This is a genomic window from Citrobacter sp. Cm038 (genome assembly GCF_030333105.1).
GTDB classification, from domain to species: Bacteria; Pseudomonadota; Gammaproteobacteria; order Enterobacterales; family Enterobacteriaceae; genus Citrobacter; species Citrobacter murliniae.
Genome location: NZ_JAOWGO010000011.1, coordinates 1 through 57,671 on the forward strand (window position 1 = coordinate 1; position 57,671 = coordinate 57,671).

55 protein-coding genes and 1 tRNA gene (1 of these 56 running past the window's edge) are annotated in these 57,671 nt (G+C 52.7%); 15 read left to right on the forward strand and 41 right to left on the reverse strand.

Annotated features, from left to right (window positions below; genetic code table 11):
• The first annotated feature begins 2 nt into the window (after window positions 1-2).
• Window positions 3-78, forward strand: a tRNA-Lys gene (locus OGY01_RS00745).
• 200 nt (window positions 79-278) lie between these two features.
• On the opposite strand, the gene OGY01_RS00750 is transcribed toward OGY01_RS00745, so the two are convergent.
• The 4 genes from OGY01_RS00750 to OGY01_RS00765 form a co-directional block, all read right to left on the reverse strand.
• Window positions 279-1,163 carry a LysR family transcriptional regulator gene (locus OGY01_RS00750; RefSeq protein ID WP_045445875.1) on the reverse strand — a complete coding sequence of 295 codons (885 nt, stop codon included), beginning with the start codon at window positions 1,161-1,163 and terminating at the stop codon, window positions 279-281.
• 97 nt (window positions 1,164-1,260) lie between these two features.
• Complete coding sequence (locus tag OGY01_RS00755) at window positions 1,261-2,517, reverse strand: nucleoside permease (RefSeq protein WP_284096361.1); 1,257 nt, start codon at window positions 2,515-2,517, stop codon at window positions 1,261-1,263.
• A 60-nt stretch (window positions 2,518-2,577) separates the two neighbouring features.
• Complete coding sequence (xapA, locus tag OGY01_RS00760) at window positions 2,578-3,411, reverse strand: xanthosine phosphorylase (RefSeq protein WP_286492247.1); 834 nt, start codon at window positions 3,409-3,411, stop codon at window positions 2,578-2,580.
• 219 nt (window positions 3,412-3,630) lie between these two features.
• Window positions 3,631-4,557: a LysR family transcriptional regulator gene (locus OGY01_RS00765; protein ID WP_045445885.1), complete on the reverse strand. Its 927-nt coding sequence runs from the start codon at window positions 4,555-4,557 to the stop codon at window positions 3,631-3,633.
• Window positions 4,558-4,646: 89 nt separating this feature from the next.
• Between OGY01_RS00765 and OGY01_RS00770 the strand changes: the two genes are divergently transcribed.
• Window positions 4,647-5,645 carry a bile acid:sodium symporter family protein gene (locus OGY01_RS00770; RefSeq protein WP_045445888.1) on the forward strand — a complete coding sequence of 333 codons (999 nt, stop codon included), beginning with the start codon at window positions 4,647-4,649 and terminating at the stop codon, window positions 5,643-5,645.
• Here OGY01_RS00770 and OGY01_RS00775 read toward each other — a convergent pair.
• The 3 genes from OGY01_RS00775 to zipA all read right to left on the reverse strand — a co-directional run bounded on the left by OGY01_RS00775 (window position 5,642) and on the right by zipA (window position 8,935).
• A complete protein-coding gene (locus tag OGY01_RS00775; RefSeq protein ID WP_045445890.1) occupies window positions 5,642-5,860 on the reverse strand; it encodes a DUF3820 family protein in 219 nt (72 codons plus the stop codon). The genes OGY01_RS00770 and OGY01_RS00775 overlap by 4 nt on opposite strands.
• A 1-nt stretch (window position 5,861) precedes the next feature.
• On the reverse strand, window positions 5,862-7,877 hold the full coding sequence (gene ligA, locus OGY01_RS00780) for an NAD-dependent DNA ligase LigA (protein ID WP_048220859.1): 2,016 nt from the start codon (window positions 7,875-7,877) through the stop codon (window positions 5,862-5,864).
• A gap of 71 nt (window positions 7,878-7,948) precedes the next feature.
• Window positions 7,949-8,935 carry a cell division protein ZipA gene (zipA, locus tag OGY01_RS00785; protein ID WP_045445895.1) on the reverse strand — a complete coding sequence of 329 codons (987 nt, stop codon included), beginning with the start codon at window positions 8,933-8,935 and terminating at the stop codon, window positions 7,949-7,951.
• A gap of 231 nt (window positions 8,936-9,166) precedes the next feature.
• Here zipA and cysZ point away from each other — a divergent pair, with 231 nt between their 5' ends.
• From cysZ to crr, 5 genes are all read left to right on the forward strand, one after another.
• Window positions 9,167-9,928, forward strand: coding sequence for a sulfate transporter CysZ (gene cysZ, locus OGY01_RS00790; protein ID WP_045445898.1), 762 nt, complete (start codon window positions 9,167-9,169; stop codon window positions 9,926-9,928).
• 163 nt (window positions 9,929-10,091) lie between these two features.
• Complete coding sequence (gene cysK / locus OGY01_RS00795) at window positions 10,092-11,063, forward strand: cysteine synthase A (RefSeq protein WP_045445901.1); 972 nt, start codon at window positions 10,092-10,094, stop codon at window positions 11,061-11,063.
• A 383-nt stretch (window positions 11,064-11,446) separates the two neighbouring features.
• Window positions 11,447-11,704 carry a phosphocarrier protein Hpr gene (ptsH, locus tag OGY01_RS00800; protein ID WP_002913505.1) on the forward strand — a complete coding sequence of 86 codons (258 nt, stop codon included), beginning with the start codon at window positions 11,447-11,449 and terminating at the stop codon, window positions 11,702-11,704.
• Between the two features lie 45 nt (window positions 11,705-11,749).
• On the forward strand, window positions 11,750-13,477 hold the full coding sequence (gene ptsI, locus OGY01_RS00805; protein WP_045445911.1) for a phosphoenolpyruvate-protein phosphotransferase PtsI: 1,728 nt from the start codon (window positions 11,750-11,752) through the stop codon (window positions 13,475-13,477).
• 40 nt (window positions 13,478-13,517) lie between these two features.
• Complete coding sequence (crr, locus tag OGY01_RS00810) at window positions 13,518-14,027, forward strand: PTS glucose transporter subunit IIA (protein ID WP_000522253.1); 510 nt, start codon at window positions 13,518-13,520, stop codon at window positions 14,025-14,027.
• A 61-nt stretch (window positions 14,028-14,088) separates the two neighbouring features.
• Here crr and OGY01_RS00815 read toward each other — a convergent pair whose 3' ends face one another.
• Window positions 14,089-14,328, reverse strand: coding sequence for a hypothetical protein (locus tag OGY01_RS00815; RefSeq protein WP_048220856.1), 240 nt, complete (start codon window positions 14,326-14,328; stop codon window positions 14,089-14,091).
• Window positions 14,325-15,191 (reverse strand): pyridoxine/pyridoxal/pyridoxamine kinase, encoded by an 867-nt coding sequence (pdxK, locus tag OGY01_RS00820; protein WP_200010275.1) that lies wholly within the window; start codon window positions 15,189-15,191, stop codon window positions 14,325-14,327. The genes OGY01_RS00815 and pdxK overlap by 4 nt, the downstream gene beginning before the upstream one ends.
• Window positions 15,192-15,273: 82 nt before the next feature.
• On the opposite strand from pdxK, the gene ptsJ reads away from it, so the two are divergent.
• On the forward strand, window positions 15,274-16,566 hold the full coding sequence (ptsJ, locus tag OGY01_RS00825; RefSeq protein ID WP_286492249.1) for a MocR-like B6 salvage transcription factor PtsJ: 1,293 nt from the start codon (window positions 15,274-15,276) through the stop codon (window positions 16,564-16,566).
• Window positions 16,567-16,579: 13 nt separating this feature from the next.
• Complete coding sequence (locus OGY01_RS00830) at window positions 16,580-17,296, forward strand: type 1 glutamine amidotransferase (RefSeq protein ID WP_286492251.1); 717 nt, start codon at window positions 16,580-16,582, stop codon at window positions 17,294-17,296.
• A gap of 71 nt (window positions 17,297-17,367) precedes the next feature.
• Here OGY01_RS00830 and cysM read toward each other — a convergent pair whose 3' ends face one another.
• The 10 genes from cysM to OGY01_RS00880 all read right to left on the reverse strand — a co-directional run bounded on the left by cysM (window position 17,368) and on the right by OGY01_RS00880 (window position 25,875).
• Window positions 17,368-18,279, reverse strand: a complete 912-nt coding sequence (gene cysM, locus OGY01_RS00835) for a cysteine synthase CysM (protein WP_045445927.1) — start codon at window positions 18,277-18,279, stop codon at window positions 17,368-17,370.
• Window positions 18,280-18,398: 119 nt separating this feature from the next.
• A complete protein-coding gene (cysA, locus tag OGY01_RS00840) occupies window positions 18,399-19,496 on the reverse strand; it encodes a sulfate/thiosulfate ABC transporter ATP-binding protein CysA (protein ID WP_045445930.1) in 1,098 nt (365 codons plus the stop codon).
• Window positions 19,486-20,361 carry a sulfate/thiosulfate ABC transporter permease CysW gene (cysW, locus tag OGY01_RS00845; RefSeq protein WP_045445933.1) on the reverse strand — a complete coding sequence of 292 codons (876 nt, stop codon included), beginning with the start codon at window positions 20,359-20,361 and terminating at the stop codon, window positions 19,486-19,488. The genes cysA and cysW overlap by 11 nt, the downstream gene beginning before the upstream one ends.
• Complete coding sequence (cysT, locus tag OGY01_RS00850) at window positions 20,361-21,194, reverse strand: sulfate/thiosulfate ABC transporter permease CysT (RefSeq protein WP_045445935.1); 834 nt, start codon at window positions 21,192-21,194, stop codon at window positions 20,361-20,363. The genes cysW and cysT overlap by 1 nt, the downstream gene beginning before the upstream one ends.
• Entirely contained in the window at window positions 21,195-22,211 is a 1,017-nt protein-coding gene (cysP, locus tag OGY01_RS00855; protein ID WP_045445937.1) for a thiosulfate/sulfate ABC transporter substrate-binding protein CysP, read from the reverse strand.
• Between the two features lie 157 nt (window positions 22,212-22,368).
• The gene (gene ucpA, locus OGY01_RS00860) at window positions 22,369-23,160 is read right to left on the reverse strand and encodes an SDR family oxidoreductase UcpA (RefSeq protein WP_045445939.1); all 792 of its coding nucleotides are present in this window, start codon (window positions 23,158-23,160) and stop codon (window positions 22,369-22,371) included.
• Window positions 23,161-23,385: 225 nt separating this feature from the next.
• Complete coding sequence (gene yfeX, locus OGY01_RS00865; RefSeq protein WP_045445941.1) at window positions 23,386-24,285, reverse strand: porphyrinogen peroxidase; 900 nt, start codon at window positions 24,283-24,285, stop codon at window positions 23,386-23,388.
• A 93-nt stretch (window positions 24,286-24,378) separates the two neighbouring features.
• Window positions 24,379-24,954: an RpoE-regulated lipoprotein gene (locus tag OGY01_RS00870; RefSeq protein WP_045445945.1), complete on the reverse strand. Its 576-nt coding sequence runs from the start codon at window positions 24,952-24,954 to the stop codon at window positions 24,379-24,381.
• Window positions 24,955-25,013: 59 nt separating this feature from the next.
• Complete coding sequence (locus tag OGY01_RS00875; RefSeq protein ID WP_045445948.1) at window positions 25,014-25,463, reverse strand: DUF2919 domain-containing protein; 450 nt, start codon at window positions 25,461-25,463, stop codon at window positions 25,014-25,016.
• Complete coding sequence (locus OGY01_RS00880) at window positions 25,450-25,875, reverse strand: GNAT family acetyltransferase (protein ID WP_045445951.1); 426 nt, start codon at window positions 25,873-25,875, stop codon at window positions 25,450-25,452. Before OGY01_RS00880 ends, OGY01_RS00875 begins: the two co-directional genes overlap by 14 nt.
• Before the next feature lie 211 nt (window positions 25,876-26,086).
• Between OGY01_RS00880 and amiA the strand changes: the two genes are divergently transcribed.
• Both amiA and hemF read left to right on the forward strand, forming a co-directional pair.
• On the forward strand, window positions 26,087-26,956 hold the full coding sequence (gene amiA / locus OGY01_RS00885) for an N-acetylmuramoyl-L-alanine amidase AmiA (protein WP_045445954.1): 870 nt from the start codon (window positions 26,087-26,089) through the stop codon (window positions 26,954-26,956).
• 2 nt (window positions 26,957-26,958) lie between these two features.
• Window positions 26,959-27,858 carry an oxygen-dependent coproporphyrinogen oxidase gene (gene hemF / locus OGY01_RS00890; RefSeq protein ID WP_286492253.1) on the forward strand — a complete coding sequence of 300 codons (900 nt, stop codon included), beginning with the start codon at window positions 26,959-26,961 and terminating at the stop codon, window positions 27,856-27,858.
• Window positions 27,859-27,960: 102 nt separating this feature from the next.
• Here the strand turns inward: hemF and eutR are convergent, their stop codons facing one another.
• From eutR to maeB, 18 genes are all read right to left on the reverse strand, one after another.
• Entirely contained in the window at window positions 27,961-29,013 is a 1,053-nt protein-coding gene (eutR, locus tag OGY01_RS00895; RefSeq protein WP_045445960.1) for an HTH-type transcriptional regulator EutR, read from the reverse strand.
• 48 nt (window positions 29,014-29,061) lie between these two features.
• On the reverse strand, window positions 29,062-29,592 hold the full coding sequence (eutK, locus tag OGY01_RS00900; RefSeq protein ID WP_286492254.1) for an ethanolamine utilization microcompartment protein EutK: 531 nt from the start codon (window positions 29,590-29,592) through the stop codon (window positions 29,062-29,064).
• 11 nt (window positions 29,593-29,603) lie between these two features.
• On the reverse strand, window positions 29,604-30,263 hold the full coding sequence (gene eutL / locus OGY01_RS00905; protein ID WP_045445968.1) for an ethanolamine utilization microcompartment protein EutL: 660 nt from the start codon (window positions 30,261-30,263) through the stop codon (window positions 29,604-29,606).
• Between the two features lie 9 nt (window positions 30,264-30,272).
• Window positions 30,273-31,169 carry an ethanolamine ammonia-lyase subunit EutC gene (gene eutC / locus OGY01_RS00910; protein ID WP_045445972.1) on the reverse strand — a complete coding sequence of 299 codons (897 nt, stop codon included), beginning with the start codon at window positions 31,167-31,169 and terminating at the stop codon, window positions 30,273-30,275.
• Window positions 31,170-31,189: 20 nt separating this feature from the next.
• Window positions 31,190-32,551: an ethanolamine ammonia-lyase subunit alpha gene (gene eutB, locus OGY01_RS00915; RefSeq protein WP_045445975.1), complete on the reverse strand. Its 1,362-nt coding sequence runs from the start codon at window positions 32,549-32,551 to the stop codon at window positions 31,190-31,192.
• Between the two features lie 11 nt (window positions 32,552-32,562).
• The gene (eutA, locus tag OGY01_RS00920; protein WP_045445978.1) at window positions 32,563-33,966 is read right to left on the reverse strand and encodes an ethanolamine ammonia-lyase reactivating factor EutA; all 1,404 of its coding nucleotides are present in this window, start codon (window positions 33,964-33,966) and stop codon (window positions 32,563-32,565) included.
• A complete protein-coding gene (gene eutH, locus OGY01_RS00925) occupies window positions 33,963-35,207 on the reverse strand; it encodes an ethanolamine utilization protein EutH (RefSeq protein ID WP_045445981.1) in 1,245 nt (414 codons plus the stop codon). Before eutH ends, eutA begins: the two co-directional genes overlap by 4 nt.
• Before the next feature lie 27 nt (window positions 35,208-35,234).
• A complete protein-coding gene (gene eutG, locus OGY01_RS00930; protein ID WP_286492255.1) occupies window positions 35,235-36,422 on the reverse strand; it encodes an ethanolamine utilization ethanol dehydrogenase EutG in 1,188 nt (395 codons plus the stop codon).
• Complete coding sequence (gene eutJ, locus OGY01_RS00935; protein WP_045445987.1) at window positions 36,412-37,251, reverse strand: ethanolamine utilization protein EutJ; 840 nt, start codon at window positions 37,249-37,251, stop codon at window positions 36,412-36,414. Before eutJ ends, eutG begins: the two co-directional genes overlap by 11 nt.
• 23 nt (window positions 37,252-37,274) lie before the next feature.
• Window positions 37,275-38,678, reverse strand: coding sequence for an aldehyde dehydrogenase family protein (locus OGY01_RS00940; protein WP_045445990.1), 1,404 nt, complete (start codon window positions 38,676-38,678; stop codon window positions 37,275-37,277).
• Window positions 38,679-38,689: 11 nt separating this feature from the next.
• Window positions 38,690-38,977: an ethanolamine utilization microcompartment protein EutN gene (eutN, locus tag OGY01_RS00945; protein WP_016153954.1), complete on the reverse strand. Its 288-nt coding sequence runs from the start codon at window positions 38,975-38,977 to the stop codon at window positions 38,690-38,692.
• Window positions 38,978-39,097: 120 nt separating this feature from the next.
• Window positions 39,098-39,391 carry an ethanolamine utilization microcompartment protein EutM gene (gene eutM / locus OGY01_RS00950; protein ID WP_003835054.1) on the reverse strand — a complete coding sequence of 98 codons (294 nt, stop codon included), beginning with the start codon at window positions 39,389-39,391 and terminating at the stop codon, window positions 39,098-39,100.
• Window positions 39,392-39,429: 38 nt separating this feature from the next.
• Window positions 39,430-40,446 carry a phosphate acetyltransferase gene (gene pta / locus OGY01_RS00955; protein ID WP_045445998.1) on the reverse strand — a complete coding sequence of 339 codons (1,017 nt, stop codon included), beginning with the start codon at window positions 40,444-40,446 and terminating at the stop codon, window positions 39,430-39,432.
• Entirely contained in the window at window positions 40,443-41,246 is an 804-nt protein-coding gene (gene eutT, locus OGY01_RS00960) for an ethanolamine utilization cob(I)yrinic acid a,c-diamide adenosyltransferase EutT (RefSeq protein ID WP_284096367.1), read from the reverse strand. The genes pta and eutT overlap by 4 nt, the downstream gene beginning before the upstream one ends.
• Window positions 41,247-41,255: 9 nt before the next feature.
• Window positions 41,256-41,957: an ethanolamine utilization acetate kinase EutQ gene (gene eutQ, locus OGY01_RS00965; protein WP_048220848.1), complete on the reverse strand. Its 702-nt coding sequence runs from the start codon at window positions 41,955-41,957 to the stop codon at window positions 41,256-41,258.
• Window positions 41,935-42,414, reverse strand: coding sequence for an ethanolamine utilization acetate kinase EutP (gene eutP / locus OGY01_RS00970; protein WP_045446006.1), 480 nt, complete (start codon window positions 42,412-42,414; stop codon window positions 41,935-41,937). Before eutP ends, eutQ begins: the two co-directional genes overlap by 23 nt.
• Before the next feature lie 12 nt (window positions 42,415-42,426).
• A complete protein-coding gene (gene eutS, locus OGY01_RS00975; RefSeq protein WP_003037995.1) occupies window positions 42,427-42,762 on the reverse strand; it encodes an ethanolamine utilization microcompartment protein EutS in 336 nt (111 codons plus the stop codon).
• A gap of 284 nt (window positions 42,763-43,046) precedes the next feature.
• On the reverse strand, window positions 43,047-45,326 hold the full coding sequence (gene maeB, locus OGY01_RS00980; RefSeq protein ID WP_286492256.1) for an NADP-dependent oxaloacetate-decarboxylating malate dehydrogenase: 2,280 nt from the start codon (window positions 45,324-45,326) through the stop codon (window positions 43,047-43,049).
• A 404-nt stretch (window positions 45,327-45,730) separates the two neighbouring features.
• Here maeB and tkt point away from each other — a divergent pair, with 404 nt between their 5' ends.
• Window positions 45,731-47,725 carry a transketolase gene (tkt, locus tag OGY01_RS00985; RefSeq protein ID WP_286492257.1) on the forward strand — a complete coding sequence of 665 codons (1,995 nt, stop codon included), beginning with the start codon at window positions 45,731-45,733 and terminating at the stop codon, window positions 47,723-47,725.
• Here tkt and OGY01_RS00990 read toward each other — a convergent pair.
• The 3 genes from OGY01_RS00990 to aegA all read right to left on the reverse strand — a co-directional run bounded on the left by OGY01_RS00990 (window position 47,715) and on the right by aegA (window position 51,630).
• Window positions 47,715-48,758 carry a DUF1176 domain-containing protein gene (locus OGY01_RS00990; protein WP_045446013.1) on the reverse strand — a complete coding sequence of 348 codons (1,044 nt, stop codon included), beginning with the start codon at window positions 48,756-48,758 and terminating at the stop codon, window positions 47,715-47,717. The two genes, tkt and OGY01_RS00990, sit on opposite strands and share 11 nt — an antisense overlap.
• A gap of 124 nt (window positions 48,759-48,882) precedes the next feature.
• On the reverse strand, window positions 48,883-49,458 hold the full coding sequence (gene nudK / locus OGY01_RS00995; protein ID WP_045446016.1) for a GDP-mannose pyrophosphatase NudK: 576 nt from the start codon (window positions 49,456-49,458) through the stop codon (window positions 48,883-48,885).
• Window positions 49,459-49,659: 201 nt separating this feature from the next.
• Window positions 49,660-51,630 (reverse strand): formate-dependent uric acid utilization protein AegA, encoded by a 1,971-nt coding sequence (aegA, locus tag OGY01_RS01000; RefSeq protein WP_045446019.1) that lies wholly within the window; start codon window positions 51,628-51,630, stop codon window positions 49,660-49,662.
• Window positions 51,631-51,893: 263 nt separating this feature from the next.
• Here aegA and narQ point away from each other — a divergent pair, with 263 nt between their 5' ends.
• Together narQ and acrD are read left to right on the forward strand one after the other, a co-directional pair.
• Window positions 51,894-53,570 (forward strand): nitrate/nitrite two-component system sensor histidine kinase NarQ, encoded by a 1,677-nt coding sequence (gene narQ, locus OGY01_RS01005; protein ID WP_045446024.1) that lies wholly within the window; start codon window positions 51,894-51,896, stop codon window positions 53,568-53,570.
• A gap of 205 nt (window positions 53,571-53,775) precedes the next feature.
• Window positions 53,776-56,889 carry a multidrug efflux RND transporter permease AcrD gene (gene acrD / locus OGY01_RS01010; protein ID WP_286492258.1) on the forward strand — a complete coding sequence of 1,038 codons (3,114 nt, stop codon included), beginning with the start codon at window positions 53,776-53,778 and terminating at the stop codon, window positions 56,887-56,889.
• 67 nt (window positions 56,890-56,956) lie between these two features.
• Here acrD and ypfM read toward each other — a convergent pair whose 3' ends face one another.
• Window positions 56,957-57,016, reverse strand: coding sequence for a protein YpfM (gene ypfM / locus OGY01_RS01015; RefSeq protein WP_001386977.1), 60 nt, complete (start codon window positions 57,014-57,016; stop codon window positions 56,957-56,959).
• A gap of 387 nt (window positions 57,017-57,403) precedes the next feature.
• Here ypfM and OGY01_RS01020 point away from each other — a divergent pair, with 387 nt between their 5' ends.
• On the forward strand, window positions 57,404-57,671 hold the 5' portion of the coding sequence (locus OGY01_RS01020) for an ArsC family reductase (RefSeq protein WP_045446030.1). Its footprint extends 89 nt past the window's final position; 268 of the gene's 357 nt are visible here — the first part of the coding sequence; it begins with the start codon at window positions 57,404-57,406; its stop codon lies beyond the right edge, outside the window.

The following is a 57,671-nucleotide window of genomic DNA, read 5'->3' on the forward strand; positions in this document are numbered from 1 at the left end:
TCGGGGCGTTAGCTCAGTTGGTAGAGCAGTTGACTTTTAATCAATTGGTCGCAGGTTCGAATCCTGCACGCCCCACCAATGTAAAAAGGCGCCCTAAAGGCGCCTTTTTGCTATCTGCGATTTATAAGATTCGAACCTGCAGCAGGTTCGGGTCTCACGTAGTGAGACAACGGAGCCGTTTGCGGCGACGGCCCGGAGGGTGAGCGAAGCGAGTCATCCCTACTAAATGATATGTTTTAAGCCGGATAAGACATTCGTACTGCCATCCGGCAGAAATATCACATCGTCAGTGCCCCCACCAGTTTCTCCAGCGCAGGCGTCGCTTGTTGTTGGTCATACACAATATACAAATCTGCCGGAATACGTTCTTCTAACGCCCGGAATACAACACCCGGCCAGTTCATCTGAGCGTAGCTATCTGCAATTAACGTAATACCAATTCCCATGCTAATCATCGCCAGCACCGTTTGCGGCTCACGCACTTCACGAATTATCATCGGAGAGAATCCAGCGCTCTGGCAAACACGTTGCAGAAATGCCCAGTCAGTATGAACTGAAGGCATAGTGACAAAATATTCGTTACGCAGCGCTTCCAGCGGTACTGCATCATAAGCAGTAAGTGGATGCTCTTCCGGCATAGCCACCAGAAAAGAAGATTCATGCAAACGCAGGCTGGTAAATCCGGGAGAAGGCTCAGTTGCCATCCGCCAAACACCCGCATCCAGTTCACGCCGCTCCAGCATGGTCATTTGCATTGCAGGCATGTTTTCACGGAACAGTACTTCGACGTTAGGGTTATCCTTCAAAAAACACCGCATCACCGGACGCATTTTTCCCCACATTGCGGTGCCAATAACGCCGAGCTCGATCCGCCCTGCCTCGCCACGACCAATCTGTTCAACTCTTGCCAGCGCCTGATTCGCACTGGATAACAGACGGCGTGACTCTTCCATCAAAATTTTTCCGGCATGGGTTAACGCCACACTCCGGGAATGGCGGATAAATAAAAGCGTACCAAGTTGCTGTTCCAGCTCTTTAATATGAGTACTGAGCGGAGGTTGTGACATATTCAGGCGAGCAGCAGCACGTCCAAAATGCAGTTCTTCTGCGACAGCAAGAAAATAACGCAGTAACTTCAGATCGATACGGTGCGTGCGTTCCATGTGTAATGCGCTCCTGAAGCGAAGGATAATGCGCAAAGTTACCACATTGCATCGCAGAACATGAAACGGCAGGCATGAGCGCCTGCCGTTATGATGGTCAATGTGCCAGCGATTTCTGCACTGGTTTTTCCGGCTGATGTTTATAGCGGAAGAACAACGCAAAGATAACAGCTAATAGCAGAGAATAAGCAGCAAATACCAGCCAGATAGTCTGCCAATCCTTGATACCATCAACAGAGAAATAATCCACTGCCATACCGCTCAGGATTGAGCCAACCCACGCCCCAACACCGTTCACCATGGTCATAAACAGGCCCTGCGCACTGGCACGAATATTGGAACTCACCTCCTGCTCAACGAACACTGATCCTGAGATGTTGAAGAAATCGAACGCACAGCCGTACACGATCATCGACATCAGCAGTAGAACAAAACCAAACGGTGACGGATCGCCAAAAGCAAAGAAACCAAAGCGCAGCGTCCACGCCAGCATACTCATCAACATCACCGTTTTAATGCCAAAGCGTTTCAGGAAGTACGGGATGGTGAGGATAAACCCCACTTCCGCCATCTGTGAAACCGAAAGCAAAATAGACGGATACTTAACGACAAAGCTGTCAGCAAACTCGGGGCTACGAGCAAAATCATGAAGGAATGGATTGCCAAAAACATTAGTGATTTGCAGCACAGCGCCAAGCATCATCGCAAACAAAAAGAAAATCGCCATTCGCGGATTTTTAAACAGGACGAAAGCATCCAGCCCCAATTTACTGGCGAGCGTCGTGGCGGTTTTCTTCTCTGCAACAGGAATTTTCGGTAATGTAAAAGCGTACATTGCCAGCAACAACGATGCACCAGCCGCGATATACAGTTGCGCACTACTGAGTTCCAGGCCCATCAAACTTACTGTCCACATGGCAACAATAAAACCAATAGTGCCAAATACGCGAATCGGCGGGAAAGCGGTTACTGGATCCTGACCTGACTGTGCAAGGCAGGAGTATGAAACGCTGTTCGATAACGCAATCGTCGGCATATAAGCCATCGCGTTAGCTAACATAACCCAGAACATGGTCTCAGGGTCAGTCACGGTTGTCGCGTATAACAACACACCTGCGCAAACCAGATGGCAAAGCATGTAGGCACGTTCTGCACGAAGCCATTTATCAGCGATAATCCCCATAATGCCTGGCATAATAATCGCAGCCAACCCTTTCGAACTGTAGACCATACCGACATTAGCCCCAGTGAAATCCAGGGTGTTAATCATGTAAGAACCCAGGGTCACCAGCCAGCTTCCCCAGATGAAGTATTGCAAAAACGACATGAGCTTTAAGCGAGATGCGATACCCATATTTCCGTTCCTTGCCACTCAAAGTAAGACCCCGCAAGCGGGGTCATTTTTATTATTTATTCAGGCCAGTTTGCGTAAGAAACCGCAGATCAGATTGATGAAGTTCTGCCGGGATAGCTCAGCGGCAGCCAGTGTCTGCGCGTGAGATAATTTCACATCCCCCAGTCCTTCAGCCAGATTCGTAATGGCTGCAACCGCAACCACTTTCAGGCCACAGTGACGCGCAGTGATAACTTCGGGCACGACTGACATCCCGACGACATGACCTCCAATGATTTGCATCATGCGAATTTCTGCTGCTGTTTCAAAGTTTGGTCCCGGATAGGAAACAAATACGCCTTCACTAAGCGGGAAACCCTCTTCTGTCGCGACGGTTTGCAGGATTGCACGATAGTCTGCGTCATATGCATCCGCCAGCGAGAAGAAGCGCTCTCCAAAACGCTCATCGTTAAGCCCAACCATTGGCGTACCCGGCATAGTATTGATGTGATCGCTAAGCGCAACCAGACTACCTGGTCCTACTTCGGGACGCAGAGAACCTGCGGCATTAGTGCAAAACAACAGTTCGCAACCAAGCAGTTTCAGAGTGCGAATGGCATCGGTCATCACCGTCATGCCGCGACCTTCGTAGAAGTGCCCGCGCCCTTTCATACACGCAACGGGAATCCCCGCCAGATTCCCCAGCACCAGCTCACCAGCATGGCCATGTACGGTACTAACCGGGAATCCCGGCAGCTTCTCGTAAGAGATCGCCACCGCGTCCTCAATTTGATCTGCCAGCGCGCCAAGGCCAGAACCGAGGATAAAAGCCACGCGCGGCGTGAAATCAGGTTTGTAACCACGAATGATATCGGCGCTATACCAGGGATTCTGTGAAAAAAGTGAGGCGTTCATGGGATATCCTTAAAACTGAGTAATCGAAAATATCGTAGGGTGCTGTGATGTTATAGCGAGACTACGCAATCGATTACCAATACACTTTTCCCCGACTATCGATAGCAAATCTGTATTGATAACGTGGGCTAAATCGGTGCGAACTCACATTATTTCCCCGCCAGAAATGGCAGACAGCGCTCAAGCACGAGCAACAGCAGCCCTTTTATAAGGTGAGGTTTATATCTGATAGAGCGGATCGCGGACTCGACCCGCGGTTAGTTCACTGGCCTGTGTACGTACCACGTCCCACAAAGCCTGAGCGGCGGTCGATAACGACCGATTTTTGCGTCGAGCCAGCATCAACTGTCGTTCAACCACGGGTGTCAAACGTTTGACCTGCAGATGACTCCCCTGCGGCAAGGGTAACGCCAGCGCGGGCAACACACTAATACCAATCCCCGCTTCGACCATCGGAAAGAGCGTCGCCGGATGGCCAATCTCCTGCACAATATTGGCATCTATGGAAAAATGGGCCAGCGCTGCATCAATCAATGGCCGGCTACCGGACGCATAATCCTGTAATACAAGCTTCGCGCCCTGTAACGCCTGCCAGGGCACATAATCCTGCGCTGCAAATGGATGTTCGCGATGACACAAGAGAAAGAAGGGCTCGGAGAGGATCGACTCACACTGAAGATCGCTCGCCGCACCAGGATCGATAACGATCCCAAAATCAACATCGCCCTGCCGAATGCTTTCCATCACCCATTGCTGTGGGCGATCGTGCAGAACAAACTGGATATCAGGGTAGCGCCGGTGGCTTTCAGCAATGCACTGTGGAATTAAATGCGCAGAGATGGTCTGGCTGGCGGCAACCCGAACTTTACCACTCAACTGCTGCCCCATACGTCCGGCTTCGCGCAGCGTGCTGTGCAGCTCATCCAGGATGCGCTCCAGTCGTGCCGCCAGCTGTTGCCCGGCTTCCGTCAACACAACCTCTCGTGTTGTGCGATCCAATAGCCTGACACCTGTCTGCCCTTCCAGCTCTTTAACGCTGTGGCTGACCGCCGACTGACTTAAGCCAATAATTTCCCCCGCCCGACTGAAGCTTTTAGCCTGAGCGACGGTGACAAAGATGCGTAGCTGACGTAGTGAGTAATTCATTTATTCAATTCATATATGGATGCAATAAATCAATTTTATTTCTCAAACAGAAAAACGCAAAATGTTGATACCGAATCCCAGGAGCTTTTATGAAACTTTTTCGTATCCTTGATCCGTTCACCCTGACGCTTATTACGGTCGTTTTACTGGCATCCTTTTTTCCAGCCGAAGGCGGTTTTGTGCCCTTCTTTGAAGGTCTAACCACCGCCGCTATTGCCCTGCTGTTTTTTATGCACGGAGCAAAGCTTTCGCGTGAAGCCATTATTGCGGGCGGTAGCCACTGGCGTTTACATCTGTGGGTAATGTGCAGCACCTTTGTGGTCTTCCCTGTGCTGGGTGTCTTGTTCGCCTGGTGGGCACCGGTCAACGTTGATCCGATGCTATACACAGGCTTCCTGTATCTGTGCATTTTGCCGGCCACAGTGCAGTCGGCTATCGCCTTTACATCGCTGGCAGGCGGTAACGTAGCTGCCGCAGTTTGCTCCGCCTCGGCCTCCAGTCTGTTGGGTATTTTCCTCTCTCCGTTACTGGTAGGCCTGGTAATGAATATGCATGGTGCAGAAGGCAGCCTGGAGCAAGTTGGTAAGATCATGCTGCAATTGCTGTTACCTTTCGTACTGGGACATCTCTCGCGTCCATGGATTGGTGCCTGGGTGTCACGCCATAAAAAATGGATCGCTAAAACCGACCAGTCCTCCATTCTGCTGGTGGTTTACTCTGCATTCAGCGAAGCGGTCGTTAACGGTATCTGGCACAAAGTTGGAGTCGGCTCACTGCTGTTTATCGTTGTGGTCAGCATCGTATTGCTGGCAATTGTGATTGGCATCAACGTCTTTGTTGCGCGTAAATGCGGCTTCAACAAAGCCGATGAAATCACCATTGTTTTCTGCGGATCGAAAAAGAGCCTGGCGAACGGGATCCCGATGGCGAATATCCTGTTCCCGACGTCAGTGATAGGAATGATGGTGCTGCCGTTGATGATCTTCCATCAAATTCAGCTCATGGTGTGTGCCGTGCTGGCGCGTCGCTATAAACGACAAACTGACGAATTACAGGCGCAGCGGGAAAGCCGCGCAGCAAAGGCTTAAAGCGGACGTTTCAGGGGCTGCACCAACTGCGTCAGCCCCTCAGTTTTAATCAGCAGCGTGATTTGCATCAGTTCACCCAGTTTGCCCGGTGGAAACTCATCCTTACGGGCAAACCACAACAGATACTCTTCCGGCACATCAATCAATCGCCGCCCTTTGTATTTACCAAAGGGCATCACGGTATTGGCGATGTCAATCAGCTGCTCTTTTTCCATTTCAGGCACCCAGTAAACGAATCATTTCGGCTTCATCAATCACGGCAATGCCCAGTTCCTGGGCCTTCGCCAGCTTCGATCCTGCCGCTTCGCCAGCAATCACCAGGTCGGTTTTCTTCGATACGCTTCCCGCAACTTTCGCACCGAGTTCGCTCAGTCTGGCTTTAGCATCATCACGAGACATCTGGCTCAGACTTCCGGTCAGCACCACCGTCTTACCGGCGAAGGGACTGTCTATCTCCTCTGCATTGATAACAACAGGAGCGGGCCAGTGAATGCCTTGTGCCAGCAGTTGGCCAATGACCTCGCGGTTACTCTCTTCCGCAAAGAAGTTAAACACGTGCGTGGCCACCACGATGCCAACATCCGGTACTTTTTGCAGTTCGTCAATGGACGCTGCTTCCAGCGCATCCAGGGTACCGAAATAAGCAGCCAGTCCCGCAGCAGTCGCTTCACCAACCTCACGAATACCAAGCGCATAGAGGAAACGGGCAAACGTCGTTTCTTTCGCTTTCTCCAGTGCATTCACCACATTTTGCGCCGACTTTGGCCCCATACGATCCAGTCCGGTCAGCTTACCAGCAGTTAACTGGAACAGATCGGCTGGCGTATGGACATACTCTTTCTCAACCAGTTGGTCGATAATTTTATCGCCCATGCCGTCAACGTCCAGCGCCCTACGCGAAACAAAATGTTTGAGAGATTCTTTACGCTGTGCACCACAAATTAAACCACCGGTGCAGCGGGTAACAGCCTCACCTTCAACACGCTCAACGTCAGATCCACATACCGGGCATTGGGTAGGGAATTCTATTTCACGCGTCTCTTCCGGGCGCTCGGAAAGTACCACGTTCACGACCTGCGGGATCACATCACCTGCACGGCGAATCACTACTTTGTCACCGATGCGCAAACCAAGACGCTCGATTTCGTCGGCGTTATGTAGCGTGGCGTTACTGACCAGCACGCCGGCGACCTGTACTGGCTCAAGACGGGCAACGGGCGTAATCGCACCGGTACGTCCAACCTGGAATTCGACATCGCGCACAAAGGTCATCTGTTCCTGCGCAGGGAATTTAAACGCCACAGCCCAGCGCGGTGCGCGGGCAACGAAGCCCAGTTGCTCCTGCAGCGCCATTGAGTTGACCTTAATGACCACACCGTCAATGTCAAAACCAAGCGACGGACGGTCCTCCTCCACCTTGTGGTAGAACGCCAGAACAGCTTCTGGTGAATCGCATAGCGTCACTCTGTCGCTGACCGGAAGCCCCCATGCTTTAAATTGCAACAAGCGGCCCAGATGGGTATCAGGCAGTTCGCCTCCTTCAAGCACGCCGACGCCATAACAGAAGAAAGTAAGTGGTCGCTTCGCCGTAATACGTGGATCAAGCTGGCGCAACGAACCCGCCGCCGCATTACGCGGGTTAGCAAACACTTTATTGCCAGTACGACGCGCTTCTTCATTGATTTTTTCAAACCCGGCCTGTGGCAGGAACACCTCACCACGCACTTCCAGACGGGCTGGAATATTTTCGCCACGCAATTTTAGCGGGATAGCGCGAATGGTGCGCACATTAGAGGTAATATCTTCGCCAGTCGTACCATCACCGCGTGTCGCAGCACTCACCAGCACACCATTTTCATACAGGATACTGACCGCCAGACCGTCCAGCTTCAGCTCGCAGCACCAGGTCAGTTTGTCGGTACTCTTCAGCCTGTCCTGCACGCGTTTATTGAAGGCCAGAAAACTCTCTTCATCAAAGACGTTATCCAGCGACAGCATTGGGACTTCATGGCGTATCTGGCTAAACGCCGCCAGCGGGGCTGCTCCTACGCGTTGAGTTGGCGAGTCGGGCGTAACCAGCTCCGGATGCTGCGCTTCCAGTTCACGCAGTTCACGCATCAGGCGGTCATATTCCGCATCGGGAATTTCCGGCGCGTCCATCACATGGTAAAGATACTCATGATGGCGAAGCGTGGTTCGCAGTTCTGTCAGTTGTTGTTCGATTGATTCCATATCGCACCATCAATGATAAAAAACCCCCGACAGGCGGGGGTTCAGAAAGGAGATGTCACGCCAGAAGAAGATCAGGCGTGTGATTCTTTAACTTCGCGGATGCGGTCCTGATACTCGCGCAGTTTCTGCGGCGTCATCATTCGACGCTGATCATCAAGCACCACACCGCCGACTTCATCAGCAATGTGCTGTGCGGACTGCAACATCAGCTTAAAGTTTTGCAGCTCGTCCCCATAAGAAGGCACCTGCATAAAGATGGTGACGCCAGGGGTGGTAAAATCGCCGGTCATCTCAGGATCAAACGTTCCGGGGTTCACCATATTCGCAAGGCTGAACAGCGACGGACCGCTGCCGTCCGGGCTCAGATGACGATGGAAAATATTCATATCGCCAAACTTGAAGCCGGCCTGCTGAATGCTGTTGAGCAGCACTTCACCATTAAGCTCGCTGCCATGATGAGCCGCGACGTTCATAATGATGACCGCTTCTTTACGCTGCGGTTTTTCAGCAACAGGCTCTTTTTCAACAACGGGTTCAGGCTGCGGTTGATGCTCCACGGCTGGCTCCACAGGCTGGAAGGTCTGCGGTGCAGGTTGCGGGGCTTGCTGCACGGGTTGCTGAACCTGCGGGGCCACTGGCTGGGGCTGAACCGGCTGGTGTTGTACAGGCTGTTGCTGTTGTACAGGCTGCGGCGGATGCTGAACATGCGGCGGCGGCACCGGCGCTTCAGCGGGCTGCTGCGCGGGTTGACGCGGCTGAGCAGACGCATAAGGCGGCTGGTACTGGTGTTGCGGCGACTGAGGAGGAACCCCATGTTCCTGAGCGTTGCCGGGAGCATGATTCACACGATGAACGCGAACTTCGCCCACACCTTCGTCTTCCTCGACGTTATCGTCGAACGAATCCTCATCGTCACGTTTAGACTTCATGCGTTTAAGTGGGCGATCGCGGAATATAGAAGACCGCTCTTTACGGCTAGTCCAGAAACCATGTACCAGTAAAGCGATTATGGCGATCGCGCCAACAATGATTAATATCAGACGCAAATCCTGCATCATTATATTCTCTGTTGTTCTAACACCTTGCCACCACGGCAAACATTTACTTACTAAGAGTATTTGTCGATTACGCCAAGTGCAAGTGCGCTCTCAACTTTCACAGCATAAAGATGAACAAAATCGTGCTTTTTGCTGTTTTTTCGAACATTTCCGAACTGGTCTACGCTCAACAACCGAGTAAGATAGGTAAAGTTTACCCAGGGTTTATATAATACGGAGTACGTCCTGACTATGGTTTCATCATCTGCAGTTATATCACGCAGCGGTTTTTATTACTTTTCTCAGGGATGGAAACTCATCACCCAACCGGGGATCCGTCGTTTTGTTCTCCTGCCTTTGCTGGTGAATATTCTGCTGATGGGGGGAGCATTCTGGTGGTTATTTACGCAACTGGATAGCTGGATCCCCGCACTGATGAGCCATGTCCCGCAGTGGCTACAGTGGCTCAGTTATTTACTCTGGCCTATTGTGACCATTTCCGTACTGTTGGTATTTGGCTACTTTTTCTCCACGATTGCTAACTGGATCGCCGCCCCCTTTAACGGATTGCTGGCAGAACAACTGGAAGCGCGCCTGACCGGCGCAACCCCGCCGGACACCGGGGTGCTAGGCATAATGAAAGATGTGCCGCGCATTATGAAACGCGAATGGCAAAAGCTGGCATGGTATCTTCCGCGCGCCGTTGTGCTTCTGCTTCTCTATTTCATTCCCGGGATTGGTCAGACTGTCGCGCCGGTGCTGTGGTTTTTGTTCAGCGCGTGGATGCTGGCTATTCAGTACTGCGACTATCCTTTTGATAACCACAAAGTTCCTTTCAAAGAGATGCGCACCGCCCTGCGCACGCGCAAAGTCACTAATATGCAGTTTGGCGCGCTGACCAGTCTGTTCACACTGATCCCGGTACTGAATCTGGTGATCATGCCAGTCGCGGTTTGTGGAGCCACGGCGATGTGGGTAGATTGCTATCGTGATAAACACGCGTTATGGAAATAATGCAAATATGTGTAAAACACGAGTGGCTTAGATCCACTCTTATTCCATACTGGAACGCATTATTTCTCATCAGCATATAGATATGCGAATTCCTTACTTCCCCATACTTTTTCAACAGGTATGCTGAAGCGGTATCCCAATTTCATACAGTTAAGGACAGGCCATGAGTAAGATTTTTGAAGACAACTCGCTGACTATCGGTCATACGCCGCTGGTTCGACTGAACCGTATCGGTAACGGACGCATTCTGGCGAAGGTGGAATCACGTAACCCAAGCTTTAGTGTCAAATGCCGTATCGGTGCCAATATGATTTGGGATGCCGAAAAACGTGGGGTACTGAAACCGGGCGTTGAGCTGGTCGAACCAACCAGTGGTAATACCGGGATTGCGCTGGCCTATGTCGCCGCCGCTCGCGGTTACAAACTGACTCTGACGATGCCGGAAACCATGAGCATTGAGCGTCGTAAGCTGCTGAAAGCACTGGGTGCGAACCTGGTACTGACCGAAGGCGCAAAAGGTATGAAAGGCGCCATTCAGAAAGCGGAAGAAATTGTCGCCAGCGATCCGGAAAAATTCCTGTTGCTTCAGCAGTTCAGCAACCCGGCAAACCCGGAAATCCATGAAAAAACCACCGGCCCGGAAATCTGGGAAGACACCGATGGTCAGGTTGATGTGTTTATCTCTGGCGTGGGTACCGGCGGTACATTGACCGGGGTAACACGCTACATTAAAGGGACCAAGGGCAAAACGGACCTCATCACCGTTGCTGTTGAACCTACAGATTCTCCAGTTATCGCCCAGGCTCTGGCAGGTGAAGAACTTAAACCTGGTCCGCACAAAATTCAGGGTATTGGCGCAGGCTTCATTCCGGGTAACCTTGACCTGAAGCTAATCGATAAAGTCGTGGCGATCACTAATGAAGAAGCCATCTCTACAGCGCGCCGCCTGATGGAAGAAGAAGGTATTCTGGCAGGTATCTCTTCGGGTGCTGCGGTTGCTGCTGCACTTAAGCTCCAGGAAGATGAAGCCTTTACCAATAAGAATATAGTGGTTATTCTACCGTCATCGGGTGAGCGTTATCTGAGCACTGCACTGTTTGCCGATCTCTTTACTGAGAAAGAACTGCAACAGTAATGCCAGCATGTTAAAAACGCGTAAAAAAGCACCCTTTTGGGTGCTTTTTTGTGGCCTGCTTCAAAGTTTCAACCCACCTGGCATTGATTCAGCCTGCCGGAACTGGTATTTAACCAAACTAATTATTTTGATGCGCGAAATTAATCGTTACAGGAAAAGCGCTAGCTGAATCGATTTTATGATTTGGTTCAACTCTTCCTTTCGCGGCATAATGTTTAATGACGAACGAAACGTCAGCGGCAAGAAGTTGCCAGCAACGGATTGCACCGAACTCCTTTTGTGTCGCGTCCTGTTTACGCCGACGCTAACAATACAGGCTAAAGTTGAACCGCCAGGCTAGACTTTAGTTCCACAACACTAAACCTATAAGTTGGGGAAATATAATGTTCCAGCAAGAAGTTACCATTACCGCTCCGAACGGTCTGCATACTCGCCCTGCTGCTCAGTTTGTTAAAGAAGCAAAAGGCTTTACTTCTGAAATTACTGTGACTTCCAACGGCAAAAGCGCCAGCGCAAAAAGCCTGTTTAAACTGCAGACTCTGGGCCTGACTCAGGGCACCGTTGTTACCCTTTCCGCAGAAGGCGAAGACGAGCAGAAAGCAGTTGAGCATCTGGTTAAACTGATGGCTGAACTCGAGTAAGTTCAACGAGTTCTTTTCAATATCAGTCACAAGTAAGGTAGGGTTATGATTTCAGGCATTTTAGCATCCCCGGGTATCGCTTTTGGCAAGGCACTGCTGCTGAAAGAAGACGAGATCGTCATTGACCGGAAAAAAATTTCTGCCGACAAGGTTGATCAGGAAGTTGAACGTTTTCTGAGCGGTCGTGCCAAGGCATCTGCGCAACTGGAAGCGATCAAAACTAAAGCTGGTGAAACGTTCGGTGAAGAAAAAGAAGCCATCTTTGAAGGGCATATCATGCTGCTCGAAGATGAGGAGCTGGAGCAGGAAATCATAGCCCTGATTAAAGATAAGCACATGACGGCTGACGCAGCTGCGCATGAAATTATCGAAGGTCAGGCCACAGCCCTGGAAGAGCTGGATGATGAATACCTGAAAGAACGTGCGGCTGACGTACGTGATATCGGTAAACGCCTGCTGCGTAACATCCTGGGTCTGGCAATTATCGACCTGAGCGCCATTCAGGAAGAAGTTATTCTGGTTGCCGCCGATCTGACTCCGTCAGAAACCGCACAGCTGAACCTGAACAAGGTGCTGGGTTTCATTACTGACGCAGGTGGCCGTACTTCCCACACCTCAATTATGGCGCGTTCCCTCGAACTGCCTGCCATCGTGGGTACCGGTAGTGTTACCTCTCAGGTTAAAAACGACGACTATCTGATTCTGGATGCCGTAAACAACCAGGTTTACGTCAATCCAACTAACGACGTTATCGAGCAACTGCGTGCCGTTCAGGAGCAGGTGGCGACCGAAAAAGCGGAACTCGCTAAGCTGAAAGATCTGCCAGCTATCACGCTGGATGGACATCAGGTGGAAGTTTGCGCCAATATCGGTACCGTTCGTGACGTTGAAGGCGCTGAGCGTAATGGCGCTGAAGGTGTTGGTCTGTATCGTACCGAATTCCTGTTCATGGACCGTGACTCGCTGCCGACTGAAGAAGAACAGTTTGCCGCGTATAAAGCCGTTGCAGAAGCATGTGGCTCTCAGGCTGTCATCGTACGTACCATGGACATTGGCGGTGATAAAGAACTGCCGTACATGAACTTCCCGAAAGAAGAGAACCCATTCCTGGGCTGGCGTGCCGTGCGTATCGCTATGGATCGTAAAGAGATCCTGCGTGACCAGGTTCGCGCTATCCTGCGTGCTTCTGCTTTCGGTAAACTGCGCATCATGTTCCCGATGATCATCTCTGTTGAAGAAGTGCGTGCACTGCGCAAAGAGATTGAAATCTATAAACAGGAACTGCGCGACGAAGGTAAAGCATTTGACGAAAGCATCGAGATTGGCGTAATGGTGGAAACACCAGCTGCGGCAACGATTGCGCGTCATTTAGCCAAAGAAGTTGATTTCTTTAGTATCGGCACCAATGATTTAACGCAGTACACCCTGGCAGTTGACCGTGGTAATGATATGATTTCACACCTTTACCAACCGATGTCGCCATCTGTTCTGACGCTGATCAAGCAAGTTATTGATGCTTCTCATGCTGAAGGCAAATGGACCGGCATGTGTGGTGAGCTTGCAGGCGACGAACGTGCTACACTTCTGTTGCTGGGGATGGGTCTGGACGAATTCTCTATGAGCGCCATTTCTATCCCGCGCATTAAGAAGATTATCCGTAACACGAACTTCGAAGATGCGAAGGTGTTAGCAGAGCAGGCTCTTGCTCAACCGACAACGGACGAGTTAATGGCTTTAGTTAACAAGTTCATTGAAGAAAAAACAATCTGCTAATCCACGAGATGCGGCCCAATTTACTGCTTAGGAGAAGATCATGGGTTTGTTCGATAAACTGAAATCTCTGGTTTCTGATGATAAGAAAGACACCGGAACTATTGAGATTGTTGCTCCGCTCTCTGGCGAGATCGTCAACATCGAAGACGTGCCGGATGTAGTTTTTGCTGAAAAAATCGTTGGTGATGGCATCGCTATCAAACCAACCGGTAATAAAATGGTTGCCCCGGTAGACGGCACCATCGGCAAAATCTTTGAAACCAACCATGCGTTCTCTATCGAATCTGATAGCGGCATTGAGCTGTTCGTTCACTTCGGTATCGATACCGTTGAACTGAAAGGCGAAGGCTTCAAGCGTATCGCTGAAGAAGGTCAACGCGTTAAAGTGGGCGACCCGGTTATTGAATTCGATCTGCCTCTGCTGGAAGAGAAAGCCAAGTCTACCCTGACTCCGGTTGTTATCTCCAACATGGACGAAATCAAAGAACTGATCAAACTGTCCGGTAGCGTAACCGTGGGTGAAACCCCGGTTATCCGCATCAAGAAGTAATTCTTACGGCAGTGAAGAATGGCGCCTGATGGCGCCATTTTTTTATACACTTCATCCGGCATTACAATACAGAGGTCACCGGTCGGTAACACGCCTCGCGCATCAGGATTTTCATCCCTTCCGGACCACTTTCCAGCATGCGTCTTTCTGAATCTGACACCAGCAATTCGCAATCATACCCACCAGCAATACCGAACATTGCACGAGCCACACAAATATTTTCCAGTGCTTCCGTACCGCTGGTATCAAAATGTCCAATCATACGTCCATGCTGGCGAACCACCAGCCGATAACTCTTCATCGCGCCTCCCCTGCTGGTGGCAGAATTAATTCGTCACAACCGCACCGTTGCGTCCATGTCATCACTTCCAGTACGCGCTGTGCGGCATCGTGTGTCGCAGCGGTGAGGGGTTTCCCTAAAACAATACCGCTCACCAGTTCAGCGCAAAACAAATCGCCAGTTCCCTTTAGGTCCGTCTTTACTCTGGGGTGGGTTAACACTTCCACCATATCAGCCGTTACCACCGCAACATTGATAACCTCCGGGGTTTCGCCCGGTGCGCTGGTGATCACAACCCATTTTAGCGTCTCGGTGAGCAAAGATTTTGCCGCAGTTATCGCTTCATCCAGCGTACGACACGGTTTTCCACTCAACATTTGCAGCTCAAACACATTTGGCGTCAGTCCTTGCGCCAGCGGCATCAAGTGTTTGCGGTAAGCATCCGGGATTTCGGCCTTCACATACATTCCGCTATCCGTATCACCGATCACCGGGTCGACTAAAATACACAGGTCCGGGTGCGTGACGCGAACAATTTCCAGCCACTGTGCCAGCAAGGCGATTTGTTCCGCGCTCCCCATATATCCCGTGGTCACCGCCTTTAGCTCACGCAAAGCATCACGCTCATTTAAGGCCCTGAGATAACCACTAAACCAGTCTGCAGGGATTATCCCACCGTAAAAGGTCTCATAATGTGGAGTATTACTGAACAACACCGTGGGGATCGCCGTCACCCGTAACCCCTGTGCTTTGATGGCTGGCACGGCGATACTGTTACCGACACTGCCATACACCACCTGTGACTGGACGGCGACGATATCGGTCTGTAACGCCCGATGCGTGTCGTCGAAGAGCACTGACTGTATTTCACTCTCCTGCTCCATAAACCTCTCCTCTCGCTGGACAGCGGGCTTTCACCTCACTATTATCGTCATATGCTAAAATTCATTTTGTCATAGGTCAATAATGATCGACGGAAAAACCGCTAACGAAATTTTTGACAATATTCGTCAACATGTCGCTACAGGCACATTTATGCCTGGCGAAACGCTGCCGCCGGTAAGGGAGCTGGCCGCGGCATTAAACGTCAATCGCAATACTGTCGCAGCGGCATATAAACGGCTGGTCACCTCCGGGCTGGCAATCAGCCAGGGGCGAAATGGTACCGTCATCAAGGGATTATCATCGCCCGTCGCGCTGGAGGGCAGTAATCCGGATACCCCTCTGACCGACCTTTCCGGCGGCAATCCTGCAGCGCATCTCCTGCCCGATCTGAGCCGTTATTTCGCGAAGATAAATAAGACTCCGCGATTGTATGGTGATGCTGCAGTATCGCCGGGTTTGAAGACGTGGGCGACACAATGGATGCAGGATGCCATACCCTGTACGGGCGAAATTGATATCACCAGTGGCGCAATTGATGCTATCGAACGACTACTGTGCGCCCATTTACTGCCGGGCGATAGCGTCGCAGTAGAAGATCCTTGTTTTTTGAGTAGCATCAATATGTTGCGTTATGCTGGTTTTTCCGCCAGCCCAGTCAATGTGGATAGCGAAGGCATGCAACCTGAGATGCTGGAACTGGCGCTACAAAAAGGGGCCCGGGCGGTTATCCTTACCCCGCGCGCGCACAATCCGACGGGGTGTAGTTTGAGCGCAGTTCGCGCTACCGAATTGCAGAATATTCTGGCTCGTTACCCGCAAACACTGGTGATTATTGACGATCACTTTGCCCTGCTTTCCGCTTCCCGCTGGCACCCAGTCATTGCGGAACAGACACATCACTGGGCGGTCGTCAGATCCATGTCTAAAACATTAGGTCCTGACCTGCGACTTGCCATCGTGGCCAGCGATCCGGCTACCTCAGCGAAACTCCGTCTACGGCTCAACTCCGGTAGCCAGTGGGTCAGCCATCTGCTACAGGATTTAGCCTGCGCCTGCCTGAGTGACAATGAGTACCAGCGCACGCTGACACTGACTCAGCAGTTTTACGCCTCTCAGCAACAAAAGCTCGTCCTGGCCCTCAAACAACATGGTATTGAGCTTCATGCTGGTGATGGTCTGAACTTCTGGCTACCGCTGGAAACTCACAGCCAGCCACTCGCCTTTGCGCTAGCTAAGTTTGGCTGGCTGGTACGTGAAGGTGAAGTTTTTGGTGTCGATGCGCCTTCACATGGTCTGCGAATTACGTTGTCAATGCTGAAAAACAGCGACATCAACAAGCTGGCGGCTGATATTCATCAGACGCTGAAGCGCTAACAGGAGAGAAAACGTGCGAGTTCATTTTGTTATTCATGAGTCATTTGAATCTGCTGGCGCTTACCTGCCATGGGCCGAAGAGCGTGGTTATACCATCACCTGGTCGTGCGTTTACGCTGGAGAGTCAATACCAGCCAGTGCTGATAGCTTCGATATGCTGGTCGTGTTTGGTGGCCCGCAGTCTCCACGAACCACGCTCGCAGAATGCCCGTACTTTGACTCTCTGGCCGAACAGCATCTGATTAACCAGGCGATTTCTGCACGTAAGATTGTGGTGGGGATCTGTCTGGGATCACAACTGATTGGCGAGGCGTTGGGCGCAAAAGTGTGTCAGAGCCCGGAAAAAGAGATTGGGCATTCCCCCATTACGCTGACTGAGGCTGGCAAACAGCATCCGTTAATTGCCCACTTTGGATCGCCGCTGATTGTCGGCCACTGGCACAACGATATGCCAGGGTTAACCGACCAGGCAACAGTCCTTGCCACAAGCATTGGCTGCCCGCGACAAATCGTGCAATACGGTAACTTTGTCTACGGTTTCCAGTGCCATATGGAATTTACCGCCGAAGCGATTGAGGGACTGATTCAACACTCAGAGCAAGAACTTGCTGAGGCAAAAGGAAAACGCTTTATCCGTTCAGTTGCCGAAATGCGCGAGTGGGATTACCAACAGATGAATGAGAAACTCTGGCAGTTCCTCGATCTGCTGGTAGAGAAACACCGCGGATAATATACAGAGAGGCCGGATAGCGCTACGCTTATCCGGCCTACAAGCTCATTGGCATCCCTACAACAACACCTTTAAATCCCTGCCCCCTGATTAAAGTGTTCTTCGCCAAAGACTCCGGTTGAAAGATAGCGGTCGCCACGATCGCAGATGATTGCTACCACCACCGCACCCGGTGTGGCATGCGCCACGCGTAACGCCCCTGCCACAGCCCCGCCAGAGCTTACTCCGCAGAAAATACCTTCGCGAATCGCCAGTTCTCGCATCGTGTTTTCGGCGTCGTCCTGATGAATATCTAAAACCTCATCAACCAACGAAGCGTTAAAAATTCCTGGCATATATTCCGCAGGCCAGCGTCGAATACCGGGAATGCTGCTCCCTTCCTCCGGCTGCAGACCAACAATTGTCACCGGCTTTTCCTGCTCACGCAGAAAACGTGACACGCCGGTAATGGTGCCGGTGGTCCCCATGCTGGAGACAAAATGCGTAATGCGACCTGACGTCTGCTGCCAAATTTCCGGCCCGGTCGTTGTGTAATGCGCATACGGGTTATCGGGATTATTAAACTGATCGAGCAGTTTTCCTTCACCGCGTTCGGCCATTTCCAGCGCCAAGTCACGCGCCCCTTCCATCCCCTGTTCTTTGCTGACCAGAATAAGCTCAGCACCGTAGGCACGCATCGCCGCACGCCGCTCCTGGCTCATGTTGTCAGGCATCAGAAGCTTCATGCGATAACCTTTCAGTGCGGCAATCATCGCCAACGCAATTCCGGTATTACCACTGGTTGCCTCAATCAGCACATCACCGGATTTGATTTCCCCACGTTTTTCCGCTTCGACAATCATTGATAGCGCAGCGCGGTCTTTCACCGAACCTGCCGGGTTATTCCCTTCCAGCTTAACCCAAATTTCACTGCCGTTATCCGGCGCAAGGCGTTGCAGTTTGACCAGAGGCGTATTGCCAATCGTTTGTTCTAATGTATTCACGTTTTCTGCTCATAAAAAAGCCGGGTGGCGCTACGCTTACCCGGCCTACAAGTGACGACTAGAGACTGTAGACCCGGCAAGCAGTACGCCACCGGGTGATAAACATATAAATTAAGCTATCAGGCTGATTCTGCCAGAGCAAGCTCCGCTTCGCGTGTTTCAATGCGTTGCTCGCCGTTATACAGACGCGCATTTTGCAACCCAACAAACAGGCGTTCACCACGGACAGGGGAATCATCACCTTGCATCACAACCGTCAGCGGCTCGTTATACCACCCCAGCGGCTGCACAACTAATTGGGTGTAGTGGCCTTTCGGACTGGCCTCCAGCACCTGCACCGGTAGAGGAGAATCCAGGCTGGTACGGCGACTGACATCCACTTCCCACGGACGCAAGAACAGATCAACCGCTCCCTGATACGCAGGCGTATATCCCAGCGGCCAGCGGTGAGCTCCAACGTGGAACTGCCCGCCGCGAATAGTACCCTGCAGACGGTTAACCTCACCCATGAACTCCAGTACAAAGCGGGTTGCTGGTTCGCGCCATACCTGGTCCGGCGCATCTGCCTGCTCAATATGTCCCTGGCTCATCACTACCACGCGATCAGCAACTTCCGTCGCTTCTTCCTGATCGTGAGTGACAAATACACTGGTGAATTTCAACTCTTCGTGAAGCTGGCGCAACCAGCGACGCAGCTCTTTACGTACCTGAGCATCGAGCGCACCAAACGGTTCATCAAGCAGCAGGATCTGCGGTTCTACCGCCAACGCACGTGCCAGCGCTACACGCTGCTTCTGCCCGCCGGAAAGCTGCGCCGGGAAACGGTCCGCCAGATGGGCAAGTTGCACCATCTCCAGCAGCTTAGTCACTTTCGCTTTGATAGTCGCCGCATTCGGACGCTCACGGCGTGGCAATACCGTCAGACCAAAGGCGATATTGTCGAATACGGTCATATGGCGGAACAGGGCATAATGCTGAAATACGAAACCGACTTTACGGTCGCGGGCGTGCAGACGACTCACATCCGTACCGTGAAAACGAATATGTCCGCTGGACTGATGCTCCAGCCCGGCAATAATGCGTAGCAATGTGGTTTTACCCGAGCCAGAAGGCCCCAGCAGCGCGACCATCTGACCTGAAGGAATATCCAGTGAGATATCATTCAGCACCTGGGTGCGACCAAAAGACTTCTTAATATTGGCAATCTCAATGCTCATGATTTTCCTCCTGCTGCGCGCGTTTTTCCTGGTTCTCCAGACGCCATTGCAACATGCTCTTCAAAAACAGGGTAACAATTGCCATCAGCGTCAATAACGCGGCGGCGGTAAAGGAGCCGACGGTGTTGTAGTCCTGCTCCAGTAATTCAATCTGTAACGGCAGCGACAGGGTTTCACCACGAATCGAACCGGAAACTACCGATACTGCTCCGAATTCCCCAATTGCACGGGCGTTGGTCAACACCACGCCGTACAACAGCGCCCAGCGAATATTCGGCAGAGTAACGCGACGGAACATCTGCCAGCCCGATGCGCCCAGCAGAATCGCCGCCTCATCTTCATGACTGCCCTGGCTCAGCATGACCGGAACCAACTCGCGAACTACAAATGGACAGGTAACGAAAACCGTGACCAGCACCATTCCCGGCCAGGCAAACATAATTTGCAGATTATGTTCATCCAGCCAGCCACCCAATGGGCCGTTAGAACCGTAAAACAGCAGATACACCAGACCAGCCACAACAGGCGACACGGCAAACGGGATATCCAGTAACGTCAGCAGCAACTGGCGTCCAGGAAAGTTAAAACGGGTCACCAGCCAGGCCAGTAGCACGCCAAAGACCAGATTCACCGGCACGGCAATCAGGGCAATCAGCACCGTCAGCCAGATGGCGTGCAGCATGTCCGGATCGGCCAGATTCTGTAATACCGGCATTAATCCCTTGCTGAACGCCTGAACGAAGATATAAATCATCGGTACCAGCAAAATAAATGCTGATACCAGCATACCCGTGCCGATTAGAAACCATTTACCCCAGTTGATGCGGGATGCGCCATAGCGTTTCAATTGAGTAATTTCTGCCATCAGTGACCTACCACGCGTCGACCAAAACGACTTTGCAGGGTGTTAATCGAAAACAGCAGCAACAATGAAGCCCCGAGAATAACCGACGCAATCGCGCTGGCAGCGGGATAGTCAAACTCCTGCAAGCGGACAAAAATCATCAGTGAGGTCACTTCTGTTTTCCACGCGATGTTCCCGGCAATAAAGATAACTGCGCCAAACTCACCCAGGCTGCGGGTGAAAGAGAGTGCCACGCCCGCTATCAGCGCGGGAGATAACTCCGGCAGCACCACTTTACGAAAGCTCTGTAACCGTGTAGCACCGAGTGTTTCAGCGGCTTCTTCATACTCCGGCCCTAACTCTTCCAGCACCGGTTGAACGGTACGCACCACGAACGGAATGCTGGTAAACGCCATAGCGACTGCAATTCCCAGCCAGGTGTAAGTCACTTTAATATCGAACTTCGCCAGCCACTCGCCGTAGAAACCGTTGACCGAAAACAACGACGCCAGCGTCAGGCCCGCCACCGCCGTTGGCAGGGCAAAAGGCAAATCCATTAACGCATCCAGCAACGTGCGGCCTGGAAAGCGATAGCGGGTTAAGATCCACGCCATCAACAGACCAAATACACCGTTAAAAATCGAGGCCACAAACGCTGAAATCAGCGTCACTTTATAGGCCGCCACAACCTGCGGATTAGTAATCACATCCCAGTATTGTGCCCAGCTCATTTGCGCCAGTTGCATCACCAGCGCACTGAGCGGCAGCAGCAATATCAGGCACACAAACAGCAAGCTGGTGCCCAGGCTTAAGGTAAAGCCAGGCAGCACGCGTCGGGAAGAAACAGCAAACATTTACTTACGCCCCGCCGCCAACAGTTTGTCCAGCTCACCACCGCTGACAAAGTGCGTTTTCATCACCTCAGGCCAGGAGCCAAAGTGGTCTTCCACGCGGAACAGTTCGGTCTGCGGGAATTTATCCTTCAGCTTGTCCATGACCTCAGGATTGTTCACACGATAGTAATAGTCGGTGATGATAGTCTGTGCTTCAGGGCTGTAGAGCCAGTTCAGATAGGCCTTAGCCGCTTTTTCTGTGCCATTGGCTTGCACGTTTTTGTCTACCCACGCCACCGGGAATTCAGCGAGAATATTGGTTTTCGGAATAACAACTTCAAATCCCTGCGCTTCATACTGCTTGCGGATGTTATTCACTTCTGATTCAAAGCTTATCAGCACATCGCCCAGGCCACGTTCAGCAAAAGTGGTGGTGGCGCCACGACCGCCGGTATCAAATACCTCAACGTTTTTCAGGAATTGCGTCATAAACTGCTCGGTTTTGGCTTTGTCGCCACCGTCAGCTTTATCTGCCGCACCCCACGCTGCAAGGTAGGTGTAACGGGCGTTACCGGACGTTTTCGGATTCGGGAAAATCAGTTTTACGTCGGAACGAACCAGGTCATTCCAGTCGTGGATATTCTTCGGATTCCCCTTACGTACCAGGAATCCCATGGTGGAATAGAATGGCGAGCTGTTATTCGGCAGACGGCTTTGCCAGTCGGCCGGGATCAGCTTGCCTTTATCGTGCAGGATCTGCACATCGGTGACCTGGTTATAGGTCACCACGTCAGCTTTCAACCCCTGTAAAATCGCCAACGCTTGTTTTGATGACCCGGCATGGGATTGTTTAATGGTCAGCTTATCCCCGCCGTTATCCTTCGCCCATTGCTGCTCAAACGGTGGATTAAGGGCGGCAAACAGCTCGCGGGAAACATCGTAAGAACTGTTCAGTAGTTCCGTTGCCTGCGCCTGACCTATCAGTAGCAGAGACGCGACCAGCGTCAGAGAGCTTTTTTTCAGGAAATTAACGGCCATTGCGCACCCTTATAAATTTAATGACTTTCTTATGGCCATCATATTTATAACCAGTGCTAAAGGAGTAACGGTTTTATATACCGTTTGATGATTTGAAAGTTGAAAAGAGAATAAGGGGTACCTCCCCTCCATATCGCGGAGAGGAGGATGGCATCGGTCAGACGCCTACGCTGACGCTTTCAGGCAAAGTGCTACCGCCATCAATCACGTTTTGCGTGCCGGTCAGGTAACTGGACTCATCGGACGCCAGGAACGCCGCCAGTTCGCCAACCTCAAGCGGACACGCCAGACGACGCATCGGGATCGCTTTCGCCATTTCAGTTAATACAGACTCTGGATCATCCGGGTTAGACTGACGTGCAATATTTTCTGCCATCGGCGTACGTACATAGCCCGGACAAATAGCATTCACGCGAATACCAGACTGCGCGTATTCCACCGCCAGGGATTTGGTTAAGCCGATAATTGCTGCTTTCGACAGCGCATAGGCCGTTTCGCCCGGATCGGCAACCATATCACCGGTCACAGATGACATCATCACGATACGTCCGTCTTTACGAGCAATCATCTCCGGCAGAACGGCTTTCGTCACGTTCCAGACGCCTTTAATATTGATATCAATATGGAAGTCGCGATCTTCATCGCTCATATCAAGGAAGCTGCCGAGGCGACATACGCCCGCATTGTTGACCAGAATATCGATTTTTCCCTCAATCTTCTTCGCACGTGCTACCGCCGCCGTGACAGAAGCAAAATCTCTGACGTCTGCATGAACTGCCGTGCACCGGTGACCGCGTCCACTCAGCTCATCTGCCAGTTTTTCAATCTCATCGGAGATATCCAGCAAGATTAGGTTCGCGCCATGGCGGGCAAACGTTCTGGCAATACCTTCGCCAATGCCCTGAGATGCGCCCGTAATCAATGCTGTTTTGCCCGTGAGTTTTCCCATTTCAATATTCTCCTTTTGAATATGAAGCATCCGCTTCATTCACGCAGAAGATACAGCAATAACAAATTAGTGCTGAGGAATAGCTCACTAAATCAGGTTAATGTCAGGTAAAAAAAATCCCCGACGACGCGGGGATTAGCTTATTTCTCTGGATTTTGTCGGAAAGCGGCTTCGTCTCAACGAGCCTGCACGATTGCTATCTGTAGTCCAGGCGCCCGGCAATAATCACAGGGCGAGCAGACGATCCAGCGACGGAGCAAAGTAATAGCCGCCGGTCACCGGTTTGGTAAAGCGCAGCATGGCGTCACGTTTACCATCAGTATCGCCAAACATACTCAGCAGTTGCTGCTCAATATTATGCAGACGCGCACAGTAAGCGCAGAAATAGAGACCGTGTGTGCCGCTGGCGGTACCGTATGGCAGGCTCTGGCGAACAATTTTCAGCCCCTTGCCATCTTCTTTCAAATCCACACGGCTCAGGTGAGAAGTTACCGGGCGATCATCACCGTCAATCTCTTCATTGGCTTCTTTGGTGCGACCAATCATCATTTCCTGATCATGAATGCTCATGCGGTTAAGCTGCTTCAGGTTATGTTCCCAACGCTGTACAAATACATAGCTGCCACCGGCATCAACGCCATCTTTGATGACCGCGACTTCACGGCGCGTTTCTTCTCCGGCCGGGTTTTCCGTACCATCCACAAAGCCGCTAAGATCGCGCTCTTCAACCCAACGGAAACCGTGGATCTCTTCTTTCACTTCGATGCAGTCGCCAAAGGCTTCCATCGCTGCCTGCGCAACGGAGAAATTCACGTCATGACGCAACGAGAGGATATGGATCAGCACGTCATACTGGGTCGCCGGTGCCAGACCTTTACCGTAAGGGATAAAGTCTTTCAGCTCTTCAGCGCCCACGCCGCCGCTCAGTGTGCGCCAGGTGTTGTTGCCGAAAGCAACGACCGCGCCAAGGTGCGCATCCGGGAATTTCGCTTCAAAGGTCGCCAGTTTATCCGCAAAGGTTTTACTGGCCGCACGCAAAGCCTCAACGTCGCCCTTAACATTGGCTTCAATCCAAATCGCCGCACGGCAATGTTCTGGCAAAATGCCACTCTGAACCTGAGACATTGTTCCTCCTGAAAAAAAGATGCCACGACATCGTGGCATTGATAGGCGTTATTCTACCTGTTTTTTTAGTCCGTCGATTTGTTCAGACGCAAATTAACGCCGCCAGATAATTTTGCTCACTTTCCAGTCTTTCAGCGTATCGTCAGACGGCATTATGCCTTCAGGCCCGCTCCACTCGCCGGAAAAAATATAGCTAATATGTTGACTTCCTTCAGCTTTACACTCAACACCCGCACTATCATCTCCGGTGGCTTTCTGGCAATTACCGAAAGCTTTAGTGTAAAGGTCGCTAAACGGTGTACCGATTTCTGCACCGGATGCTGATGAAATATCGCTGTCCAGCACATCAATGCGGCTGATCGTTCCCTGATCACCGTTGATAATCATCGCAACGCTGCTATCTTTCATCACCTCATAAAAGCGTACAACATTGCCATTATTGGTTTTCATCCCGCTACGCAGGCGATAGTCCCCATCCAGCGCATCGGCAATCGATTTTTCATTCAGCGGTGTGGCGGCGGTGAGTTTTCCCACACCCTGCTCAGTGACCTCCGTCGAAGAACCAAACCAGTTCCACGGATTTGCAGCAGACCAGTTCACCGACGACAGCGTTGAACAACCAGTCAGTACCAGCGGCATCGCGCATAAAATCAAACGCAGTGATTTCATTTCACCTCCTCCCTTATTTATCAACGTTGCTTGGAGTTCACTTTCGAAAAAAAGTGCCGTTATTCTTTTTCAACATAAAAACAGGCACGCAGACGTTGATTGGTTAATAGCCATACCAGCGCGACGATATCAGCCACCAGCAGCGCCAGCCCGGCACCGTTGACAGGATCTCCTTCCAGCCACAGAACAGGCTGCCAGCATAGCAGCACCAGTTGGGCCAAAATCAGCAATGCGCGCAGCCAGCGCCATAACGAAGGAAACGCAAAACGTCGCCCGCTGAGCAAAAACGCCAGCACTGCCGGAACGCCGGGAAGCAATCCCAGCCAGAAAGAGTCATGATCGGGATAAAACAGATTCAGTAATGTGTTGCCCTGCTCGCGGGAAGATCCCGCAATCACAAACAGCACCCAGGTGCGCGCCTGAAGCAGCAGCACACACCAGAACAAAAAAGGCAGGCGTAAGCGACCATGACCATCATAATCGGCAGGATGGAACTCAGTACTCTTCATCTTCGATCAGACGTTTGCCCAGATTGAGTACATCAGCATGTTCATATCCCAGACGTTCATACATACCCAGCACAACGTCATTATCATCACGCACCATGATTTGAATCTTCGGGCAACCGCGGGCTATGAGTTTTTTCTCCAGACGGTTGAGCAGTGCATTGGCAATGCCGCGCCCCCGAAACTCAGGATGCACGCCAAGGTAATAGGCAGAACCACGATGACCGTCGTAACCTCCCATCACCGTGCCAACCACTTCGCCGTTCACTTCCGCGACCAGAAACAAGCTGACGTCGTGATTTACTTTACGCTCGATGTCCATTTCCGGATCGTTCCATGGACGCAACAAGTCACAGCGCTCCCAGAGGGTGATCACCTCTTCGAAATCTTCCTGGCGAAATACGCGTATTTCCATGGTATTGGTTACCTTTTCAGGACGTTAAAAAGCGATTATGGCGCGAACAGCTGATTTAGCCAATATCTGACGCGAAGCAGCGGAAAAAATGGCATAATACTGAACTGTCACGTATTGAAATGAAAAGTAAAACAATTCTTATCCCGATCCGTCGCAACGGACTACGCGATACGATATAACGTCTGGAACCTTTTTTTACAACTCAGGCCGTATGAGCACTTTTAAACCACTAAAAACTCTCACATCGCGCCGCCAGGTGCTGAAAGCCGGGCTGGCCGCCCTGACGCTGTCAGGCATGTCGCAAGCCATCGCTAAAGAAGAAGCGCTAAAAACCAGCAATGGTCACAGCAAACCGAAAGCTAAAAAAGCAGGTGCTAAGCGTGTTGTGGTACTCGATCCGGGACACGGCGGTATTGATACCGGAGCGATTGGACGCAACGGTTCGAAGGAAAAACACGTCGTGCTGGCGATTGCCAAAAACGTACGATCCATCCTGCGCAGTCAGGGGATTGATGCGCGGCTGACCCGTTCCGGCGATACATTTATACCGCTGTACGATCGCGTCGAGATTGCGCACAAACACGGTGCCGATCTGTTTATGTCCATTCACGCCGACGGCTTTACCAATCCCAGTGCCGCTGGTGCATCGGTCTTTGCCCTGTCAAACCGCGGCGCCAGTAGTGCCATGGCAAAGTACCTTTCCGATCGTGAAAACCGCGCCGATGAAGTTGCCGGGAAAAAAGCCACTGATAAAGACCATTTGCTGCAGCAGGTACTGTTCGATCTGGTACAGACCGACACGATAAAAAACAGTCTGACCCTCGGTTCGCATATTCTTAAGAAGATCAAGCCAGTACACCGTCTGCACAGTCGCAGTACGGAACAGGCCGCCTTCGTGGTGCTAAAATCCCCTTCTATTCCTTCGGTGCTGGTCGAGACTTCGTTCATTACCAACCCGGAAGAAGAACGGCTGCTGGGGACGACGGCATTTCGTCAGAAAATCGCCACCGCTATCGCCAATGGCGTCATCAGCTATTTCCACTGGTTTGATAACCAGAAAGCACATTCGAAGAAGCGTTAATCATGAAGCCCGATACGCAGCGCGTAAAACAGTTCCTGCTCAGCCTGCAGGATGATATTTGCCAGCAGCTATCCGCCGTGGACAGTGCTGATTTTGTTGAAGATAGCTGGCAGCGTGAAGCGGGCGGCGGCGGACGCAGTCGGGTATTGCGCAACGGCGGTATTTTTGAACAAGCGGGAGTAAATTTCTCCCACGTTCACGGTGATGCGATGCCTGCTTCAGCTACCGCACATCGACCAGAGCTTGCCGGACGCAGCTTTGAGGCGATGGGGGTGTCGCTGGTTGTGCACCCGCTTAATCCTTACATTCCTACCAGCCATGCCAATGTGCGGTTTTTTATTGCTGAAAAACCAGGGGCAGACCCGGTCTGGTGGTTTGGCGGTGGTTTTGATTTAACGCCCTACTACGGCTACGAAGAAGATGCCGTTCACTGGCATCGCACGGCCTTTGATCTGTGTCAGCCGTTCGGTGATGACGTCTATCCGCGGTATAAAAAGTGGTGTGACGACTACTTCTTCCTGAAGCATCGTAACGAGCAGCGTGGTATTGGCGGGCTGTTCTTCGACGATCTCAATACGCCCAACTTCGACCACTGTTTCGACTTTATGCAGGCGGTTGGCAAAGGCTATACCGACGCGTATCTGCCTATTGTGGCGCGTCGTAAGGCGATGAGTTGGGGCGAGCGTGAACGTAACTTCCAGCTTTATCGTCGCGGTCGCTACGTGGAGTTCAATCTGGTGTGGGATCGCGGCACGCTGTTTGGTTTGCAGACCGGTGGGCGCACCGAATCCATCTTGATGTCAATGCCACCGCTGGTGCGTTGGGAGTACGACTGGCAGCCGGAAGCGAACAGCCCGGAAGCTGCCCTTAGCGAGTTTATCCAGGTCCGCGACTGGGTGTAGTTGCCTGATGGCGTTACGCTTGTCAGACCTACAAAACGGCAAAACCCGTAGGCCGGATAAGGCGCGTTAGCGTCGCATCCGGCACGTCACAGGCTCATACCATCACGCCCACTGGCGCATGCGCTGATGCAGCGTCAGTGACGGCTTCTCCGCAAACAACTGCTGGTAATCAGTAGCGAACTGCCCTAAGTGCCAGAATCCCCACTGCATTGCAGCATCTTTTACCGTCGAGCTCTGCGACCACGGGCTGATAAGCTCCCGACGCACGGCATTCAGACGAATGCGCTTCAACCATGCATTTGGCCCGATACCAAGAATCGCGTGAAACGCGTTTTGCAACGTACGGCGGCTCACATGCAACTGATTACACAAATCGAGCACAGTCAGCGGCTCCGACATGTTTTCCAGCACATATTCGCGCGCGCGCGACAGCAGACGACGATAACTCTGATGGCTGATACTCTCGGCGGTTATTATCGGCTGAGCTTCCTCCAGCATCGTGCCCATCGCCAACAGCAGGTTATCGCCTAACACTTTGCGCACCGCGGTCTGGCGAAGATCCTCTGGATTCTCGCTGAACGTTGCCAGCGCCTGCTGCACAAATCCCCACAGTGCCGCTTTATGCTGCTCTTTTACTTCCAGCGCTGACTGGTTACGCAGCATATGCAGCACCCGTTCCGGGTTATGCAGGAAGTTAGCCTGACGAGCAATGGCCTCTTCAGATATAACCACACCAAGAATGGTGTAATCGTCTGGCGTACTCAGTTCAAACTCAGTCCCTCCCGGACGAGTTGCAATCTCAGCACTGCCAAGGCATTGGGTGCCAATAAATCCCTGCTCACCACGCGTAGCCGGAATGCCAAACCAGAATGAATTCGGCCAGACCAGGCATGACTGGCGCAGCGCCAGACCGGTGTATTCACGGAACACCTGAATGTCATCGAGCAGGATTTCCGTGAACTCGCCATGAAATTTACCCGGATGGAGCTGATCGTATATCTGCTGCCAGGCGGTAATAGTCAGGGCGTGCTCATAGACATCTGTTGTTCGCCGCTGGTGAACGTTATCCACCTCTACTATCGGCGTAAGTTTAACGTCTTCGGGTAATGCTTCATGATAAAGATGGTGCAGGTTTGCAGTACGTTTCTTTTTCATGATCTTTTAAGCCGGAAGCTTCATTGAAGCCCCCGGCCCTCCGACAGGTTAATTTTTTAAGCGATAGCGACTACTGCGTTTACGCAACGCTCCGTCAGAAAAGAGCTGTTCCAGCGCATTTCTGGCTTTTTCAAGTGACCAGCCAAAGTGCGCAGCCACTTCCCCTGCCGTCATTCCCTGACGGACCGATGTTAACAGTGCCAGTAATTCATCAGAGGATTCAGTCGCCACAGGAGTTTCCTGTATCTGCTCTGATTTCACTTCAGATTTCACTTCAGGCTTCTGTTCTGGTTTCTTCGGTGCGCGCGTAAAACCGCCAATCAGCCACTGGGTGTCATCGTCCGGCCGCCCTATCTCCTTGCGGCTAATAACACGGCCTGTACGCTGTGCTGCGGCACTGCCGGCATCCAGCGCCGCACGACACGCCGCCAGATCGCCTTCCACCACCAGCGTCAGCCTGCCAGGATCGAGCACTTCGTGGCTTAGCAGACGCACGTTCGCGGCTTTTAGCATGGCATCTGCCGCGTCCACGGCAGCGACCATGCCATCCACTTCCAGTAATCCCAGTGCATTGATCATCACAACCTCTCTTACGCGCGCTGTACCGGATTACGAGCAATATCCAGAACGGCATCGGCAAAGGCGTTACAGGCAGCTTTACAGGCAGCCTGGCTACCGGTCAAAAACGCCGCCGAGTAGTTGGTTTCTGACGGCGGCGGAACGTAGGTCACCAGTTGTACATCGGCAGATTTCAGCGCCGCATCAATACCAAATGTCGCTTCCAGCGGCGGCGCCACCAGATAGGCCATCGGATCACCAAGCGCGCATCCCGCCGTGGCTGAAAGATACGAACCGGTACGCGAGACCACATGCGCCAGGAACGCGGTGTTTTCTGCATCATTCGCCCACTGGAACGCTGCGCCACTTTCAATGTTAGCGACCATCGCATCCAGACCCGCGCGAACTTCCGCCGGGTTAGGACCTCCCAGCATGATCATCACTTCACCGGCCGTCGGTGACGGTCCATGCGCGGCTCCCGCATACAGCGATCGGCCATATACCACTTCAACCATCGCCTGTTTTGTCGCTTCGTCAGCGGCAATATACGCCACGTCATCAGAGTCTGCCGTGATGAGTCCGAGGCTACGTATATGTGGCGGTAATTTAAGTTCACGTGCAAACTCCGCGTTAACGGAGGCAATCACGCGCATCGCGGTGACTGAAGGTCTAATCAAATCTAATGCTGGCATGCTGCCTCCTTAACGGGTCATATTGATGCCGGACGCTTTTTGCTCCAGCATGCGCTTGGCCAAATCCACAATTACCGCAGCCGCTTCAACCGGTGGCGTGCCGCCCTGGTGAATGTTCGAAATACAAGTTCTGTCGGCCTCAACGGTGGTCGCCACACGTGGCGAATAGACGGCGTAGCAGGAAAGACTCTCCGACTGGCCTAAGCCCGGACGTTCACCCACCAGCAGAATCACCGCCTTCGCCCCCAGAAGTTCGCCAATCTGATCTTCAATTTTCACGCGGCCATAGCGTACAAAGAACGGCGTACCCACCTTCAGTCCAGCCTGTTTTAAACCAGACAACAACGGCGGCAGGATCTCTTCGTAGTTCGCAGTAATAGCATCTGTAGACAGGCCATCAGAAACGATCACCTGCACATCCGGGTTGGCCACGCACTGTGATTTCAGTGCTTCTATCGCTTCCGCACTCAGACGACGACCCAGGTCCGGGCGAGTCAGGTACAGATTTTTGTCACTGATTTCTGAACGGACTTCCAGCAGCCCTTGTGCTTTCACCCACTCTTCCGGTACCTCTTTCAGCACGGTGTCTTTCGAACGAGAGTGGTCAGCCAGGAAGCGCAGCAGCGCCTGAGTGCGTGGACGTGGACCGGCACGACCGGTGCATACGCGCGCTGCAGTACTACGACGCAGCTCTGTCAACACTTCAGCACGGTGCGGATTTTCAACGCCAATCCACGCTTTGGCTTCCGGTGAACCCAGGTCCATCGCACAGCTTTCCCCCGTCGGTGCGGCGCACTGTGTGGTGCTGCATTTCGCTTCCGGTGACGGCGCTTGAGCCTGCGGCTGTGACTCGCCCATTGACGCCATTACGCTGCGTACAATTTCTTCAATCTGTTTTTGATCCATCGTGTGTCATCCCCGCGTCATCAGAAGAACAGTGACGGATCGCCCGCCCGTTTGGTCAGGCGACCGTTTGCCATAATGCCCATGTTTTCCAGCCAACGTTCAAACTCCGGCGACGGACGCAAGTTCAGCAACTGGCGCACGGTCGCGGTGTCGTGGAACGCGGTGGTCTGATAGTTGAGCATGATATCGTCACCGAGCGGCATGCCCATGATGTAGTTGCAGCCAGCGGTGGCGAGCAAAATCATCAGGTTTTCATTGAGGTTCTGGTCAGCGTCAGCATGGTTGGTGTAACAGCAGTCACAACCCATTGAGATGCCGCTCAGTTTGCCCATGAAGTGGTCTTCCAGACCGGCGCGAATAATCTGACGGTCGTTGTAGAGATACTCCGGCCCGATAAAGCCCACCACGGTGTTCACCAGGAACGGATCGTAGTGACGCGCCAGACCGTAGTTACGCGCTTCCATCGTCACCTGATCGGCACCGAAGTTAGCGCCTGCGGAAAGCGCAGAACCTTGCCCGGTTTCAAAGTACAGGCAGTTTTCACCGGCAATACGGTTGAACTCAGCACCCACTGCGCGTGCCTCATCCAGCATCGCCAACTCGACACCAAACTCTTTCAGCCCTTTTTCGCTACCGCAGATGCTCTGGAAAATCAGTCCGCCCGGCGCGCCGCGACGAATCGCTTCGATCTGGGTGGTGACGTGCGCGAGCACGCAGCCCTGTGTAGGAATATTGAATTTGTCGATCACGCCATACACGGTATCGAGCACGCGGCTTAAGTTCTCCACGTCATCTGTCACCGGGTTAACACCGATAACGGCATCGCCCGCACCGAAGGAAAGCCCTTCGTAGATTTGTGCGGCAATACTCTGCACGTCGTCGCGGGTATCGTTCGGCTGCAGACGGCAACTGAAGGTGCCCGGCAGACCGATAGTCGTGTTAGCCTTTTTGATCACCGGCATTTTTTTGCCGCCGTAGATCAGGTCCGCGTTGGAACAAATTTTTGCAACGCCTGCGACCACTTCGGACGTTAACCCTTTGCGCATAAACGCAATGTCATCGACAGAGGTTTCATCACTCAACACGTACTCGCGCAGCTCACTGATGCTCCAGTTTTTGATGCGGTTATAGGCCGTTTCGTTGACGTCATCCTGAATCAGACGCGTGACGCAGTCCTCTTCATAGGAAATCACCGGGTTGTTGCGGATATCCGCTACCGTCATTTCCGACAACACCTGTTTAGCAGCCACGCGCTCCTGCGAGCTTGTCGCGGCCACACCAGCCAGCACATCCCCCGAACGCAGTTCGTTGGCTTTTGCCAGCACCTCTTTTACATCCTTAAACTGATAAACATTGCCGAACAATGTGGTCTTTAGTTTCATAAGTCGTTCCCTCAGGAAGGAAATGCGAGTGATTTCACCGTCACCGGCACAACCGATCCGCCAAAAAGAGGCGTACCAATGTCGATATAGTCACCCGCCCGAACAATCACCTCATCGATGACCGCCAGCGGGTGTTGCTGTAACTGTGGGCGTAACAGCATGCCCAGTGCTTTACCAAAATCCTGCTCGGCTACCACCAGCAGGGGATGCGGATTCGGATAACGTGCGACAAAGGCCAGTAGCGCGTCGATGACCGTTAACAGCGCGGCGTAGCGCACTGGCAGCGACCCGGGCAGCGCAAGGACATAGGCGTCAGTTTTCGGGTCGAGATCGAGCTGCATCAGCGCCTGCTGCCAGGCCGCGACCAGATCAGCTTCATCAACCGGGATAGCCACCGGCAGATTGCGCAGCGGAAGCGCAACGCCTTCCAGCCAGATGGTGCTGCCTGAAAGCGATAGCGTATGTGCTCCTGCGCCAATGACCGTGGCACGTACTGTTTGCGCCGGGAACTGCACGTTCATCTCACGCAGACGCGGATGTTCATGTAGCGCCGTTGCCAACAGCGGTCCTATGTCAGAAAAACAGAATGGATCGGCAGGCTGGTTGCGGTAGCACTCACCCACCCCACCCGAAAGCGTAATCACCTCTGGCTTAATGCCCACAGGCAATAAACCGGTTTGCATCAACGCCTGAGCCAGCGGCGAAAGTTTGCCGTCAATAACCTCGACGATAAGCGTAGCCATCCGTCGCGCCACCTGAATCAGTTGCGCCGCATTAAGCGAACGGGCATCTGTACCTGCGCCAAAAACATCATCGACAATCATTTGCCCCGGCTGGTGCGCATGAACTACACGCCCCTGGCTATCGGTCTCCAGCAGTCGCCCACCAACATTCAGGCAGGCTGAACCGCTAACCTTTCCGGCGTCGAACAGAACATAGTTAGACGTACCACCGCCGATATCGATATTCAGTACGCTGCACAGTCGCTGCTCAGACAGGGTTTGCGCACCCGCGCCGTGACCGGCAATGACCGATTCAAGATGTGGACCTGCGCTGGCAACCACGAAGTCACCCAGCGACTGGGAGAGCGCCATCACCGCCGGACGGGCATTGCGGGTTTTCGCACTTTCCCCGGTAATAATGATTGCGCCAGAATCAACGCTCTGTGGCTCAATACCTGCTGCCTGATACTGAGCCAGAATCAGCGCCTTAAGTTCGGCCTCTTTTAACCCGCCTTGCTTATCAACGGGGGTAAAGAAGACCGGGCTTTGCCAGCTAATTTCACGTTTGATGAATTCGTAACGCGGCACCTGCGACACTGCCGCACGGTTAACCAGCTCAAGGCGGGAGAAGATCACCTGAGTGGTGGTGGTGCCGATATCGATACCGACGCTCAATAGCTGGCGAGTATTCACGATTGCGCCTCCGCTTTCGTTTCTGTTTCGGCTTCCACTTCTGCCGGAACGTTTTCGTCTTTTGGTACCAGCAGCATAGCCACACCAATCGCCGTTACACCGCCGATCAGCTTGCCGACAATCATTGGGAAGATCATGGCGTTCATGTTTGCGGCAGCGAAACCTAAGTGGTCACCCAGAGCGAAGGCAGCAGAGACGGCGAACGCACAGTTAATCACTTTGCCGCGGGTATCCATGTGCTTCATCATGCCGAACATCGGAATGTTGTTCGCCAACGTTGCGACCATGCCACCAGCTGCCATATTGTTGATTTTCAGGAGATTACCAACTCGCATCAGCGGTTTTTCAAACCAACGGGTCAGTAACAGAACCATTGGATAAGCGCCGAGCAGTACGCAGGAGATAGAACCGATAACTTCGATGGCGCGCATCACTTCACCAGGGTTATCGCCAGGCGCCATGAAGATAGGATCGAGACCCGGGATCAGATCCCAGCCGAGCAGGAATTTGATAACCGCAGCGGCCAGCCCGATTGTGATCAATGCCACCAGGAACTTAGCGAAGATCTGGAAGCCGTTGATCATTTTTTCCGGGATGAATTTCAGCCCCAGCGCCACCAGTACGGCAACGATCAGCACCGGGATCATGTTCATCAGGATCAGCGCGAAGGTAAATTCCACCGGCTGTCCGTTGATTTCAACGCCGGAATACATCGCGACCAAACCACCCGCGATACAGCCAATTGGGATCGTGACAATACCAGCCAGTACGCCCAGTGCCAGATAACGACGGTCAGAGGGTTCAATAATCCCCAGTGCTACCGGGATGGAGAAGACCAGCGTCGGCCCCATCATCGCCCCCAGAATCAAGCCAGAGTACAACCATGCCGCAACATCACCGCCCGCCAGTTCTTTCGCCAGGAAGAAGCCGCCCATATCACACGCCAGCAGCGTTCCGGCAAACATCGACGGGTTCGCGCCCAACATTTCATACAGCGGAATAATCACCGGCCCGAGCACTTTTGCTAATACCGGCGCCAGCGCAGTCATACCGACCATTGCCAGACCGAGCGCGCCCATCGCCATAAAACCTTCTTCAAACTGACCACCCGATCCCTCGATGCTTTTACCAAACTTACCGAGGTAGCGCGCTGAACCACCGAACTGCGACAGGATCCTGTCCACGGCGGCAATCAGCATAAAGAACATCATGATGTACATGATGATTTCGTTAATTCCCATACCCTTCACTCCCTGTCATTTGTGTATTTATTGTGCCGCCGCATACAACGCGATAATTTCTGCCTGCGTGGCGGTTCGTGGATTGCTGCGAATACAAATATCGTCCATCGCAGCTTGCGCCCATGTGCTGTATTGCTCAGGCTTCGCCCCCACGTCAGCGAGTCGTTTTGTCTGGCCCACTTCGGTAATCAGCTCGATGACAGCGTTGATTGCGTCACGATCGTCTGATTTCTTGTTGGTTAACGCCCTGCCGATATGGCTAAAGCGTTCACGGCAAACCATGCGGTTAAACCCCATTACTGTCGGTAGCAGCATGGCGTTAGCCTGTCCGTGCGGAATGTGCAGCGCCGCGCCCGGCTGGTGAGCCATCGCATGACACAAGCCCAGCCCCGCGCTGGAGAAAGCCATCCCCGCCATACAGGAAGCCAGCAGCATGCTTTCCCGCGCAGCCAGGTCGTGACCGTAGCCCACCGCTTTCGGTAACGATTTGCCAATCATCGCAATCGCGCCAATCGCCAGGCTGTCGGTAAATGGCGTAGCGTTCAGGGCGCTATAAGCCTCAACGGCGTGGGTCAACGCATCGATTCCGGTCATCGCCGTAACATGCGCAGGCACCCCTTCCGTCAATGCGGCATCAAGAATGGCCACATCCGGCATCAGCGTGGCGTGAGCCAGCACTTTTTTCAGTCCAGTCGCGGCGTCAATAATCACCGTGACGTTGGTAGTTTCCGAACCTGTTCCGGCGGTGGTTGGTACGGCAATCAGCGGCAGACGCGGGCGTAACGTGCTGTGTTCCGTCATATCGGCCAGCGTCTGCGTCGGATTAGTCACCAGCAATGCCACCGCTTTGGCGGCATCCAGTACAGAACCGCCACCAAAGGCCACAACGCCATCACACTTTGATTCACGCAGTTGCGCTACCGCCGCGCAAACGTCCGTGATACACGGCTCACCAACCGGGCACGGCCACAACGTCATCGCCACGCCTTTCATCGCCAGGCTACGTTCAAGTCCGGCGGTCATTCCGGCCTGATGCAGGAAGCTATCGACCATCACGAACATATGCGTCAGTCCGCGTATTTGCGCTTCCTGTCCACAGGTGCTGAGCGCCCCAAGTCCACATAACATGACAGGTGGAACGCTAAATGTTTTTACGCGTTGCAGATTCAGGGTATCGAATGCCTGAAAGAGCGCCGTTTGCAATTCAGCTTGCATAGATTCCCTCCGCTTTTTCTCTCCCACTGTTCGCGATTGCCAGCGGGGTCATAAACAGACTGTGCTGTGGTAAATGCACCTGCAGTTCCGGGAAACGCTTACGGAACAGCTCATCGACACCCGGTTGCATACAGGAACCACCGGCCAGCCATAAATCTGTTACTCCATGCCCTGCAATATGATGAGCGACGATTTCCGCCATCTTTTCGTAGACCGGCTTGACCACCGGCCAGATTTCTTTTCCATTGCTGCGCTTGTACTGCTCGGCTTCTTCAAGCTGAATACGACGATTCCCCGCAAGGGTCAGAGAAATGTGGTGTCCGCCAGTAGCTTCATCGGCGGAATAGGTCACTAAACCCCGCTTCACAATAGCAATACCGGTCGTGCCCCCGCCGATATCCACTACGCCTGCGTTATCCAGTTTCAGCAGATCTGCCACAGCGGTTGGTTCGTCCAGCACATGGCTCACTTCAAGTCCTGCTGATTCCAGCACATTGATGGAAATACGCGGGTCCGTTCCCGGCGGGAACGAGGTTGCCGCATGGGTAAAGCGGCAACCCAGCTGTTGCTCAAGCGTATCGAGATGGCGACGGACAATGGTCACCGCACCGAAGAAATCCCAGACGATGCCGTCACGCACGACATCGGCCCAGTCCAGGCAGACCGCAACCGGCTGTCCGTCACTGTCGACAACCATCGACACCACATCACACGTCCCCAAATCAACACCCAGCCACAGCGGTGAGTCGCTGGCTGTGGGCGTCTGGTTACATAGCGTTGCCGCTTTTTGCAGTCTGGGTGTGAGCCAAAGTTGTTCGTCGTGCGCCATCTCTTTATCTCCTTAGAGCGCTCTTAAACGATGCGGAACGCATCCACCAACACACAGCGACGCAGACGCACAAACGTGCGCGCACTGGTCACCCCTTCCCCGGTCGGCGTAGTAATGGTCATGGTGGTCCAGCCCTCACCGCCAAGTCCGAGACCCGCAATGCACGGTCCATTTTTGACGAAGATGCTGGTATCAATGGCGTTAGCCATACGGTTCATATTGTCGATATTGCGTGAGTGCATCGCCGCCGTATGGTGACAACCACCTTCAAGCGTTACCGCCAGTTCAATGGCCTCATCGACGTTGGCAACCCGCACCACCGGCAGCACCGGCATCATCAGTTCAGTTACGGCAAACGGATGGGTGGCGGAGGTTTCGACGAATAACAAGCGGGTCTGGTCTGGTACATTCAGACCAATTGACGCTGCGATTTTTCCCGCATCACGTCCAACCCAGTCACGGCTAACCGTGCCTTTGCCGCGCTCGTCGACATTTTTCAGCAGCACTGGCTGAAGTTGCTCGGCCTGGGCCGCAGTGAGTTTTACCGCATGCTGGCTTTCCATCAGACGCATCAGTTCGTCGGCAACGCTATCCACCACGATCAGCACTTTTTCGTCGGCGCAGATAATGTTGTTATCAAACGATGCACCTTTGACGATGGACTGCGCGGCGCGTACCAGATCGGCGGTTTCATCAACCACCACCGGCGGGTTACCCGCACCAGCCGCAATCAGGCGTTTATTGGTGTGTTTACGCGCAGCGTCAACCACCGCTTCGCCACCGGTAACGACCAGCAGGCCAATGCCTGGGTACTTGAACAGACGCTGAGCGGTTTCGATATCCGGATTGGCAACGGTAACCAGCAGGTTTGCCGGGCCGCCAGCGGCAACAACCGCCTGGTTAAGCAGAGTTATCGCGCGCTGAGAAACGCCTTTTGCCGCCGGATGTGGCGCAAATACCACGCTGTTGCCTGCGGCAATCAGGCTGATGGCATTATTAATTACGGTTGCTGCCGGGTTGGTGGACGGTGTTACCGAAGCCACCACGCCCCACGGCGCGTTTTCAATCAGCGTTAAACCGTTATCGCCGGTCAATACCTGTGGAGAGAGGCATTCCACGCCCGGCGTGCCGCGTGCCTGCGCTACGTTTTTGGCAAATTTATCTTCAACGCGTCCCATGCCGGTTTCAGTGACGGCAAGTTCCGCTAATTCTCTGGCGTGTTTTTCGCCTGCTTCACGAATGGCGTGAATAGCTAACTGGCGCATAGCGACGCTTTTTAACCCCTGCTGGGCCAGTTTTGCTGCCGCCACTGCGTCATCCAGGGAGGCAAAAACGCCCATTTCTTGAACCGCGCTGACGGGCTGACTGCTGTCTTTCATTTTCAGCAGTACCGCTTTCACGACCTGTTCAATATCCTGTTGATTCATGATTTTCTGCCTTATTTATGGAAGATCACCTGACCACCGGCCACCACTTCATCGACAATGCCAATAACACACAGATCGACAGGCGATGATTCGTTACGGTGCGCCTGACGGGCTGAGCTTCCGCTGACCAACAGCACCCACTCTCCGGTTCCCGCCCCGATGCTGTCGATAGCAACAGCACACTGCCCGTCGGGATTTCCGCAGGCGTCAATCATTTCCACCATCAGCAATTTGTCGTGCGCTAGCCCCTGATGGCGTACGGTACAAACAATTTGTCCTGTGACGATTGCCAGTTTCATACCCGCCTCCGTGGCATATTTCAGGTAAAACCTCCCCCTACCCTCCGCAGAAGGTAATGTGAAAAGGAGAGAGGGTGACGCCAGCTTTTATCAATCATGCAGTGGCGTCACATGGGCTACTTACATGTCGTTGCTGTCGCCTTTAAAGCTGATCGGGAACACTTCTTCCAGATCGCCATGCGGACGCGGGATAACATGTACAGAAACCAGTTCACCAATGCGCTGGGCAGCGGCAGCACCGGCATCCGTTGCGGCTTTACAGGCCGCCACATCGCCACGTACCATTGCGGTAACCAGGCCACCGCCAATCTGCTTCACGCCAACCAGTTTTACGCGTGCCGCTTTAACCATTGCGTCAGAAGCCTCAATCAGTGCAACCAGGCCCCGGGTTTCAATCATTCCTAATGCTTCCATTGTGCTTTCCTCTTAGTAGAAGGGGTCCAGAACGGGACCTAAACAACCAGTGTTTGTGAGGCGCGTTCACGACTCACGTCAGTCTGGCGCGGCACTGCTGCCACCAACGCCAGTTCGATAATTTCCTGTACGCTGCAGCCGCGGGAGAGATCATGGAGCGGTGCGGCAAGCCCCTGAATCAGAGGCCCTACTGCTCGATACCCTCCCAGACGCTGGGCGATTTTGTAACCAATATTGCCTGCCTCAAGCGATGGAAAAACCATCACATTGGCATTGCCCTGCAACGGGCTGGCCGGTGCTTTTTGCGCCGCAACATCCGGTACAAAAGCGGCATCAAACTGCAATTCACCATCAACGGTAAGCTCTGGTGCACGTTCACGAACAATGTCCGTAGCCTGCTGCACGTTAGCAACGTTGGGGTGACGGGCACTGCCATTACTTGAAAACGAGAGCATTGCGACGCGCGGCTCTTCGCCGGTAATCGCTTGCCAGGTCTGCGCGCTGGCGATGGCAATATCTGCCAACTGGGCTGCAGTGGGTTGCGGCACGACACTGCAATCAGCAAATCCTAATGACGGTCCGAGATACTGCGGCAGCATCAGGAAAATTGACGACAGCGTTTTACAACCCGGCTGTAATCCGATAATGCGTAACCCCGCACGCAGCACGTTCGCTGTTGACGAGAGGTTGCCCGCAATACAGACGTCGGCTTTACCCGCGCTAACCATTGCGGCAGCGAACATCAGCGGATCGTTGAGTTTCTCAAGCGCATCCGGCGGCGTTTTTTCACCAGCACGCGCCAGCCAGCGCAGCGCAAATTCTTCACGCATTTGCAGGTTGCTTTGCGGGTCGATTACCTGAATGCCATCCATTGCCACGCGGTGGCTGAGAGCAAACTGGCGCAACGCAAACGGACTGGCGACGAGAATGGGATGTGCCAGACCGTGCTGATGCAGGTAATTCGCAGCTTTCAGCACCCGAACATCCAGCGCATCCGGGAACACCACCCGCGCAGGTGAGCGCAAGGCGAGCTGGCGAGCACGTTCAATGATCATTGCTTCTCCCCCAGTCGCTGTTGGATTTGGCTGATACTCAGCGGATGCTTCGCCACGCTCAGGATCATCATCACGTAGACCGTGCTCGACAGGCGGTTCAACGCTTGCAGAATGTCCGGTCGCAGTACTTCAAAACTGCGGGTGATAAATACCTGGGCCGCCACTGTTTCTGTTTCACGGACTTTGGTTCGCAGCAAATTGAGCAGCGCAGCATCACGACCGTGGCTGGCTTCAGGCACCAGATGGTCGTGATCGAGATAGCGCAGCGGCTGATGCGAAAGCCGGTGCAAATCTTCATCGCTTAAACCAACAATGGCTTGTGCTGCCAGCGGCTCATCCATGGCGTCTGCGCGCATAATGTTGCCCAGACGCGAGCGAATATCCGCCAGCCACGGCTGCCACTGTTCAGGCAGTTCAATCTGTAACCACACCGCCAGGCCGATGGTGCTGTCCAGCGCCGCGCGAAATCCCAGGCGCGGGTCACTTTTGGCGACCATCTTGTCCGCCGTCAGATGCGTCAGCGTGTCAGGTTTCTTCGCCACCGGTTGATGACACAGTTCACAACTCGCCAGTGAGTGCGTATCACTGCTGGTTAAACCATGCACCGGTTGCAGTTGCTGTTCTTCGCCATCAATAAACAGGCTTCCCTGCTCGTCGATAAACTTAATCCGCAGATGTCGGCCTTCCAGCAATTCCCGGGCAGATGGCGTCAGGCGAGCGTCAGCGGGGAGATGAATTTCTGCCCCTTCGCTGAGCGTATGATTTGCTCTGAGCCATGCTTCGGTAATGAAATCCTTCATACATCCGCCTTAGCAGGACTGCCAGTTCGCAGGCCATGCCACATACAGGAATTTCACCGTTGATGGCGTACCGAACTCAATGCTGGAGCCTTTCGGGATAAACATCACATCCCCGGCCCTGGCAATCATGGTTTCGCCTTCATGACGAACGTGCAGTTCGCCTTCCAGAATCATGTCGATTTCGTCGTAGTTCAGCGTCCATGGGAAAAAAGCGTTATCCCACTGCATGAAGCCAGCGGCCATGCTGCTTCCGTCCTTGTCGGTCACTAAGTCGGTTAAGCCGACGCAATGCGGCTGTGCGCCATCAAAACGACCAAACTTCACGCTGCTGCCATCAATGACTTTTACGCCACCTTTGCCAGTAACCGAGGTAAAGCTTGGCTGCATTCCGCCCTGCTCCAGCGACTGTTTTTCCTTCATGACTTTGTCCATCAACTGCGCGACCAGGCTTTCGGTAAACTGCCCTTCCGGCAGTTGCGCAATGATGGTCTCGCGAATGCGCTGGCTTTCCGTTTTGCCATCATCCACCGAAGCGGGTGCAGGCGAGGTTGCCGGAGCGGATTCGTCGCATTCAGTGATTGTGACGCCCAGCAGCTCCGCGACTTCGCGAGCCTCTGGGGTGATGATGCTGGCGCGCAGAACAACCGACATTTCCTGTTCGCCGCGTGCGTGGGCCGCACGAATATCATTAGCTGTGATGAGTTTTTTCACCTGCCCTTTCCTCCTTTTGGCTGAGCTCAGTCAGATAATCCACCAGGTGCTGCACGCTGCGCGGGTCATGGCTATTGAGTTCGAAAATCGGCTCCTGGAACCCTATCCCGCGAAGTAGCTGTCGCGTTGCGGCGACGTCGGCATCCGGCATGTCCGTTTTACTGATAACGGCGATTTGTCGTTTACTGGCGCCGATATCCAACAGCCCGGCAGGTAAGCGACTTTCTTGATCATTTGCCGCGTGTATATAAATCAACGTATCAACATCCTGCAGCGTGGTAATTAAGGCGTGATACCAGCGCGGATGGCTAAAATATTCTCCCGGCGTATCGATATCGCCGTTTTCATTAAACTCAACGGCCTGCGTTTTCCTGGCGAGAGAATAATTTCCCTGTAGCGCATTGAAGAGCGTTGTTTTCCCCGCCCCAACCGTACCGACAAAAGCAATACGTTTCATTGCCGCCTCTGATTAACTTTTTGTCAGGTTGCACAAAGTGAAATTTAATAACCGGCCCAGACCACTCACTGTCTGCAATAATGCCTCTTCCACCGCGCCTACCGAGCCGTAGATCACCAGTGCGCCGCTAAATCTATCGAGAAAACCGATGTGTACATCTGCGGCCTTCATGGCTAAATCACCGGCAATCATTGCCGTTTCGCCTGGCGTTAAGGTCATAATGCCGATAGCGCCCGCTTCGGGAACGCCGATCTTTTTCGCCAGTTCTTCGCCTGGGTGCGCAATCAGATGCGCCAGCGTGACCTGTTTCCCCGGCACAAATTCCTGAATGATGCGTTCTTTTTCCATTGCTCACCGCCTCTGCTGAAACTGTCCTCATCGTGGCAATTTTTCGTCAGAGTAAATAACAAAATTCGGCAAGGTGGTTTAAAAGGTGAAGTAGATCACTAAGAGAAGAGAAATAAAAATACCCGTCACACTTCAAATTACAGGTTCGGTGGCTTTCTTACTCATACCAGCCACTTACTTTAGTAAGTTCATGGTATTCGCTGCATCGTCGCCTTTCTGGAATTCGAATTATTTAGAGTATGAAGGCGCGGGAGAAACCCGCGCCGAAAATAATTAAAGTGAAATTACAACGGTTGTGTTTGAGCTTCGACTACTGCCAGCGCCACCATATTAACGATACGACGAACAGAGGCGATTGGAGTTAAAACATGTACCGGTTTGGCTACACCCATCAGCACCGGTCCTACCGTCACGCCTTCAGAGCTGGAAACACGCAGTAAGTTGTAACTAATACGCGCGGCTTCCATATTCGGCATCACCAGAATATTAGCGGAGCCTTTCAGCGGGCTATCCGGCATCCGGTCATTACGAATACTTTCCACCAGTGCAGCATCGCCGTGCATTTCACCGTCAATCATCAGATCGGGTGCGCGCGTTTTAATAAGCTCGAGCGCTTCACGCATTTTGTTGGCCGACGGACAGTTTGACGAACCAAAGTTGGAGTGCGACAGCAGCGCCACTTTCGGTTCAATGCCAAACCGACGCACTGTTTCTGCCGCCATAACTGCAATTTCTGCCAGTTGCTCCGGCGTCGGGTCATCGTTGACGTACGTATCAGCGATAAAGGTGTTACCGCTTGGCAACAGCAGCGCGTTCATTGCACCTGCCGTATGAACGCCATCACGGTGACCAAACACCGCTTTTACCACGCTGAAATGCTCGTGATAGTCGCCGATTGTTCCGCAAATCATCGCATCCGCTTCACCGCGTTGCACCATGATCGCGCCGATCACCGTAGTGTTGGCGATCACCGCACGTTGCGCCTGCTCCTGAGTAATTCCACGACGCTTCATGATCTGGTAATACTCACTCCAGTACTCTTTAAAGCGCGGATCGGATTCATTATTGACGATCTCAAAATCGATACCCGCTTTGATCTGCAGTCCTAACTTCTGGATACGCATTTCGATCACGCTCGGACGACCGATCAGGATCGGCTTCGCCAGACCTAAAGTGATCAGTTCTTGCGTTGCATGCAGAACACGAGCCTCTTCCCCTTCGGTCAGCACAACACGCTTCGGCGCTTTGCGTGCCAGAGAGAAAATCGGCTTCATAAACAGGTTGGTTTTGTAGACAAACTCGGTCAGCTTATCGATATAAGCATCAAAGTCGGCAATCGGGCGCGTTGCGACACCAGAATCCATCGCCGCCTTCGCCACCGCCGGTGCGATCTTGACGATCAAACGCGGGTCGAACGGTTTAGGAATAATGTATTCCGGGCCAAAGCTCAAATCCTGATCGCCATAGGCGGAAGCCACCACTTCGCTCTGCTCGGCATGCGCCAGTTCAGCAATGGCATGTACAGCGGCCAGCTTCATCTCTTCGTTGATGGCGGTAGCCCCGACGTCCAGCGCACCGCGGAAGATGAACGGGAAGCACAGTACGTTGTTGACCTGGTTCGGGTAGTCGGAGCGACCGGTGCAAATGATGGCGTCAGAACGTACCTCTTTTGCCAGTGGTGGCAGAATTTCCGGTTCCGGGTTTGCCAGCGCAAGGATCATTGGCGCACGCGCCATCTTCTTGACCATCTCCTGCGTCAGCACTTTCGGGCCGGAGCATCCGAGGAAAATGTCTGCGCCGTCGATCACATCATCAAGAGTACGCTTACCGTCATCCACCACCGCGTAAGCTGCTTTGGTTTCCGCCATATTCGGTTCGCGATCTTTATAAATCACACCTTTGGAGTCGCAGACCACGATGTTGTGCTTCTGCATACCCAGCGCAACCAACAGGTTCATACAGGCAATCGCCGCTGCACCTGCGCCAGACACCACCATGCGCACATCAGAGATATTCTTTTCCACCACCCGCAGGCCGTTCAGGATGGCTGCAGTGCTGATGATCGCCGTTCCGTGCTGATCGTCATGGAACACCGGAATATTCATGCGTTCACGCAACTTTTGCTCAATGTAAAAACACTCTGGTGCTTTGATGTCTTCGAGGTTGATGCCGCCAAACGTCGGTTCAAGGGCTGCCACCACGTTGATAAATTTGTCCGGGTCGAGTTCATCGACTTCAATGTCGAACACGTCAATTCCGGCAAATTTCTTAAAGAGAACGCCTTTACCTTCCATCACTGGTTTGCCAGCCAGCGCACCAATATTGCCCAGCCCCAGTACCGCAGTACCGTTGGAGATAACCGCGACCAGGTTGCCGCGCGCGGTATATTTGTAGGCCGCTAGCGGATCCTTTTCAATCTCCAGACACGGAGCTGCAACACCTGGCGAGTAGGCCAGCGCAAGATCACGTTGGGTGGCAAGAGGTTTGGTCGGAGAAACCTGAATTTTACCTGGTACTGGAAATTGGTGGAAATCGAGGGCGCTTTGTTTTAACTGGTCATCCATCTTGTTGTTCCTTTCACGTATCGATCAAAAAAGTGGCGCAGGTAACCCTTCTATACCCAAAATAATTCGAGTTGCATGAAGGCTGCAAGGGAGTGAATCCCCAGGAGCATAGCGAACTATGTGACTGGGGTGAGCGAGCGTAGCCAACGCACATGCAACTTGAAGTATGACGGGTATATTGAGCCGCACATTATCGCCTCAGTCAGCGGCATAAACTTTGAAGGTCGCCAAACTCTCACTACTCAAAGAAAGAATTTGTTATCAATTTATAACAACCATGTTACCTGCTTAAACCAGCAATACCATGCTTGTCTGCTATGCTTTTTGCGTATTCGCCCGCAATTTTCCCAAAAGTGTGAATTAACACACGCATCTAACGCTTTACTTTTCAAGGAGTATTTCCTATGACCCGTAAAGAGCTTGCCAATGCCATTCGTGCGCTGAGTATGGATGCCGTCCAAAAAGCTAACTCTGGCCATCCCGGCGCGCCGATGGGTATGGCCGATATTGCCGAAGTACTGTGGAACGATTTTCTCCGACATAACCCAACCGATCCCACCTGGTACGATCGTGACCGATTTATCCTGTCGAATGGCCACGCCTCAATGCTGCTTTACAGCCTGCTGCATCTTTCCGGCTATGACCTGCCGTTAGAGGAGTTAAAAAACTTCCGACAACTGCACTCAAAGACACCAGGGCACCCAGAAATTGGCTACACGCCGGGCGTGGAAACGACCACCGGGCCGTTGGGTCAGGGATTAGCAAACGCGGTCGGGATGGCGATAGCCGAGCGTACGCTGGCGGCACAGTTTAATCAGCCGGATCATGAGATTGTCAGCCACTTCACCTGGGTTTTTATGGGTGACGGTTGCCTGATGGAGGGGATTTCTCATGAGGCGTGTTCACTGGCGGGAACGCTGGGACTTGGCAAGCTGATTGGCTTTTACGATCACAACGGTATTTCTATTGATGGTGAAACCAAAGGTTGGTTTACCGATGATACTGCGAAGCGCTTCGAAGCATATCACTGGCATGTCATACACGAGATAGACGGTCACGATCCTGAGGCGGTGAAGAAAGCCATTCAGGAAGCACAAAGCGTAACCGATAAGCCGTCACTAATAATCTGTCGGACTATCATTGGCTTTGGCTCACCGAATAAGGCCGGAAAAGAAGAAGCACACGGCGCAGCACTGGGGGAAGAAGAAGTTGCGCTGACCCGTCAGAAGCTGGGCTGGCATCATCCTGCTTTTGAGATCCCTAAAGAGATTTACCGGGCCTGGGACGCGCGCGAAAAAGGTGAAAAAGCACAGCAGAGCTGGAACGAGAAATTCGCCGCCTATCAACAAGCCCACCCGGAACTGGCCGCAGAGTTTACCCGCCGGATGAGTGGCGGGCTGCCAAAAGAGTGGGAAAAAACCACTCAGAAATACATCGCGGAATTGCAGGCTAACCCGGCCAAAATCGCAACCCGGAAGGCGTCGCAAAATACCCTGAATACTTACGGCCCGATGTTGCCTGAACTGCTTGGCGGTTCAGCAGATCTGGCCCCCAGCAATTTGACCATCTGGAAAGGTTCGACATCCCTGAAAGACGATCCAGCCGGGAACTACATTCACTACGGCGTGCGCGAATTTGGTATGACCGCCATTGCCAACGGTATTGCCCACCACGGTGGTTTTGTCCCATATACCGCGACCTTCCTGATGTTCGTTGAATATGGCCGTAATGCGGCACGAATGGCTGCGCTGATGAAAGCGCGGCAAATCATGGTCTATACCCATGACTCCATTGGGCTGGGGGAAGATGGTCCCACCCATCAGGCCGTCGAGCAGCTTGCCAGCCTGCGCCTGACGCCTAATTTCAGCACCTGGCGTCCATGCGATCAGGTTGAGGCGGCAGTCGGCTGGAAACTGGCGGTAGAGCGCCATGATGGCCCAACGGCGCTAATCCTCTCCAGGCAGAATCTGGCACAGGTTGAACGTACCCCTGAACAGGTAAAAGAAATTGCCCGCGGTGGCTACATACTGAAAGACAGCGGCGGTAAACCGGATGTGATCCTGATTGCCACCGGTTCAGAAATGGAAATTACGCTACTGGCAGCAGAAAAACTGACGGGAGAAGGCCGTAACGTTCGTGTCGTCTCCCTTCCCTCAACAGATATTTTCGACGCCCAGGATGAGGCGTACCGGGAATCAGTCCTGCCTGCAAGCGTGAGCGCGCGCGTGGCGGTGGAAGCAGGAATTGCGGATTACTGGTACAAGTATGTCGGTCTGAAAGGTGCGATTGTCGGCATGAGCGGCTACGGAGAATCTGCGCCGGCGGACAAGTTATTCCCCTTCTTCGGCTTTACGGTCGATAACATTGTCGAAAAGGCGCACCGCGTACTTAACGTGTGATCCACAGCGTGGGCCAGGCATCAGGTCCATGCCAGTTATCACAGCTGGGCTCCTGCGCATAGCGCACCAGACGAAAACGCTGGCCGTCAAAACGCCAGCGCGTCTGGATCCCACAGTCCGACATTCCACGTCCCTTAGCGAGAGTGACCAGTTCGCGCGATTTTTCATCAAAAACAGCGTTCGTCAGCTCCATATCGTTACTTTCAGCGTCCGTCCTGAAAGGCAAATTCAGACGTACCGCGCGCGAACTCAGCGGCTTTGTACGCGAAACAATCCATGCCAGATCGATAGTGTTATATGCACCCGCTTCACAGCCGATCATCAGCAGAGCTTTGTCATCGGTTAATGCCGAAACCCGCACTTCACGGCGCATAGGGTCGAGCGAACAGCGGATACCGTTTATCCGCCAGTTCCCGTAATCCAGCAGTTCACTGCGCTCTTGTTGAGAAAGCGGTGTTGGTGTTGGGTTGACGACGGCTACCCCTTTCAGGGCCGGAGCTGGAGGTACGCTAAGCGGCGGCTCGTTACCCTTTTCGATCCAGGCAGTTTCACTTCCAACGCGTTTTTGCTGGGCGTCAATAAACAACAGCGCGGCTTTCAGCCCTGCCAGCGAAATGGTTTGCACGCCTTTTTGCAGAGTAATCGCCTGGGCGTTCTGAACTGTCTGTAAAAAGGCGCTAATGGTGGCAGGATCATCGGTCATGAGTTGCCAGGGGGAAATGCGCCAGTGTTCGCCAGTCAGCGGTAGCGGTTGGCCGTCCATCAGCAGGCGCGGCGCAATATCAGCTTCTTTGGCATCAGGGGTATCCAGACCGCCCAGCTCAATACGCAAAACCGCATCGGTATGCGCTCCGGCACTCCGACTGAGGGTCATCACCAGGCCATGATGTTCACCGGTGTTTCGCGCCACGCAAAAATTCTGGTTATTGCAGGTTACCTGCCAGTCGGAAAATACCTGCTGTGCAGGTGCCGCCCACAGAAAGTGGGCCGGTAGCAGACCAAGCAGAAAGATGAAAATAACGCGATAGCGCATGGACGGTACAACCCCGAAATCAAAACAGACAGCCTAATCGGTATCTTCCTTGCGCTACTGATGAGGCTCAATAAGAATCGTCGGATTGGACTGTTATTTTGTAAAGAAATATAAACCCCGTAACCTAATCCATCAGATGCGACGATTGCAGATAGTTAAGCAATAGCACCGTTTTGCCGTCACGGATCTCCCCGGTTGTGATCATCTCCAGCGCTCGGGTGAATGGTAGTTCCAGGACTTCGATATCCTCGTCTTCAACGCCCCCGCCCGCATTGGCACGCTGGTTGTCACTGTACTGCGCGATAAAAAAGTGGATCAATTCCGTCAAGCCGCCTGGCGACATGTAGAGCTCAAAGAGTTTACGCACCTCACCAACTTCATATCCGGTCTCTTCGATCGCTTCTTTGCGAATACAGGCTTCAGGTTCATCGTTATCCAGCAGCCCGGCGCAGGTTTCGATCAGTTGTCCGCTTTCGTTACCGTTCACCCAGGTGGCGACGCGAAACTGACGAATCAGCACGACGGTTTTTTTCTCCGGGTTATACAGCAGAATAGTGGCGCCATTACCGCGATCATAAACCTCGCGTTTGTGACGAATCACCTCGCCATTGCTGCGGGTCAGATCGTAAGTAATATTGCGCAGGATGAAGTAGTTATCAGAAAGGACTTTATCTTTGATGAGGGTAATTTGTTGCGACATACCGGCTCCACGGCGAGAAGTGAGAAATAATACTACGCCGTGAAACCGGGTTTGTCTTGACCCCAGGCTAGTGAGATTTGACTGATTTTATATCCGTCATACTTCAAGCGACGGGTTTGTTGGCTGTACTCAGAAACCCCGGTCACATAGCTCTCTATGCATCTGGGGATTTCTTCTTTTGCCGCCTTCCTGCAACTCGAATTATTTAGGGTATATGCCCAGCCAGTCGACGATCCCCTGCGCTGCATGTCGCCCTTCTGCCATTGCAGTGACCACCAGGTCCGCACCACGTACCGCATCACCACCAGCAAAGATCTTCGGATGAGTCGTTTGATAACGATAAGCGCTCTCGACATCAGCAGCAATCCGGCCCCAGTCATCAACCTTCACACCATGAGCCTCCAGCCACGGCATACCATGCGGATGGAAACCAAACGCCATAATGACTGCATCAGCGGGCATCACAAATTCACTTCCCGCGATCGGTACCGGGCGGCGACGTCCCTGCGCATCAGGCTCGCCGAGCTGTGTGCGTAAGAAACGTACGCCACTGACGCCCCCATCGGCATTCAGCATCAGCTCAACGGGCTGGACGTTAAATTCAAAGTTAGCCCCCTCTTCGCGTGCGTTTTTTACCTCTTTTTTCGAGCCAGGCATGTTGGCTTCATCACGACGATAAGCACAAGTCACCTGGCTTGCACCGTGGCGTAGCGCGGTACGTACGCAATCCATCGCCGTATCACCGCCTCCCAGCACCACAACGTTCAGCCCGGCGGTATCAATAAACGGCTCCTCCGGTAGTTCATCCAGCCCCATCACCTGCTTGGTATTAGCAATCAGAAACGGCAACGCATCATAAACGCCCGGCGCGTCTTCGTTCGGCAGATCCGCTTTCATAGAACGATAGGTCCCTACGCCCACAAACACGGCGTCATAATCGTCCAGTAGTGATGCCAGCGTTACGTCCTTACCCACTTCACAGTTAAGCTGGAAATTAATCCCCATAGCGCTGAAAATTTCACGACGACGCACCAGTAACGATTTATCCAGTTTGAAGGCCGGAATACCAAACGTCAGTAAGCCACCAATTTCAGGATGGCGATCGTACACGGTGACGCTGACGCCGTTGCGCACTAACACATCCGCACAAGCCAGACCGGCAGGCCCTGCGCCAATAATAGCGACACGCTTATCCACTTTTTGCACATCGCCTAAATCAGGCCGCCATCCTTTACTCAGCGCCCGGTCAGAGATGTAACGTTCAATATTCCCGATAGTGACCGCACCATGCTCGTTACGCACCGTACATGCCCCTTCACAGAGCCGATCCTGAGGACATACCCGCCCGGTAATTTCCGGCAGACAGTTGGTCTGGTGAGAAAGCTCCACTGCTGCATCAATATTTCCTGCTTTCACCAGCTCAATCCACTGGGGAATATGATTGTGCAGTGGACACGTCCATTCGCAGATGCTGTGTTCACCACACTTCAGGCAGCGGGAGGCTTCCCGCTCGGCCTGTGCCGTACGAAATGGCAAATAAATTTCATCAAAACTGGTTTTACGTGCCTCAATCGCCAGCTTATCTGGCTCGCCGCGCGGCGGAGTAGCCTGCATCTGCTCGCGTTTGGTGATCATGTGGGAGGTAAAATCGGTCGCCCTGGCATGCCAGGGCTGGCTCTCCAGACTGGCCGTGCGCAGTCGACGTGCTTTTGACAGACCGGTGAGCGAAGTTTGCGTCACCAACTGTAGCGCTTGCGCCGGACAGTTTTCCACGCAGGCCGGTCCCTCTTCACGTCCCTGACACAGATCGCATTTATGCGCTGTCGCTTTCACCTTTCCTTTCGCAACGGGAGTAAGTACGATCTGCATCGTGCCAAAGGGACAGGCAACGACGCAGGATTTACAGCCGATACACTTTTGCGAATTTACCTGAATGCTGTCATTGTCATGGCTGATTGCACCGTTTGGACAGCTTCTGGCGCAAGGTGCATCCTCACAGTGGTGGCAGGTCACCGCGCTGCGTTGATGCTGATGTTTAATGACCGTAATTCGGGGCTGAAAATGCCGTTGGCTCAGGACATGCTGCTCACCATTATGGGCCATGACACAGGCGACTTCGCAGGCATAGCATCCCAGGCACTGTTGGCTATTGACCATAATAAAACGATTCATGGCTTCCTTCTTTTTTGGTTGCAAAAACCTTATTCTTTATATGACTGTTGTTATTAACCGACCCTGAAGAGGGCGGCAATGTTCATTTGCCCAGGAAGCACAACTATTTATCCAGAACCTGTGGCAGATCAATTTATTTCATCGCATATGAAATTGCGTTTCAGTTACCATCCTGTTTCAGGCGATTTTATTAACATTTATCAAATACATTGAATCGTTTTAGCTGTATCAAAGCGCTACATGTATTGTGTGAGGATGCGCAAGTGACGGTAAAACGTCCGGTATCGGCCAGCCTGGCCAAGGCTTTTTTCTACATTGTGCTGCTGTCAATTCTCTCAACGGGCATTGCACTGCTCACACTGACCAGCAGCTTGCGAGATGCGGAAGCCATCAATATTGCCGGTTCATTACGCATGCAAAGCTATCGGCTGGGTTACGATCTACAAAGCAACAGCCCGCAACTCAGTTCACACCGTGAGTTGTTCCAGCAGGCGCTAAACTCTCCAGCATTACAAAATCTGAACGCCTGGTATGTGCCGCAAACGGTAAAAAGCCGCTATGGACATCTGCATGCAAACTGGCTGGAAATGAACTCCCGACTGATAAGTGGCGATTTGAAATGGTATCAAACCAATATCAACAACTATGTTGATCAAATTGACCTCTTCGTGTTGGCGTTACAGCATTATGCCGAGCGTAAAGTGAAACTGGTTTTTGGGATTTCACTGGCAGGCGGGATCGGAATATTTACTCTGGTGTTCTTTACCCTACGGCGTATTCGCCAGCAGGTAGTTCGTCCACTCAATAAGCTGGTGATGGCCAGCCAGCACATTGAACACGGTCAGTTTGATATCCCGTCGCTGGACACTGATTTGCCTAACGAACTGGGATTGCTGGCTAAGACCTTTAGCCAGATGTCGAGTGAGTTGCATAAGCTGTATCGTTCGCTGGAAGCCTCTGTGGCTGAGAAAACGCACGATCTCCACGAAGCAAACCGCCGCCTGGAAGTGTTGTACCAGTGTTCTCAGGCGCTGAATACCAGCCAAATCGATGTACACTGCTTCCGGCATATTTTACAAATTGTCCGCGAACACGACGCTGCGTATTTCCTGGAACTCACCGTCGGTGATAACTGGCGTATCAGCGAGGGGACGGAAAGCCATGACCTGCCAATGCAGATCCTGCCGGTCATGATGCAGGATACCGTTTACGGTGAACTTCACTGGCAAAGCCCCAATGTGCATGCCTCCACACCGCTGTTGAACAGCGTTTCGACCATGCTGGGGCGCGGGCTGTACTTTAATCAGGCGCAGAAACATTTTCAGCAGTTATTGTTAATGGAAGAGCGAGCGACCATCGCACGCGAACTCCACGACTCGCTGGCGCAGGTACTCTCCTATTTACGCATTCAGCTCACGCTGCTGAAACGCTCGATCCCGGAAGATAACGCCCCGGCGCAGAGTATCATGGCGGACTTTTCTCAGGCGTTGAACGATGCTTACCGCCAACTGCGCGAGCTGCTCACGACCTTCCGTCTGACCTTGCAGCAGGCCGATCTGCCCTCCGCCCTGCATGAAATGCTGGAAACCCTGCAAAATCAGACTTCGGCTAAACTGACACTCGATTGCCGATTACCAACGCTGGCGCTGGATGCGCAAATGCAGGTGCATCTGTTGCAGATCGTGCGTGAAGCTGTGCTTAACGCCATTAAACATGCCAGTGCGACCGAAATTGCCGTCAGTTGCGTGACTGCACCGGATGATAACCACACTGTGTATATCCGGGATAACGGCATCGGAATTGGTGAGCCTCATGAGCCTACAGGACACTACGGTTTGAATATTATGCGTGAGCGGGCAGAAAGACTTGGCGGCACGTTGACCTTCTCCCAGCCCTCCGGAGGCGGAACGCTGGTGAGCATCAGCTTTCGATCGGCATAAAGGGAAAGACAACTCATGTAAACAACGATAAAACGCCGGATAGTCCAGGTGCAGGCCAGACGGCGTTGGCACAAAAGGTACGCTGTAAACGCGCATGATAATTTACATTATCTTCTTTTTTTCTCCACGTTTGGCCCGTACCTTGCCGCTACAGTGAAGCAAGTCATACCCATTATTATATGCAGAAACACGAGGTCCCCTTTTAATGGCGAATTTTTTTATCGATCGCCCCATTTTTGCCTGGGTGTTAGCTATCCTGTTGTGCCTGACAGGAACCTTGGCTATTTTTTCGCTGCCCGTTGAGCAATATCCCGATCTCGCTCCGCCAAACGTGCGCGTGACTGCGAATTATCCTGGTGCATCAGCACAAACTCTGGAAAACACCGTGACCCAGGTTATCGAGCAGAACATGACCGGCCTCGATAATCTGATGTATATGTCATCACAAAGCAGCGGGACGGGTCAGGCGACGGTAATGCTTAGCTTTGTAGCAGGAACCGATCCTGATGAAGCCGTGCAGCAGGTACAAAACCAGCTGCAATCGGCAATGCGTAAGTTGCCGCAGGCGGTACAGGATCAGGGGGTAACCGTGCGTAAAACCGGGGATACCAATATTCTGACCATCGCTTTTGTCTCTACTGACGGCTCAATGGACAAGCAGGACATTGCAGACTACGTCGCCAGTAATATTCAGGATCCGCTCAGCCGAATTAACGGCGTGGGAGATATTGACGCCTACGGGTCACAATACTCCATGCGTATCTGGCTCGACCCGGCCAAACTTAACAGCTTCCAGATGACCGCCAAAGATGTGACCGATGCTATTGAGTCACAGAATGCTCAAATTGCCGTTGGCCAACTTGGTGGTACACCTTCAGTGGACAAGCAGGCGCTGAATGCGACGATTAATGCTCAGTCATTGCTACAAACGCCACAACAATTCCGCGATATTACGCTGCGCGTCAATCAGAACGGTTCAGAGGTTAAACTGAGTGATGTGGCAACGGTCGAAATGGGGGCCGAGAAGTATGACTACCTCAGCCGGTTTAACGGAAATCCCGCATCTGGTCTTGGTGTTAAACTCGCCTCTGGCGCCAATGAAATGGCAACGGCCGATCTGGTTATCAATCGCCTCAATGAGCTGTCTCAGTACTTCCCTCATGGTCTGGAATACAAGGTGGCATATGAAACCACCTCTTTTGTAAAAGCTTCGATTATTGACGTGGTGAAAACGCTGCTGGAAGCCATTGCGCTGGTATTCCTGGTGATGTACCTGTTTTTGCAAAACTTCCGTGCGACGCTTATTCCCACGATTGCTGTCCCCGTCGTCTTAATGGGCACCTTCTCTGTGCTCTATGCCTTTGGCTACAGTGTTAACACATTAACGATGTTTGCAATGGTGCTGGCAATTGGCCTGCTGGTTGATGACGCCATTGTGGTGGTGGAAAACGTCGAGCGAATCATGAGCGAGGAAGGTCTCTCGCCGCGTGAAGCAACACGAAAATCGATGGGGCAGATTCAGGGGGCGTTGGTTGGTATCGCCATGGTGTTGTCGGCAGTGTTTATCCCGATGGCCTTCTTCGGCGGCACGACCGGGGCAATTTACCGTCAGTTCTCGATTACGATTGTCTCAGCGATGGTGCTCTCGGTACTGGTGGCGATGATCCTGACTCCTGCTCTGTGCGCCACGCTACTCAAGCCGCTGCATAAGGGCGAACACCACGGACAAACCGGATTCTTCGGCTGGTTTAACCGCATGTTTAACCACAACGCCGAACGCTATGAGAAAGGTGTCGCCAGAATCTTACATCGCAGCCTGCGCTGGATACTGATCTACGTGTTGCTGCTCGGCGGAATGGTGTTCCTGTTCCTGCGGCTGCCAACCTCTTTCCTGCCGCTGGAAGACAGGGGTATGTTCACCACTTCAGTACAGTTGCCCAGCGGCTCCACCCAGCAGCAGACGTTAAAAGTGGTGGAAGAAGTGGAGAAGTATTACTTCACCCATGAAAAAGACAACATTATGTCAGTCTTCTCCACGGTCGGTTCCGGCCCTGGCGGAAATGGACAAAACGTAGCGCGAATGTTCGTCCGCTTAAAAGACTGGGATGAGCGTGGTACCACTACCGGAACCTCATTTGCCATTATCGAGCGCGCCACAAAAGCCTTTAACCAGATTAAAGAGGCTCGCGTCTTCGCCAGTAGCCCTCCGGCCATTAGCGGCCTCGGTAGCTCTGCCGGTTTCGATATGGAATTACAGGATCATGCCGGTGCGGGTCATGATGCGTTAATGGCGGCACGTGACAAGCTGATTGAGCTTGCAGCTAAAGACACCTCCCTGACCCGCGTACGCCATAATGGTCTGGACGACAGCCCGCAGTTGCAAATTGATATCGACCAGCGTAAAGCCCAGGCGCTGGGGGTTTCGATTGATGATATCAACGATACATTGCAGACGGCCTGGGGCTCCAGTTACGTCAATGACTTTATGGACAGGGGGCGCGTGAAGAAGGTTTATGTACAGGCGGCAGCAAAATATCGCATGCTTCCTGATGACATCAATCTCTGGTACGTGCGCAATAATAGCGGCGGCATGGTGCCCTTCTCAGCATTTGCCACCTCGCGCTGGGAGACAGGTTCGCCGCGCCTGGAACGCTATAACGGTTACTCTGCCGTCGAGATCGTAGGGGAAGCCGCGCCCGGCGTCAGTACTGGTACAGCAATGGACGTAATGGAATCCCTGGTCCATCAGTTGCCGACTGGATTCGGCCTCGAATGGACGGCAATGTCATATCAGGAACGACTTTCTGGTTCCCAGGCCCCTGCTCTGTATGCCATTTCACTGCTGGTGGTATTCCTGTGCCTCGCCGCGCTGTATGAAAGCTGGTCTGTTCCATTCTCCGTCATGCTGGTCGTACCGTTGGGGGTGATTGGCGCCCTGCTGGCAACCTGGGCGCGGGGTCTGGAAAACGATGTGTATTTCCAGGTCGGGTTATTAACAGTTATCGGGCTTTCGGCCAAAAACGCGATCTTGATTGTTGAATTCGCCAATGAGATGAATGAAAAAGGGCACGATTTGCTCGACGCCACGCTGCATGCGTGTCGCCAGCGCCTGCGTCCGATTTTGATGACCTCTCTGGCGTTTATATTCGGGGTGTTACCGATGACCGTCAGCAGCGGTGCAGGCTCCGGCGGTCAACATGCGGTTGGTACCGGCGTGATGGGCGGAATGATTTCAGCCACAATTCTGGCTATTTACTTCGTCCCACTGTTCTTTGTACTGGTGCGCAGGCGCTTCCCTCTGAAGCCAAAACCGGAATAACACACAAAAAAGGCGACTTACAATAAGTCGCCTTTTTTTATCCTTTTCAGGATTGTCTGCCAGAAATTTATTTACGAAGCATCACTTCGATAAAGTCTTTCCAGTTCCCCAGTTCACGTTCAATCATAACAACCTCTCTTATTATTATGGATATTCTACAAAATCATTCTCTTTCAAAGAAGATAATTTAATCGATAGTTGTGATTACATTCTCCAGTGCTGGGGGTCATGTCATCACTATGCGCCATACCCATAAATTTTATGTGACTTACTGCAATATTTTGAAATATTCATACATCATCTACTACTCTGGCAATTCTGATGGAAAAACAGTCTGATGCAAAGAGGTAAAATCTGAATTCCAGTTCAGTGAGAGTTTCGGAACTTTCAGGAATCATTATTCACTGTTGTTCAACAATGTTATATTTTTCTATAACGATTGAATGACAATATGTATTATCAGGGATCACAAAGCACAAGAATAAATATTCAAATTACGTTAATAAGGATTCAAATGATCACCCTCTACGGCATTAAGAATTGCGATACCATTAAAAAAGCCAGGCGCTGGCTGGAAGCTCACGGGATCGACTATCGTTTCCATGATTATCGCGTCGATGGTCTCGACAACGCGCTACTACAATCCTTTATCAGCGAGTTAGGCTGGGAGTCACTGCTCAATACGCGTGGGACCACATGGCGTAAACTCGATGAAGCAACGCGTAATCAAATTACCGATGCGGATGCCGCCGCCTCGTTGATGATTGAAATGCCAGCAATTA

What these genes read in the sequence shown, in the direction of transcription:
- OGY01_RS00750 (WP_045445875.1), bottom strand. Translation starts at nt 1,163, where the DNA reads ATGGAACGCACGCACCGTATCGATCTGAAGTTACTGCGTTATTTTCTT.
- OGY01_RS00755 (WP_284096361.1), bottom strand. Translation starts at nt 2,517, where the DNA reads ATGGGTATCGCATCTCGCTTAAAGCTCATGTCGTTTTTGCAATACTTC.
- xapA (WP_286492247.1), bottom strand. Translation starts at nt 3,411, where the DNA reads ATGAACGCCTCACTTTTTTCACAGAATCCCTGGTATAGCGCCGATATC.
- OGY01_RS00765 (WP_045445885.1), bottom strand. Translation starts at nt 4,557, where the DNA reads ATGAATTACTCACTACGTCAGCTACGCATCTTTGTCACCGTCGCTCAG.
- OGY01_RS00770 (WP_045445888.1), top strand. Translation starts at nt 4,647, where the DNA reads ATGAAACTTTTTCGTATCCTTGATCCGTTCACCCTGACGCTTATTACG.
- OGY01_RS00775 (WP_045445890.1), bottom strand. Translation starts at nt 5,860, where the DNA reads ATGGAAAAAGAGCAGCTGATTGACATCGCCAATACCGTGATGCCCTTT.
- ligA (WP_048220859.1), bottom strand. Translation starts at nt 7,877, where the DNA reads ATGGAATCAATCGAACAACAACTGACAGAACTGCGAACCACGCTTCGC.
- zipA (WP_045445895.1), bottom strand. Translation starts at nt 8,935, where the DNA reads ATGATGCAGGATTTGCGTCTGATATTAATCATTGTTGGCGCGATCGCC.
- cysZ (WP_045445898.1), top strand. Translation starts at nt 9,167, where the DNA reads ATGGTTTCATCATCTGCAGTTATATCACGCAGCGGTTTTTATTACTTT.
- cysK (WP_045445901.1), top strand. Translation starts at nt 10,092, where the DNA reads ATGAGTAAGATTTTTGAAGACAACTCGCTGACTATCGGTCATACGCCG.
- ptsH (WP_002913505.1), top strand. Translation starts at nt 11,447, where the DNA reads ATGTTCCAGCAAGAAGTTACCATTACCGCTCCGAACGGTCTGCATACT.
- ptsI (WP_045445911.1), top strand. Translation starts at nt 11,750, where the DNA reads ATGATTTCAGGCATTTTAGCATCCCCGGGTATCGCTTTTGGCAAGGCA.
- crr (WP_000522253.1), top strand. Translation starts at nt 13,518, where the DNA reads ATGGGTTTGTTCGATAAACTGAAATCTCTGGTTTCTGATGATAAGAAA.
- OGY01_RS00815 (WP_048220856.1), bottom strand. Translation starts at nt 14,328, where the DNA reads ATGAAGAGTTATCGGCTGGTGGTTCGCCAGCATGGACGTATGATTGGA.
- pdxK (WP_200010275.1), bottom strand. Translation starts at nt 15,191, where the DNA reads ATGGAGCAGGAGAGTGAAATACAGTCAGTGCTCTTCGACGACACGCAT.
- ptsJ (WP_286492249.1), top strand. Translation starts at nt 15,274, where the DNA reads ATGATCGACGGAAAAACCGCTAACGAAATTTTTGACAATATTCGTCAA.
- cysA (WP_045445930.1), bottom strand. Translation starts at nt 19,496, where the DNA reads ATGAGCATTGAGATTGCCAATATTAAGAAGTCTTTTGGTCGCACCCAG.
- cysW (WP_045445933.1), bottom strand. Translation starts at nt 20,361, where the DNA reads ATGGCAGAAATTACTCAATTGAAACGCTATGGCGCATCCCGCATCAAC.
- cysT (WP_045445935.1), bottom strand. Translation starts at nt 21,194, where the DNA reads ATGTTTGCTGTTTCTTCCCGACGCGTGCTGCCTGGCTTTACCTTAAGC.
- cysP (WP_045445937.1), bottom strand. Translation starts at nt 22,211, where the DNA reads ATGGCCGTTAATTTCCTGAAAAAAAGCTCTCTGACGCTGGTCGCGTCT.
- ucpA (WP_045445939.1), bottom strand. Translation starts at nt 23,160, where the DNA reads ATGGGAAAACTCACGGGCAAAACAGCATTGATTACGGGCGCATCTCAG.
- yfeX (WP_045445941.1), bottom strand. Translation starts at nt 24,285, where the DNA reads ATGTCTCAGGTTCAGAGTGGCATTTTGCCAGAACATTGCCGTGCGGCG.
- OGY01_RS00870 (WP_045445945.1), bottom strand. Translation starts at nt 24,954, where the DNA reads ATGAAATCACTGCGTTTGATTTTATGCGCGATGCCGCTGGTACTGACT.
- OGY01_RS00875 (WP_045445948.1), bottom strand. Translation starts at nt 25,463, where the DNA reads ATGAAGAGTACTGAGTTCCATCCTGCCGATTATGATGGTCATGGTCGC.
- OGY01_RS00880 (WP_045445951.1), bottom strand. Translation starts at nt 25,875, where the DNA reads ATGGAAATACGCGTATTTCGCCAGGAAGATTTCGAAGAGGTGATCACC.
- amiA (WP_045445954.1), top strand. Translation starts at nt 26,087, where the DNA reads ATGAGCACTTTTAAACCACTAAAAACTCTCACATCGCGCCGCCAGGTG.
- hemF (WP_286492253.1), top strand. Translation starts at nt 26,959, where the DNA reads ATGAAGCCCGATACGCAGCGCGTAAAACAGTTCCTGCTCAGCCTGCAG.
- eutR (WP_045445960.1), bottom strand. Translation starts at nt 29,013, where the DNA reads ATGAAAAAGAAACGTACTGCAAACCTGCACCATCTTTATCATGAAGCA.
- eutK (WP_286492254.1), bottom strand. Translation starts at nt 29,592, where the DNA reads ATGATCAATGCACTGGGATTACTGGAAGTGGATGGCATGGTCGCTGCC.
- eutL (WP_045445968.1), bottom strand. Translation starts at nt 30,263, where the DNA reads ATGCCAGCATTAGATTTGATTAGACCTTCAGTCACCGCGATGCGCGTG.
- eutC (WP_045445972.1), bottom strand. Translation starts at nt 31,169, where the DNA reads ATGGATCAAAAACAGATTGAAGAAATTGTACGCAGCGTAATGGCGTCA.
- eutB (WP_045445975.1), bottom strand. Translation starts at nt 32,551, where the DNA reads ATGAAACTAAAGACCACATTGTTCGGCAATGTTTATCAGTTTAAGGAT.
- eutH (WP_045445981.1), bottom strand. Translation starts at nt 35,207, where the DNA reads ATGGGAATTAACGAAATCATCATGTACATCATGATGTTCTTTATGCTG.
- eutG (WP_286492255.1), bottom strand. Translation starts at nt 36,422, where the DNA reads ATGCAAGCTGAATTGCAAACGGCGCTCTTTCAGGCATTCGATACCCTG.
- eutJ (WP_045445987.1), bottom strand. Translation starts at nt 37,251, where the DNA reads ATGGCGCACGACGAACAACTTTGGCTCACACCCAGACTGCAAAAAGCG.
- OGY01_RS00940 (WP_045445990.1), bottom strand. Translation starts at nt 38,678, where the DNA reads ATGAATCAACAGGATATTGAACAGGTCGTGAAAGCGGTACTGCTGAAA.
- eutN (WP_016153954.1), bottom strand. Translation starts at nt 38,977, where the DNA reads ATGAAACTGGCAATCGTCACAGGACAAATTGTTTGTACCGTACGCCAT.
- eutM (WP_003835054.1), bottom strand. Translation starts at nt 39,391, where the DNA reads ATGGAAGCATTAGGAATGATTGAAACCCGGGGCCTGGTTGCACTGATT.
- pta (WP_045445998.1), bottom strand. Translation starts at nt 40,446, where the DNA reads ATGATCATTGAACGTGCTCGCCAGCTCGCCTTGCGCTCACCTGCGCGG.
- eutT (WP_284096367.1), bottom strand. Translation starts at nt 41,246, where the DNA reads ATGAAGGATTTCATTACCGAAGCATGGCTCAGAGCAAATCATACGCTC.
- eutP (WP_045446006.1), bottom strand. Translation starts at nt 42,414, where the DNA reads ATGAAACGTATTGCTTTTGTCGGTACGGTTGGGGCGGGGAAAACAACG.
- eutS (WP_003037995.1), bottom strand. Translation starts at nt 42,762, where the DNA reads ATGGAAAAAGAACGCATCATTCAGGAATTTGTGCCGGGGAAACAGGTC.
- maeB (WP_286492256.1), bottom strand. Translation starts at nt 45,326, where the DNA reads ATGGATGACCAGTTAAAACAAAGCGCCCTCGATTTCCACCAATTTCCA.
- tkt (WP_286492257.1), top strand. Translation starts at nt 45,731, where the DNA reads ATGACCCGTAAAGAGCTTGCCAATGCCATTCGTGCGCTGAGTATGGAT.
- OGY01_RS00990 (WP_045446013.1), bottom strand. Translation starts at nt 48,758, where the DNA reads ATGCGCTATCGCGTTATTTTCATCTTTCTGCTTGGTCTGCTACCGGCC.
- nudK (WP_045446016.1), bottom strand. Translation starts at nt 49,458, where the DNA reads ATGTCGCAACAAATTACCCTCATCAAAGATAAAGTCCTTTCTGATAAC.
- aegA (WP_045446019.1), bottom strand. Translation starts at nt 51,630, where the DNA reads ATGAATCGTTTTATTATGGTCAATAGCCAACAGTGCCTGGGATGCTAT.
- acrD (WP_286492258.1), top strand. Translation starts at nt 53,776, where the DNA reads ATGGCGAATTTTTTTATCGATCGCCCCATTTTTGCCTGGGTGTTAGCT.